We start from the raw sequence: 57,671 nt of genomic DNA on the forward strand, positions 1-57,671 counted from the left end.
TAACATTACCCCTAGTACCGCAGCCACTATGTCCATAGTGATAGGTGCACCTGGGCGAGTTGATAGTTGCTGATAGAAAACAAAAAGGTACATTGCACATGCTGCGCCTAATAAGCCCAGTGCCCAGTCTTGTAGTGGCACTCTATTTCGAGGTGAGCTTTTTAGTGCGGGGAACGCTGTAAAAGATAAGAAAATAGCAAATGAGAGATGAATTACTCTCGCTTGAGAATCGTTAATAATGCCAAAATTTAGGATAAACGGGAGTGGTGAGGCATACCATAATTGAAATAGTGCCCAAGTCAGAGCGACCACCGAGATAAGCTTACCGCTTAACCCTAATGGCTGACGTGCCCCTGAATCGGCATTCGCTGCCAATTCTTGTAATTGCTGAGATGTCTGATTACTTTGCATAACACTGCTTCTTTAAGAGGAAGTCACCTTTGCCAATGGGTTAACTTATTAAATGGGAGGGATAAATAAAGCAGCACCTAAGTGCTGCTTATTCAGTAATTAAAGAATTAAACCCGCTTCTTTAAAGTACTTAGCAGCACCATCATGTAGAGGCGCTGTATTACCTTCTAGCATCTCTTCTGCCTGAATTGCAGCGAAGCCAGGGTGCAGACGACGGAAGGTGTCTAGGTTTTCAAAAACAGCTTTAACTGTATGGTAAACCGTCTCGTCGTTTGTTTTTGCGCTCGCAACCACTGTCGCTTTAGCACCTAATGTCGTTACAGACGCTTCGTTACCGCGATACATTCCAGCAGGTACATCATACGCAACGTAGTAAGGTGTGTTTTCTATTAGACCCTTAATTACATCATCATTGACGCTAACTAGGTTTGTATCACATGACGTTGTCGCTTCTTGGATTGCACCATTAGGGTGACCAACAAAGTAAACCATTACGTCAATTTTGTTATCACACAACGCTTGTGCTTGCTCAGCAGCTTTCAGTTCAGACGCTAGACGGAAATCACTACGATCCCATCCTTTTGCATCCATAAGTACTTCCATAGTCGCACGTTGACCAGAACCTGGTTCACCGATATTGACACGCTTTCCTTTAAGGTCATCAAAGGTCTGGATATCGGCATCTTTACGAGCAACGACCGTGAATGCTTCAGTATAAATAGAGAAAACACTTCTCAAATCTTCATACTTTCCAGCATTAGCAAAAGCACCTTCACCGTTGTACGCATTAAACTGTTGATCAGATTGCGCAACACCAAGATCGAGCTCGCCAGCACGAATGGTATTTAGGTTGTATACAGAGCCGCCTGTACTTTCAACATTACAACGCAGACCGTGTGTATCACGATCTTGATTTATTAGTCGGCAAATACCACCGCCCGCTGGATAATAAACACCAGTTACGCCACCAGTACCGATTGTTAGAAAGTCTTGTGCTTGAGCAAGGGGAGCAGCAAGTGCCACTGTAAATACTGCTGATATTAATGATTTCTTGTTCATTATATTTCCTTTTATTTATGACATTAATTAACCCAAGTTCAACCATATACAAATGAGTTATAGCTATCCGTAACTTGTGAACGCCATGTTATCGATGGTTTTATATATTACAAGCATGACAAATCCGAATTTAATTCCTACTTATCTTTCAATCTCTCAATATATAAAGAGTTTTTTCTCACCAACACCTGTTTTTTACCATTTTGTTTCAAATTGAAACAGCGTGACAACTATCACGAAACAATTATAAATACAAATTCAAACCCATTTGTTATTTGTATTTATAACAGCAAAACCATAAACTTACTGACAATTAATATATGAATCAAGGCCCTCTTTAGCGGCAATTGGTTGGCAGATATTATTCATTATATGAATTCATTACGCTTTATAGTGCATCCACCAGCAGTGTTAATAATTGCCAGAGATTAATAACAGGTTTTCATTACATTTTAAGGATGTTTAATAAACTTAAATAAGAATATATCCATAAGTGTTTTCAATGTAATTTTAAGGATTGAAATTTAGATAAGTAATTCACATGGTATGAATTAATAGTAACGTGATATTTAGTCGATAAATCGGGTTATCATGGAAATAAATTAGCTAGATGACAAAGGGGAAGTTCAAGTTTAGACAAGTAATATCCTTATTAACTTGCCGCTTATATTTAGTCTATCTATACCCTAAAAATTCAATCCAACGCTCAATAAGAAGTTCAAAATCATCAATACCACAACCGGCAGTACTTTCGCAGTTATAAAAATGAAATTCGCTTCCCTCTTCAAGTTCATCTCCATGGCTTAAGACGTTTTCTTGAATGGTGACTTCGTCAGATAAAATTACCAACGAAATTTCGCTACCCAGTAATGTATGCTCTTTAGCGGGTTCCGCTTTCGATTGAGCAATTAACTGTTCGACCTTAGTAAGATTATCTCGATGTTTGCCTATCTCATCTTGCAACCAGCGACCAACGATTTCATGCCCCATGCTGCATTTAACATAGTACTCGCCCATTAAGGTGTTACGTGTAAATTCAAATTCCATAATGGTTCCTAAAGAGACTGTTAAGAAATGAAGGCGGATTATATAGTCATTTATAGATGCCGACTAGTTACTAGAAAAACAAAAGCTGCACCAAACCGGCACAGCTCTTAAACGACCAAGTTAAAAACAGTGATTTACTTGTTCGCCGCTACCTTTTTAAGCTCAGGTACTTGATAAACTTCCATCGCATCAACATCCGGCCCGTACGCTCGAACCATGAAGTGCCAGTTATCCTCAGGGGTATTAATGTAATTCATTCCATTAACTCGACACTCTTCAGCACCAAACATGATTTCAAATGAACCATCCTCTAACGCAATAAATTCTTTATGTTCAGTACCAATGGCGTTAGGCGCTTCTCTATAATTGGTCATCAAGTAACGATCGTGGCCATAGACCGTTACCGAAGAAAAGTCGCTGTATGGGACAGGAGCAAACTTGCCGTAGTAGCAATCGCCCCCTTTCGCTTCTGGGAAACCATTGGTATACATTGCAGCGGTATGGTGTGACAAACCAAACGAGTTTGCTACGACATACACCTTATTCTCCCAATTCGGTACATCGTCTTGAGAATACTCAACCCAACCAAAAGGAGTATCTAGCTTCTGAAATTGCTCAATAAACTCACCACGCATGGTCAGCATGAGTTCGGAATTCACAGGAACAATGTGTAGGTCGGGCTGCCCATCCGTTTCAATTTTCATCTTTGGCTGAAGGTCAGCAGCTATATATGCCGCATCTTCAACTGTTGCGTCAGTACCAGTACGAACACCAACAAGTACATAGTCCGTATCAATATCTTCTGATTTAAAATGGTACTCACCGCCACCGTTCTCATACGCGACAAACACATGATTAAAATCTTGAACCTGTAACGATATGAATCGATCGCTAACGTCAGGTAAGGTTACCGTAAAATCATGACGAGCATCGACAACGGCCATTGAATAGAGGGTGTCTTGGTTCGGTGATACAACCCAAACCATATCCTTCGTCGTAAAGTCTTGAAAATGAAAGAAAGTATTAATGCCGACTTGAGACTGGAATAAGTTGGCAAAAAATTGGTGCTCCATGTGAATATACTCTATGGCTGATACGCCCCACTTTTTCACTGGATCAACACTCCAACTTTCGCTGTTGATCACTGGGATATTATCACCTAGTAATGGGACTTGTGCATCAGCTACCGTCATCAAAGGTAATGCCGCTAGTGTCGCGATTAATGTTTTCTTCATCATGAACTCACTTAAGTATTGGATTAAATAAACACCGCCAATGTATACTAACCAAATGGAATGAAAAGTGACCTTTTAGACAGGGTGACTTTCCAATTTGGAATAGTATTGTGACTATGATTGATGAAAGACGTCTATTTAAGATGGACTTTAACCTGTTGTTACTTTTGAAAATCCTTGGTGAAGAGCGTAATAGTCGTAAAGCTGCCGAGCGAATGTTTGTGACTCAGTCAGCCATCAGTAAGGGGCTAAAGAAACTGCGTGAACAATTTGATGACGAACTCTTTATTCGCCATAAAAGAGGGATTGAACCCACCGAATACTGTGAGCGTTTATTGGTTCAGCTTCCACGTATCATCGATTCAATTTCAGGATTATTAGATGAGAAACTCGATAGCTTCGAACGTAATTATGATGGCGTTATTTGCCTAGCGATCAGCCCTACTTTCTATAAACCTTTTAGCACAGAGATCCTTAAGCACTTTCATGAAAAGGTTCCTAACGCTACGTTAAAAATTGTTAATTGGAGCTGGCAGACCGAAGATGATTTAATCAATAAGCATATACACGTTGCCATTAATTACTACCCTCTTGATATATCGAAAGAGATCACGCAAAAACCAATCAGCGATGTAACCTTTAAGCTATGTGTTCGAAAAACACACCCGCTTGCACAGCTCACTCCTACATTAAATCAAATTGCTTCTTTTCCAATTGTTGTCGCAATCCTCCCTAGCTACGCCAGCCGTGAAAGTCATATAGAGAGAATACTGCTAGATGCAGGGCACAAAACCAAAGTCAGTTTTCAATCGGATCAAATTGCGCTTTGTTATGAGAAACTAAAGATCAGTAATGGAATTATGCCAATCCATAGCAGTGCTGCGGTGGCTCTTCCTGAAGAGCTGACCTTAATTGATATTGAGCAGCAAGAGATTGTGCCGATCAATAAAATGGGGATTTATTACTCAGCTCCAACTGAAGGAGCAAAGTTAACTCGGTGGGTTGCCCAAGAGGTTACTAATGTGATTAAAAAACTAAGCTAAGCTAAGCACATTAGGGCTAGAGTTAAACAAAAAAAGACCTCAAATAAATTTGAGGTCTTTTATCACTTTATGAGGCTAGTTTAATGATTAAGCAGGTTCTTGGAAGATTACCGTGTCTGCTTTATCTGTGTACTCGCTCATTGTATGGAAATTTAAGTAACGGTATGTATCCGCTGCTGTCGCGTCAATCTTCTGAGCGTACTCTAGGTACTCTTCTTTAGTCGGAATACGACCAAGGATTGCGCCTACCGCTGATAGTTCAGCAGAAGCAAGGTATACATTTGCACCTGTACCTAAACGGTTCGGGAAGTTACGAGTCGACGTAGACATTACAGTCGCAGCGTCAGCTACACGTGCTTGGTTACCCATACATAATGAACAGCCAGGAGTTTCAATACGTACTCCAGCACGACCGAAGATACCGTAGTAGCCTTCTTCTGTTAGCTGATCTCTATCCATCTTCGTCGGTGGAGCAACCCATAGGCGAGTATTTAGTGAGCCGTTAAACTCCTCTAACATCTTACCTGCCGCACGGAAGTGACCGATGTTCGTCATACAAGAACCGATGAACACTTCTTGAATCTCTGTACCTTGAACGTCAGACAGTAGACGAGCATCATCTGGGTCATTTGGTGCACATAAGATCGGTTGATCAATATCAGCAAGATCAATCTCAATTACGTGTGCATATTCAGCGTCAGCATCAGCAGACAGTAGGTCTGGTTTCGCTAGCCACTCTTCCATGCCAGTAATACGGCGCTCTAGAGTACGAACATCGCCATAACCTTCGGCGATCATCCACTTCAGCATAGTGATGTTAGAGTTTAGATACTCTTCAATAGACTCTTTAGAAAGCTTCACTGTACAACCCGCAGCTGAACGCTCTGCCGATGCATCTGAAAGCTCAAACGCTTGCTCAACTGAAAGATGTTCAACACCTTCAATTTCTAGCACTCGACCAGAGAATTCATTGATCTTACCTGCTTTTTCAACAGTAAGAAGACCTTGCTTGATGCCGTAAAGAGGAATCGCATGTACTAGGTCACGTAGAGTGATACCAGGCTGCATTTCACCTTTAAAGCGAACCAAAATTGATTCAGGCATATCAAGAGGCATCACACCAGTTGCAGCAGCAAATGCTACTAGACCAGAACCTGCTGGGAATGAAATACCAAGAGGGAAACGCGTATGTGAATCACCACCTGTACCAACAGTATCAGGCAGAAGCATACGGTTTAGCCATGAGTGGATAACACCATCACCTGGACGCAATGAAACACCAGCACGGTTCATGATGAAATCAGGCAGTGTGTGGTGAGTGTTAACATCAACAGGCTTAGGATAAGCAGACGTGTGACAGAAAGACTGCATTACAAGGTCTGCAGAGAAACCAAGACAAGCGAGATCTTTTAGCTCATCACGCGTCATTGGGCCGGTTGTATCTTGAGAGCCTACGGTTGTCATCTTAGGTTCGCAGTACTGACCTGCACGAACACCCTCAACACCACAAGCTTTACCAACCATCTTCTGAGCAAGTGTGTAACCTTTATCAGAAGCAGACGGATCAATTGGTTTCGCAAACAGATCTGTTTCTTCCAAACTTAGTGCTTCACGAGCTCGGCTTGTTAAACCACGACCGATGATTAGAGGAATACGACCACCAGCACGTACTTCATCAAGAAGAACTTTGCCTAGCTCGAAACTTGAAATGTCTGCGCCATCTTTACGAACAACACCTTCATATGGGTAGATGTCAATCACATCGCCCATGTTCATATCTTGTACGTTTAGTTCAATCGGTAGTGCACCTGAATCTTCCATTGTGTTGTAGAAGATTGGCGCTATTTTACCACCTAGACAAACACCACCAGTGCGCTTGTTTGGTACGTAAGGGATATCATCACCCATAAACCAAAGTACAGAGTTGGTTGCAGACTTACGCGACGAACCAGTACCGACTACATCACCAACGTAAGCCAGTGGAATGCCATCTTTTTGCAGATCTTCGATTTGATTTAATGGGCCAACGTTACCTTGCTCATCAGGCTTGATGCCATCGCGTTCCATCTTCAGCATTGCTTTTGCGTGTACTGGGATATCAGGGCGAGACCAAGCATCTGGAGCTGGTGATAGGTCATCGGTGTTCGTTTCACCAGTGACTTTGAATACTTTAACGGTAATTTTTTCCGCTACTTTTGGTTTTGATGTAAACCAGTCAGCATCAGCCCAAGATTGAAGTACTTGCTGTGCAGACGTGTTGCCTGCTTTCGCTTTCTCTTCAACATCATAAAACGCGTCAAACATAAGCAGGGTATGAGACAGCGCTTTTACAGCTAGAGGAGCTAAATCTGCGTCTTCAAGTAATGAGACAAGAGATTCAATATTGTAACCGCCTTGCATAGTACCAAGCAGTTCAGTCGCTTTTTCACGGCTCACGAGCGGAGACGTTACTTCGCCCTTAGTGACGGCTGTTAAGAAGCCCGCTTTTACATAAGCAGCTTCATCAACACCTGGTGGAATGCGATTCTCGAGTAGATCAAGAATGACTTCTTCTTCCCCTTGAGGAGGGTTTTTTAATAATTCAACAAGTCCTGCGACTTGTTCAGCATTTAGGGGCCTAGGTACAACTCCCTCAGCAGCACGCTCTTCGACGTGTTTACGGTAGGCTTCAAGCACGACTTTTTCCTCTCATTGCGGTTCATCCTTAGCAATAAAAACTAGGAGTGAACATCCTTGGAAACTTGGCTCTCCATTGCCATAGAAGTCATTCAATTGAATTGATGAGCAGCGCCAGAGAGGCCAAACTGTGGGACGCAGGATAGCAAATTTAACCTAAAATTAAAATCTTATCATTTTGACCAACATAGCAAGTTAAGACTAAAGTTGGGTGATTTTATGAATTTAACTCGGCGTTTTATTACTTAAACGTTGTCCCAATGATTAAATATATTGAATCGTAATTCTGTTCAGTAAACCCATAACCAAACATTATTGGTCCTATTGGAGAGTTAACGCCAACAAAGACGGAAGCCGCTTGATATAAGGGCGCATCTTGGATATTGATATTAGGATCAGACCAAACGCCACCATACTCTATCGAGCTTCCAAGATAGAATGGCGAGCTAAATAATCCAAAATCATTGTCAAACCAACGGTATCGATACACTAAGCTTGTATAAGCTAGATTTTGACCCACTAAGCTATCTCTTGGGATACCAGAAAGGTTAAGGAATCCACCAAGTTCTTTTGGATCAATGGGCAGTGACTCATTCTCTGCTTGAGTTAACCCCATATCGAAATTAGCGACTAAAGTATGACGATCATGGGTATAGGCACCGATAAATTTAGCACTAATTTCTTGGACAGTATCATTAGATTGACTCAAAGAACTGCCTAAGCAACTCGATTCGCCCCTTGCTTCATCTTGAGATACTAAATACTCAAAATCGGCATAAATACCAGATCGCGGCATGCTGAAATCATCGAGTGTATCGTAACGGTACCCAACAAAAGCCCCCTGTCGTGTAAAGTCTAAATCTCCACACGAAGGTAATGTTGATAGTTCTGCATAACCCTGAATATAACGCAGCCCTACTTTAAATTCTCTCCACAATGCTTCTTGATAACCTAATGCAAGCTCCCCTTTCCACTCTCGATAAGTAATCGGCAGATAGTCTTTGGTCGTATCTAGTGTTGGCTCAGATACAGGGCCACTTTTAGGCATATTCCGTTTATCATTACTGTAGCTCGCCCCCATCGTAGTGAAGATTTTCTGACTGGACATAAATGGAGAGTAAAGCTCGGCCTCAATTAGCTTATCTGTACCCATCTCTAAATTGAGCATTAACTCAGCGCCATCAGAGTTAAAGTCGGTAAAATTACTAGATACACCCAGAGAGTATTGGCTGTCGGTAGTGAAATCATCCTCTAAGAAGAAACGGAAATTAACGTAATTCGGCCCCCACGATTTTTCATTCACATCGACGATCAGTATATCGTTGCCTTGCTCATCTTTATCATATTCGTAAGTAATAAGCTCAAAGCGGTCTAACGCGTATAGGTCCTGAACACTTGCTTCAATCTCTTCTGTTGTCAGCGCTTTACCTTCTTCTAGCCCTAAACGAGAGCGCAGTAACTCTTCACTGTAGTGAGTGTTATTATTGATGACGATGTTATCTACAGTAACTTCATCACCGTAGACTAGTGTTTTACGCGCTTCCTGCTTTTTTTCTACGTAAGCTTGATAGTCACCGGAAGAAAGAGAAAGGCGAGATAACCTTAGAGACTCTTCCATCGCGACTTCATATCCTTCTAGGTAGGCACCCGGCATTTTTTTAAATTCAGTCGTTTGCATCTGACCGACATCCGGCTGAAGGAAGATATCTTTATCGGTTAATGTTTCCTGCTGCAAAACGGTACTTCGACGAACAAGATAGTTAGAAAGCTGATCAGCAACAGTCAGAAATGAACTAAACTCTTCTTCATTTTTATAATCACTACTGATATCGATCGCAATTACAATATCTGCACCCATTTCTCTCGCGATATCAACCGGCATATTGTTGGTCACGCCGCCATCGACGAGCTGTCGCCCATCGATTTCGTATGGAGGAAGCACACCGGGCACAGACATACTCGCCATCATGGCGTCAACAAGATATCCCTCACCAATAACAACAGGCTCTAATTCGATAATATCCGTCGCAACAGAGCGAAAAGGAATAACCAGATCATCAAATGAGTCTAATGGTGGAAGATTGCCTGAGGTTTCACGTAGTATTCGCAGCATGTTCTGTCCTTGAACCACCCCCCTAGGGACTTTAACTTCACCCCAACGCAGCCCAAGATCGGTGTTTATTTGGTAACGATCTTCATACTCTTTATCTCGAATTCGTCTTTCGCTTCGATCGACGCGATCCCGGTAGCCATGGTTCCACTCTACCGAGTAAATTAAACTCTCGATTTCATCGGCACTCATACCTGAAGCGTATAAACCACCAACATAGGCACCCATACTGGTACCTGTAATAATATCGATAGGAATATGCAGTTCTTCTAGCGCTTTCAATACGCCAATGTGTGCGGCACCTTTGGCACCGCCTCCTGCAAGGACTACCGCTATTTTTGGTCTTTCATACTTTTTCTCTACTGGCGCAACTTCATTTGCCCATGAAATAGAGCAAGTTGAATACGCGAGTAAAACCGAAAAGCTGAATAGAAAACGCACAACATTAATCCTTTAATTGCTTGAAATAGCTTGAGATAACAAAAAGCTAAATTGATATTACTTGATTAAACTACCATGTGAATATCTTTTTAAGCCAACCTGCAGGTTTATTTTCGCAGTTCTGTTTAATCACACCTTTCGGATCCCACATTGGCAATTTGAATTTGTTATCACAATCGAGGTCTAGCGGCCCCATCTTTGTTTTGCTAAATCCAATAGTACTGATCTCTCTAGGCCACGGCAGTACTAATCTTTCAGGAATACGATGATGGAGGTATTCAGAATATACCCTTAACGCGCCGCTCGATCCTGTTAATTTGGTTGGTTTGTTGTCATCTCTACCTAACCAAATCGCCGTCACCTCTCGCCCATCAACACCTACAAACCAACTATCACGTGTATCGTTACTGGTTCCTGTTTTTCCAGCGAGTGCTGCCCAAGAATATTTTCCATGCAGAAAACGCCCTGTTCCCTCAACGACTGCAACCTTCATCGCATACGTCGTAAGCCAAGCCGCTTGCTGAGAAACACGCTGCTGAACCCGAGGAATCGATTCATATAGCACGTTACCATCTTGATCCAATACCGACCTCAGTGCGGATAGCTCTGCTTTTCTGCCAGAGTTAGTCAGCGTTTGATACATCTGCGCCACTTGAAATGGCGTCAAAGTAAACGAGCCTAAGAACATAGAAGGTACTGGGCGAATTTCAGAGCGATCGACACCAAGCTTCTCTAAAGTCTTCATGACTTCGGGAATCCCTAACTGCATACCTAAATAGACAGTCGGCACATTCAATGATTTCGATAAAGCGTCGATTAACGGCACTTCACCACGAAATTCTCGATCGTAGTTTCTTGGAGACCAGACATCACCTTTACTACCTTTCAAGCTTATTGGCTTATCTTGTAATGTCGTCGCTAGATTATATTTCTCGGGCTGCTCTAGCGCCGTTAAATAGATCGCAGGCTTAGCCAGTGACCCAATTTGACGACTGGCATTAAGGGCTCGATTAAAGCCATCATAGCCCGTACGCTTACCACCAACCATGGCACGTATTTCACCACTATGTCGGTCAACCGCAACCGCCGCGCCTTCCAATGAGTCTCCCGCCCTTTTAGCAAGGTCTGGGATTTTCTTCGCAATGGCTCTTTCAAGTTCTTGCTGAGAAACTGGATCAAGCGAAGTAAACACACGTAGCCCAATTTCTGACTGGAACGCACTGCCCACTTTTTCTCTAAGCTCGATATTCACTTGTTGGAAATATGCAGGCTGACGGCTAGCGATCCTCGGGTTATCTTGAATATCGAGTGGTCGACTTGCTGCTTGATCGTATTGATTAGCCGTTAAAATGTCTTGCTGCATCATCATTCTAAGCACTAAATCTCTGCGTGCTTTGGCACGTTCTGGCTGACGAATGGGGTTGTAGTATGACGGGCCTTTTACCATGCCAACCAAAAGTGCTAGCTGATCGATTCTTAATTCATTAATCGGCTGACCAAAATAGAGTCGAGACGCTAAACCAAAACCGTGAATCGCCTCACCACCGCTTTGCCCAAGATACACCTCATTTAAATACGCTTCTAAGATACGATCTTTGCTGTAACGATGATCCAAAATGATCGCAATGTACGCTTCTCTAATCTTACGCCACAAGGTTCGGTCGCTCGATAAGAACAGGTTTTTAGCCAACTGCTGGGTTAACGTACTACCGCCTTGAACGGTACGCCCCGCTTTCATATTGACCACCATCGCACGGGCAATGGCTAACGGCGATACTCCATCATGCTGGTAAAAATGACGATCTTCGGTCACAAGCAGTGCATCAACCATCACTTCTGGAAACTCTTCACGTCGTAAGAACAGCCGCTGTTCATCGGTATTTTTTTCAAGCATTCCCAACATTTTTGGATCGATACGCAGATAACCTAAATTACCACTCTGCTCTAACGATTGAATTCGAGTCACGCCGTTAGAGTCGAAATGAATCATCACATGGCGAGAAGGCTCTGGCCCGTCAGAGAACTCAAAAGGACGACGAATTACCTCCAACTTATTAGAAGAAGAAGAGTACTCCCCTGGGTAGCGTGGCTGGCGTACTTTACGATAATTAAGTACATCTAATTCATTGCTTAGCTGCTTAAGTGTCGTGGACGAACCAGGGGTGATATTTAGAATTCGCGCATACACCACTGTCGGCAAGCTAAATAGCTGTCCTTCAAATTTCTGTTTAACGACGCTATCTAGGTAAACGCCGACAAAAACCAATACCGCTAACCCGGCAAGGCCTAGTTTCCAGCCAATACTCCACAACACTTTAAGCCATGAGCGTTGTGAAGACGATTTTCTCTTACGTGCTGGTTTTCTTTTAGCCGCTTTACGAGGGGCCGCTTTTTTCTTGGTAGTCGCCTTTTTCACAGGCGCTTTTTTATCGGTCATTTGTTGAACTGCCGTTTAGTTTTTCTGGTGGCGATATGATTTGCGGGATCATCTGGCCAAACATGTTTTGGGTATCGACCCTTCATCTCTTTTTGCACTTCTTTATAAGAGCCAGCCCAAAAAGAGGCGAGATCTTGAGTCACTTGAAGAGGACGTTGAGCGGGAGAAAGTAGCTCTAAGACAATTTTCTTTTTGCCAAGCGCGATCAATGGTGACTCTTTCTCTCCAAATATTTCTTGCATACGTACCGAGAGAATCGGTTCACTTCCTACTTCATAACGAATTCTTTTATTCGAGCCCGTAGGTAACTTATGAGAAACCGGCAAATACTGATCGATCTCTTGGTTAAGAGGCCAACCCAAGTGCGCTTGCAGCACTTGCACTAACTCTATGCTTTTTAAGCCTTTAACTGAGGTTATTCCTGTCATATAAGGCGCTAACCAGCTGTCGAGATCATCAAGCAAACTCTCATCATCCATTTTGGGCCACCCCTTTTCAGGAAGCCAATTAGCACCACAACGAATACGAGTTAATAATTCATCTGCCGACTTAGTCCAATTTAATACTGATAATCCTTTTTGTTTTACATAATTAAGTAAAGCATTGGTCATTTTTTGTTTATCAAGCGTGGTTAACTCTTTGCGACTGACGACTAAGTTGCCCAGCTTTAGCTGCTTTTCCGCAATCAACTGCCCTTTAGTCTCATTCCACTCTACAATCTCTTGATGAACAAAAAGAGAAGAAAAACTCTGCTGTAACAAATCAATATCAAGCTCGACGGCTAAAAATATTCGAGTGGCATTTTGAGTTGTGTGGTGTTGGCTACGCATCAAATCGATAGCGACGATATAGTCACAATCGGACAAGCTATGAGACTGGTCGATTTCAGCGCCATGCCCATTGGAAAGAATAAACTTACCACTTCTTGCTGATCGAGATTGAGCAACTCGATCTGGGAATGCCAAGCTCAATACCACCGCAACGTAACGCTCTTCAACCAGACGAATGGAGAATTTTTGTTTACATTTACTCGCGAGTTGCTCAGCACGTTTTAATATTACACGTGATTTCTGATGCGATCCTTGCTTGAGGCGATAAAGGCTGTCTTGGAGATCAAGCGTATTTCGCTCGGGCTCCTCAATCAGCGCAGCCACCACTACTGCGGTTTGAAAAAATGCGTCACCGTATTGGAGCGATTTAGCGAGCATGCTAGCGATGCGTGGATCCAAGCCAAACTGATGTGCCTGCTTGCCTAGTGCCGTAAGTTGATGCTGCTCGTTCAGGAGGCCTAGTGACGACAACAGTTGCCTCGCTTGAACCATCGCCACTTGCGGCGGCGTATCAAGCCATTTCAATTCACTGACCTCAGCTGCCCCCCATTGTGCAAGCTCCATCGCTAAAGAGCAGAGATCAGACGTTAGAATTTCAGCACTTGGCACGATTGGTTGCTGTTTTAACTGCCCTTCACTATAAAGCCTGATACAGATTCCTGCCTCTAATCGCCCGGCACGACCCGCTCTTTGTTCAGCTGATGATTGAGCAATTCGGACTTGCTCAAGTTTTGTTATTCCCGTTTTAAGATCGAACTTGGCCACTCTCTCAAGACCGCAATCAAGTACTAAACGAATGCCTTCAATGGTTAGAGATGTCTCTGCAATATTGGTCGCCAACACAACTTTACGTTGACCATTTTTTAACGGCGCTATCGCTTGCTGCTGCTGTGCAAAAGTGAGTTGACCGTATAGTGGAAAAACCGCTACTTTTTCATCAAGTCTACCTAGGCCAAGATCGTTTAGCTTATCGGCTACCTGTTTGATTGCCCCAACTCCGGGAAGAAAAACCAGCAGTGATCCCTCTTCACTCGCCATTAAATACTGGATCTGCTTAACGACACTTGGAATAAGGTAATCATTGGGCTTTAAATCGTTGTAGCGATATTCAACTGGAAAACTTCGCCCTTGTGACTCTACATATTTAGCTTGTGGCAACAGTGTTGTTAAAGCATTTTGATCCAGCGTCGCAGACATGACGACAATATGAAGATCATCACGCAGGGCGTCTTGAACTTCCAAGCTCAACGCTAATGAAGTATCGGCGTGAATACTTCTCTCATGAAACTCATCAAAAATCAGCAGATCAATACCTGTTAACTCGGGATCTGACTGTAGCATCCGCGTCATGATCCCTTCAGTGACGATCTCAAGTTGTGTATTACGGCCGACACGTGTTTCCCCGCGAACTCGGTAACCAACCCGATCACCCACTTTTTCACCAAGCTGTTGCGCGAGGTAACCTGCGATATTTCTCGCTGCCAGACGCCTTGGCTCAAGCATGATTATTTTGCCTAAAAATAGGCCGGCTTTAATGAGTTGCAGTGGGAAGAAAGTCGATTTACCAGCGCCAGGGGCTGCTTTTAAGATCAGCTGATTATGTGTTTTAACACCAGAGAGTAGTTCGGGGATCACACTTTCTATAGGTAGTTGAATCGGTGAAGACAACGGGGACGCCTTATGATGTAATGAGAACACCATTGTACATAAAAACAGTAAAAATGCATTTTAATCCCCCTCTTGAATCCGCCACATTACTTAAGCGTTACAAGCGCTTCCTTGCAGACATACAGCTGCCAGATCAATCGTTGCGCACCATTCACTGTGCAAACACTGGCGCAATGACAGGCTGCGCTGATGCAGGTAATACCGTGTGGTATTCAACCTCCGATAATCCTAAGCGAAAGTACCCTAATAGTTGGGAGTTAGCTCAGACAAAGCAGGGTCATTGGATCTGTATTAATACGGTGAAAGCGAACCACTTGGCTGTTGAAGCCATCGAGAATGGCATCATAAAAGAGCTTACTGGCTACAACGAATTGAAAACTGAAGTGAAGTACGGCAGTGAAAATAGTCGCATTGATATCTTGCTCAATTCAGAAACTAAGCCAAAATGCTATATAGAGGTTAAAAGCGTCACCCTACTAGATAATGATAATAGTGGGCAGGGCTACTTTCCAGATGCAGTGACTACTCGTGGTCAAAAGCATTTGAGAGAGCTCACGGAAATGGCGAAAAGTGGAAGCAGAGCTGTACTTTTATTCACTGTTTTACATTCAGGGATTGAAAAAGTGTCCGCAGCCCTCCATATAGACGCCAACTATTCATATTTACTAAACGAAGCAATAGAGCAAGGCGTAGAAGTCCTGTGCTACAAAGCACAGATTTCTGAATCGGAAATCAAACTCATTTCTGCTGTTAATTTTATCAATAACCAGCAAAAAATGATGTCACCTTCACAATGACAAAAAGTTTGCTATCCAAGATTTGCGTCGCCCGATTCTTTTTGCTATAGATAGCCGCCTTAAAATAGACTGCTCAAGCAGTTGACTAGGTGTTAGTAGGAGATGCTGCATGCCAGAATCAAAGAAAAAAGCGATTGGCATCCTAGCCATTGCAGGTGTTGAGCCTTACCAAGCGAAGACAGGTGAAGAGTACATGTCACCTGAGCAGGTAGCTCATTTTACAAAAATTTTAGACGCTTGGCGCAACCAGCTGAGAGTAGAAGTTGATCGTACTGTTCACCACATGCAGGACGAAGCAGCAAACTTCCCAGATCCGGTTGACCGTGCTTCTCAAGAAGAAGAGTTTAGCTTAGAGCTTCGTAATCGTGACCGTGAGCGTCGCTTGATTAAAAAGATCGAAAAAACGCTAAACAAAATCGAAGAAGATGAGTACGGCTTCTGCGAATCTTGCGGTATTGAAATTGGTATCCGCCGCTTAGAAGCTCGCCCTACAGCTGATCTTTGTATCGACTGTAAGACGCTTTCTGAGATTAAAGAAAAACAGATGCAAGGTTAACCTTCATTTCTGTTACGAAAGGGAGCTTATGCTCCCTTTTTGCGGTTTTTATATCAGGCAAATATCATGAATTATGTTGGTCGTTTTGCTCCTTCTCCATCAGGCCCTTTACACTTTGGCTCTCTGGTGGCGGCTCTAGGAAGTTACTTTCAAGCAAAATCTCGGCATGGTGAGTGGTTAGTCAGAATAGAAGACCTCGATCCACCGAGAGAAATGTCCGGTGCATCCGATCTGATTTTAGCGACATTAGAGGCGTATCACCTTCATTGGGATGGTGAAGTGGTCTATCAAAGCCAACGTCATCAACTATACCAAGACCAGATAGAACAATGGTTACTCTCTAAAGAGGCGTATTATTGTCAATGCACACGCAAACAGATAAAACAATCTGGTGGTTTTTATCTCGGGACATGTCGAGACGCAATAATAAGGTCAAGTGAACCTTGCTCTGTACGCTTTAAAGTACCTCAAGCAATAGATCACTTCATTGACCAAAAACACGGTCGTATCGCCATTCCGCAAGCGTTGGCAGATGAAGATTTTATTATCAAACGTCGTGATGGATTGTACGCGTACAATCTTGCGGTAGTATTAGATGATATTGCTCAAGAAGTAACAGAAGTTGTCCGGGGCGCCGATCTAATTGAACCCACTGGTCGACAGATTAACCTCTATCATGCGATGGAGAAACCTGAGGTCAGCTATGTTCACTTGCCACTAGCTCTTGATCATAACGGCAACAAGCTATCAAAACAAAACCATGCACCAGCGCTAAATAATAAAGAGCCTATTGAAACTTTATTGGCAGCGATGACCTTTCTCGGTTTTGATATTGATACGCATATTGCCAGTGCAAAGTTAGACGACATCATTACATGGGGATGCCAAAATTGGTCTTTGCAGCAACTGCCAAATACGTTGGCAAGCACAGCAAGATTCTCAAATGGCGCTCCTTAGGCTATTATTAGCCCCAAATTAGGCCTTACTAGGCAAATAATCACTTAATAAAGCAACCTTGGTTCAAGCCAATATTGCCAGAAGCTCATGAATAATAACGAATATACACCAAGCCAATTTCCAGAACTTGCATTGAATGTTATCGCTCGCGATGAGCACAACATTTCACGCAAGCAGATCAGTGACAATGCTCTAAAGGTGCTATACCGACTCAATGGCGCTGGTTTTGAAGCTTACCTCGTTGGAGGTGGCGTCCGTGACCTGCTCCTTGATCTTGCACCAAAAGATTTCGATATCGCAACCAACGCGACACCCGAGCAAATTAAGCACTTATTTAGAAACTGCCGCCTAATCGGCCGCCGTTTCCGCTTAGCTCATATTATGTTTGGTCGAGATATTATCGAAGTGGCGACCTTCCGTGGTCACCATCAAGAGCCAAGCAAAAATGTATCAGCACAATCTGATGAAGGCATGCTACTGCGTGATAACGTCTATGGCAGCATTGATGAAGATGCTGAACGCCGTGATTTTTCGATTAACGCCATGTATTACAGCATTGGTGACTACAGCATTCACGACTATGCCGGTGGTGTAGAAGATCTCGAAGACAAATTAATCAGACTGATTGGCGATCCAGAAGTTCGCTACCGTGAAGACCCTGTACGCATGCTGCGTGCAATTCGTTTCGCTGCAAAGCTCGATTTTGATATCGAAGAAGACACGGCTGCGCCAATCGAAGAGCTTGCTCCACTGCTACAAGGCATTCCTTCTGCTCGCTTGTATGAAGAGTCGCTAAAATTGCTGCAATCAGGTTATGGGCTAGAAACCTATCACCTAATGCGTGAATACAATCTATTCCAGCAGATGTTCCCAGCCATTGCCGAACACTTTACTGAAGACTACTCATCACCAACTGAGCAGATGCTTGATCTTGTGTTTGATTCAACAGATCTTCGTATTGAAGATGAAAAACGAATTAACCCAGCATTCATGTTTGCTGCAATGCTTTGGTATCCGTTAAACACGCTTGCAGACCAACTGATGAGTGAAGGCAAGCTAGGCCATTATGATGCCGTCATGGAAGCAAGTAACATCATCTTAGATAAGCAAGTGAAAACCATTGCTATTCCTAGACGTCACACCGCAACCATTCGCGAAATCTGGCAGCTGCAGCTGCGTTTACCACGCCGTAATGGCAAACGTGCCTTTAGATTGATGGAGCTAAACAAGTTCCGTGCAGGTTATGACTTCCTTGAGATGCGTGGCGAAGTTGAAGGCGGTGACACTAAGAAGCTGGCTGAGTGGTGGAATACATTCCAAAACTCAGGACGTAATCAACGTCAAACCATGGCAGCAGATCTTGAAGATAGCGGCCCTAAAAAGCCTTTCCGTCGCCGTAGAAACAACCGTACTAAAAAGAGCAAGCCAGAATAATGGCGATTGTGTATATTGCGATCGGCAGTAATCTTGCCGATCCAGTCGGACAAGCAAATGATGCCATTGAAGCATTAAAGCACTTGCCGAAGTCTACACTGCTCAGCGCATCACAGCTTTATAGTAGTAGCCCAATGGGCCCTCAGGACCAACCTGACTACATTAACGCTGTGGTGGCGATTGAAACCCAATTAACGCCACTTGAGTTACTCGATTGCACTCAAACAATCGAGTTAGAACAAGGGCGAGTCCGTAAAGATGAGCGTTGGGGTCCACGAACCCTAGATTTAGACATCATTCTTTACGGCAATGACGTAATCGATTCCGAGCGTCTTATTGTTCCACACTATGGAATGAAAGAGCGTGAGTTTGTACTCTACCCGCTTGCTGAAATCGCACCAAATTTAACACTCCCGGATGGGACTGAGCTGCAACATCTGCTTTCTAAAGTCGATCGAAATGGCCTCAGCACTTGGCAATCATAGCCAACGCCTTGTAAGGATAAATCATGAAAAAAATTACAATCAACGACCTAATCAAGTGCAAACAAGAAGGTCGTAAATTCGCGACATCTACTGCGTACGATGCGAGTTTTGCCCAACTTTTTGAAAGCCAAGAGATGCCAGTACTGCTAGTTGGTGACTCTTTAGGTATGGTTTTACAAGGAAAAAACGATACGCTTCCAGTAACCGTTGACGATATTGCCTACCATACTCGCTGTGTACGTGCTGGTAGCCCTAACTGTCTGCTAATGGCTGATATGCCATTCATGAGTTACGCGACTCCAGAACAAGCCTGTGAGAGCGCAGCGAAGCTTATGCAAGCCGGCGCTAACATGGTTAAGATTGAAGGCGGTGATTGGTTAGTAGAGACAGTGAAAATGTTGACTGAGCGTGCTGTCCCTGTTTGTGCTCACCTAGGCTTAACCCCTCAATCAGTGAACATTTTTGGCGGTTATAAAGTTCAAGGTCGCGATCAAGAAAATGCCGACCGTATGGTAAAAGATGCACTTGCATTGCAAGAAGCAGGCGCTCAAATCGTCTTGCTTGAATGTGTTCCTGCCTCACTTGCTAAGCGCATCACTGAAGTTGTCAGTGTTCCTGTAATTGGTATTGGTGCTGGCAACGTAACTGACGGTCAAATTCTGGTAATGCACGACATGTTCGGTATTTCAGCCAATTACATGCCGAGGTTCTCGAAAAACTTCCTTGCTGAAACTGGTGACATGCGTTCAGCTGTGGCTAAATATATTAGCGAAGTGGAAAGCGGTGCTTTCCCTGATGACGCTCATACCATCGCCTAGGGAGTTCGATTATGCATATTTTAGCTGAGATAGCGTTAGTTCGAGAGCAAATCAAGCAATACAAGCGTGACGGACGTACTGTTGCCTTTGTTCCTACAATGGGTAACTTACATGAAGGCCATATCGCTTTAGTTAAAAAAGCCCGTGAACATGCCGATATTGTTGTTGTCAGTATCTTCGTTAATCCTATGCAATTTGAACGTGCCGACGATTTAACGAACTACCCTAGAACGCTAGAAGATGACATAGCTAAACTGACGGCAGAAGGTGTTGAATTAGTGTTCACGCCGACACCTGAAGTGATGTACCCGCAGGGTTTAGATACGCAGAGCTTTGTTGAAGTGCCAGTCCTTTCCACAATGTTAGAAGGTGCTTCCCGTCCAGGTCACTTCCGTGGTGTCGCAACGATTGTTACTAAACTATTTAATATTGTTCAGCCTGACTTTGCCTGCTTTGGTGAAAAAGACTTCCAGCAACTGGCGGTTATTCGTCAAATGACAACAGATCTTGCGATGGACATCGAAATCATCGGGCTGCCAACGGTACGTGAAATGGATGGTGTTGCGATGAGTTCTCGTAACGGTTTGTTGACCATTGATGAGCGCCAACGAGCGCCTGTTGTTGCTCGAACTATGCGTTGGGTTAGCAGTGCGATTCGAGGTGGACGTAGTGACTACGACTCCCTAATTGAAGATGCAAGCGACCAACTTCGCGCTGCGGGTTTACAGCCTGATGAGATCTTTATCCGTGACGCTCGAAGCCTTCAAGCAGTGACCGATCAGAGTACCCAAGCTGTTATCTTAATGTCAGCCTTCTTAGGGCAAGCTCGATTGATCGATAACCAAGTGGTTGAGTTAGTAACTGAGACTAAAGAAGAAGTTAACGCTGAAGTTCAAGCAACTGAATCGGAATAACCCCGCTAAAACACTTTCAAATACCCAATAAAAAGGTCGACTCAATGTCGACCTTTTCTCATTTCATAATAGCTAAAAAACTTAGCTTCTTAGACCTATGCCTCGTGTAACCAAATAATGAGCAACGGCATAAAGTGCTACAACAAACACAATAAGAACGGAGAATGAGGTCACGATATCAACATCGGATACTCCTAAAAACCCGTATCTAAATGCGTTAACCATATAAACAATTGGATTTATTTTAGAAACCGTTTGCCAGAATTCAGGCAATAAACTGATCGAATAAAATACCCCGCCTAAGTAGGTCAATGGCGTTAAGATAAACGTTGGAATAATCGAGATATCATCAAACGTCTTTGCAAATACCGCATTGATCAATCCGCCCAACGAAAACACCACCGAAGTTAAGAAGACGGTCAGCGCAATAATACCCCAGTGCTCAACTTGAAGGTCCACAAAGAAGAGTGAAACAAACGTCACGATAATACCGACAAGCAGGCCACGCGTAACACCACCCATGACAAATCCGGCAATGATGACGTAGTTTGGCACCGGAGCGACGAGTAGTTCCTCAATATTCTTTTGGAACTTAGCACTGAAGAATGACGAAGCCACATTAGAATAAGAGTTAGTAATAACCGACATCATAATCAGACCTGGAACGATATATTCCATGTAACTAAAGCCGTTCATTTCACCAATGCGTGCACCAATAAGGTTACCGAAAATAATGAAATACAGGGTCATGGTGATAGCAGGTGGGACCAGGGTTTGAACCCAGATACGGGTGAAACGGTTCACTTCTTTGGTGACTAAGCTGCAAAACGCCGTCCAATATATTTGATACATAGTTATTGCTCCTCAGCCTGATCTCTTACGATGCTGACAAATAGTTCTTCTAAACGGTTTGCCTTATTACGCATCGAAAGCACTTTAATACCCTGCTCTGTTAATTGAGTAAACACATGATTTAACCCTAGAGTTTTCTCTAGTTCTATCTCTAGCGAGCCATTAATCAGTTGCTGAGAGTTAACACCATCAAGTTCAGCAAGAGATTCAACCCCTTCTAGATCAAGAATAAAGGTCTCAACATGCAGCTGATTCAATAGTGCTTTCATACTGGTATTTTCAATAAGCTCACCACGGTTAATGATGCCAATGTTGCGACATAGCATTTCCGCTTCTTCCAGATAGTGAGTCGTCAAAATAATAGTAATGCCCTGCTCTTTGTTGATCTGTTTTAAAAAGTCCCACATTGAACGTCTTAGTTCTATATCGACACCGGCCGTTGGCTCATCCAAGATCAATAACTGAGGCTCATGCATAAGTGCACGAGCAATCATCAAGCGGCGTTTCATACCACCTGACAGGTTTCGTGCGCGCTCACTGCGTTTTTCCCACAAATCGAGCTGAGAGAGATACTTTTTAGCTCGCTCTTTCGCCAGCGTTTTTGACACACCGTAGTAGCCTGCTTGTTGCAGAACGATTTGTTCAACCGTTTCAAATTGATTGAAATTAAACTCTTGCGGCACTAACCCAAGATTTTGTTTAGCCAGCTCTAGATCGCTATCGATATCAAAGCCAAAGACCTTCACTTTCCCAGAGGTTTTATTTACCAGTGATGAAACCACACCGATGGTCGTCGACTTCCCTGCGCCATTCGGCCCAAGTAAGGCATAAAAATCGCCTTTCTCGACATTCAAACTAATGCCTTTTAGGGCTTCAAAGCCACCGGCATAAGTTTTTCGCAGCTGCTCTATTTCTAATGCGTACATAATATGACATTACTCTTTTTCTATTTATGGCTAACAGATGACGTCAGCTAGGCTATTTTTCAACCCAACATCTGAATTAAGCTGATATAGGGATGAATAAATCATGATACGGAATGTCGAGGTTCAGAGTTACATTCTAGAGTACATACAAAAAAGGCGCAGCAAATTGAGTGCTACGCCTTCGTTATAAATTACTCAATGTAATCAGTTCTAAATAGTATTGGTTTGATGCTCATCGCTCTCGACATATTTCAGAGCCGCCCTTAGAGCCTCATAACGAAATGCGTAAGTATTACCTTGCGAGACTAAGTCCAACACGTGAAATTTTTCTAACTGGGAGCGCGTCTGCTCGTTAGGGCATAGAAGTAACACCTCACATTGGGCATCTTTTGCATCTTTTATTGCGTTTTCAAGCGCTAGGCCGACTGTCACATCAATCATCGGAACATCAGTAAGGTCTAATATCATCACTTCATAATCAGAAATACTATTATGTTGACGAGAGATCGCTTTAGAGACACTAAAGATCATCGGCCCTGAAAGATAAAAAAATAGAACCTTACCATTCGCTCGATCAAGTAAACCTCGTTCGCTATCTGTCAGTGGGACATCATCTTCATCAGCATCACTGATCGCCTTCACTTGTCTTGCTTGTTCACGGCTCAGTCGTTCAATGATAATGATGTTGGAAATAAAGACGCCTAAGCCCACGGCAACAATCAGATCAACAAATACAGTTAGTAGCATTACGCCATACATGATGCTCATGCCAGCAAAACTCACCTTGTGAGCACGCTGAATAAAACTCCAGTCTAAGATATTAAACCCAACATACACTGCAATACCCGCCAAAACGGCCATTGGGATAGGCTCGGTTAAACCACCCGCGACGAGAACCACCAACATTAAAACTAAAGCGCGAATCATGCCGGATACGGGCGATCTTGCGCCAACTTGAATGTTGGTCACCGTGCCCATCGTCGCACCAGCCCCTGGCAGTGCGCCAAAGAGACCTGAAATCATGTTCGCTAACCCTTGCCCTCTTAACTCTTTGTCTGAGTCATGATCTTTACGTGTTAATGAGTCACCGATTACTGCTGTTAATAGGGTGTCAATGCAACCTAATGTACCAAGCACGAGCGCATCAATAACCATTTCAACAAACATCTCAGCGTTAATGTGCGGAATGACTAAAGTAGGTAACCCTGCAGGAATAACACCAATGCGGCGAATGTCGTCCATGTTGAATAAAATAACGGAAAGAAGGGTTACTGCAACTAAGGCAACTAGCTGAGCCGGAACATACTTTCGATACTTTTTAGGAAAGAAAAATAGTATTGCAAGAGTCGAAGCACCTAGAAACAGCTCGCTAAATTTCAGGTTAGAAACCGTATCCGGAAGTGCGTTTAACGTGCCTATAACGCCACCAGAAGGCGCTGCGTGGCCCAATAAAGGCGATAGCTGCAAGATAATTAATATGACGCCAATACCTGACATAAAACCAGAAATAACACTATAAGGCATTAGAGTTATGTATTTACCCAGCTTTAAAGTGCCGAGTAGTATCTGAAATGCCCCAGCCATCATGACAACCGTAAATGTCATCGCCATACCCGTTTCAGGGTATTTAGCCATCATACTGGTTAAGACCGCGGTCATGATCACCGTCATCGGTCCTGTAGGCTCAGAAATTAAGCTGGTTGAGCCGCCAAATAGCGCAGCAAAAAAACCAACGAATATTGCGCCCCATAATCCAGCTTCTGCCCCTGCTCCTGAAGCAACACCAAATGCCAATGCGAGCGGTAGTGAAATAATGGCCGTGGTTACGCCACCAAATATGTCGCCTTTTAAGCGAACGTCTTCAAAACGATTCCCAAACAAACTCAGCTCCCTGCTGATAAAAAAACAAATCACATCACTGTAGCAAATGTAACAGTCACTTTTCACCCTAATTAAGGTAAATGTTAGTTAACAAATAGTAGAGCAGTATTTTAAGCGTGTGATTTGCAGAGCAACAGCTCGTCAGATGAGTTGTCGTCACTCCATTTTTAACAAGATCGTATTTGTTACTTTGTGTATAGTGTGGCGAGTTAAAAAAGGGAAGTAAGATGCCAGAAATTAAGCAGCTATTTGAAAATAACTCGAAGTGGTCTGATTCAATCACCTCTGATCGTCCTGAGTATTTCGCTAGATTAGAAGAAGGGCAAAACCCTGGTTTCTTATGGATTGGTTGTTCAGATAGCCGAGTCCCAGCAGAACGATTAACAGGATTGTACTCGGGAGAGCTGTTTGTTCACCGTAATGTTGCCAATCAAGTTATCCATACCGACTTAAACTGTCTTTCAGTTGTTCAGTACGCCGTTGATGTACTGAAAGTGAATCACATCATCGTTTGTGGTCACTATGGTTGTGGCGGCGTCAATGCAGCAATTGATAATACCCAACTTGGTCTTATCAATAACTGGCTACTGCATATTCGTGATTTATACCTTAAGCACCGTAACTGGCTTGGTGATATGCCACGCGAAGTATGGGGCGATAAGCTTTGCGAAATTAACGTTGCGGAACAAGTGTATAACTTGGGTAATTCAACTGTATTGCAAGGCGCTTGGGAACGTGGCCAAGATGTTCAAATTCACGGTGTCGTCTATGGTATCGGAGACGGCAAACTTCTCGATCTAGGCGTAAGGTGCTCAAGCAGAGAAACACTCGAAGTATCTTACCAAGCGGCAATGGCTAAAATACTCAGTAACGAGAATAAAACGACTTCATAAAAAAACGCTCACTATTTAGTGAGCGTTTTTGTTTCAATCTATAAGCTATCGTCTCTAACTTACTCTAGCTTTGACCTATCTGGCGATTATTCCTGTGGAACAACTTTTCCGATATATGGTAAGTGACGGTATTTTTGTGCGTAATCAATACCAACACCAACAACAAATTCGTCAGGGATAGCAAAACCAATCCATTTAGCATCAACTTCAATTTCACGCTTCACTGGTTTGTCTAGCAGAGTACAAACTTGAATCGACTTAGGCTCGCGCAGTGTCAGAATTTCAATCACTTTACTCAGCGTGTTGCCAGTATCAATAATATCTTCAACCAACAGTACATCTTTACCTTTGATGTCATCATCTAAGTCTTTAAGAATACGTACATCACGACTACTTTCCATTGTGTTGCCGTAGCTAGAAGCCGTCATAAAATCAACTTGATGAGTAATGTCTATCGCTCTCGCTAAATCAGCCATAAAGACAAATGAACCGCGTAACAAACCAACCATAACCAAATCTTCACTACCTTGGTAATGCTGTGTAATTTGCTCACCTAGCTCTTTTACTCGCTTCTGAACTTCTTGCTCAGAAATCATAGGTTCTATCGTATGTTTCATACCATTCTCAATTAAGCGGTTATTGCAGTCTCTGACGTTCTTTGAACTCAGTTCGCTGCTCGATTTTGCGGCTATAGTAACACTCCTCCCTTCATGAGTTAAATTTTTCACTCTTTGTCATTATTTCTCATTTATTAGAGCCTTTATAAAATTAAGCACATTGAATCTAAACACTATTCGCATTATTGACTATTATATAATCATAAGGCATTGACCAAAATCATATGCACCATTACACTCATTGTGCTAGATCAAATAACAAAAAACACATTAGAGCAAAGACTCTAAGGTTAAACGTCACAAATAATACGTCAATTGGCAAGGAAAACTCTATATGGACTCTATAGCAAAAAGACCACGTACGCGCCTATCTCCACAAAAACGTAAATTGCAACTAATGGAAATTGCATTAGAAGTATTTGCTAAACGAGGAATAGGACGTGGCGGACACGCTGACATTGCAGAAATTGCCCAAGTGTCTGTTGCAACAGTATTTAACTACTTCCCAACTCGAGAAGATCTCGTCGATGATGTACTCAATTACGTAGTACGTCAGTTTTCAAACTTTTTAGCTGACAACATCGATTTAGACATACACGCAAAACAAAACTTACGAAACGTCACCAGCGAAATGGTCAGTCTTGTAATTCAAGATTGTAATTGGTTGAAAGTTTGGTTTGAGTGGAGTGCGTCAACTCGCGATGAAGTTTGGCCGCTGTTTGTCTCTTCAAATCGCACTAACCAAATGTTAGTGAAGAACATGTTTATCAACGCAATTAACCGTGAAGAAGTATGCAGTGATCATGATCCTGACCACTTAACAAACCTATTCCACGGTATTTGCTACTCTCTATTTGTTCAATCAAACCGTCTGCAAAATGAAGTCGCAATGGAAAGCTTAACCAATAGCTACCTTGATATGTTGTGTATTTACCAAGGCGAATAATACTAAGTATAAACATTAAGCTTCTTGCACAAAAAAACCGCTGAATTCAGCGGTTTTTTATTAATTCAAAAAAGCATTTAAGAGAAGAATTACTTCTTCTTTTTCACTGCTTTCTTGTTTGGAAGGTCAGTAATTGAACCTTCGAATACTTCCGCAGCTAGACCAACAGACTCATGTAGAGTTGGGTGAGCGTGGATAGTCAGAGCGATATCTTCTGCATCACAACCCATTTCAATTGCAAGGCCGATTTCACCTAGTAGCTCACCACCGTTAGTACCAACAACAGCACCACCGATGACACGATGAGTATCTTTATCGAAGATCATCTTAGTCATACCGTCAGCACAGTCAGATGCGATTGCACGACCTGAAGCAGCCCAAGGGAATGTTGAAACTTCGTAGTTCAGACCTTCAGCCTTAGCTTCTTTCTCAGTCTTGCCTACCCACGCGACTTCTGGCTCAGTGTACGCGATTGATGGAATTACTTTAGGGTCGAAGTAGTGCTTCTTACCTGAAATAACTTCAGCCGCAACGTGGCCTTCATGCACACCTTTGTGAGCAAGCATTGGCTGACCAACAACATCGCCGATAGCGTGAATGTGAGAAACGTTCGTACGCAACTGCTTATCAACGTTAATGAAGCCACGCTCATCAACTTCAATACCCGCTTTTTCAGCGTCGATTAATGCGCCGTTTGGAACACGACCGATAGCAACAAGAACAGCATCGTAGCGCTCAGCTTCTGCTGGTGCTTTTTTACCTTCCATTGAAACGTAGATACCATCTTCTTTCGCTTCAACTGCCGTTACTTTCGTTTCAAGCATTAGCTTGAACTTATTCTTAATGCGTTTAGTGAAGACTTTAACGATGTCTTTATCCGCAGCAGGGATAACTTGATCGAACATCTCAACAACTTCAACTTTAGAACCTAGAGAGTGGTAAACCGTACCCATCTCAAGACCGATGATACCACCACCCATGATAAGCAGTTTCTCTGGTACTTCGTTCAGCTCTAGAGCATCCGTAGAATCCCAAATACGAGGATCTTCATGCGGAATAAATGGAAGTTTAATTGGACGAGAACCCGCTGCAATGATCGCGTTGTCGAAGTTAACTGTTGTTGCTTCGCCTTCGCCTTCAACAAGAATGCTGTTAGGACCTGTGAACTTACCAAAACCGTTAACAACTGTAACGTTACGCATCTTAGCCATTCCGCCAAGACCGCCAGTTAGTTGATCGACAACTTTCTCTTTCCAGATACGGATCTTGCTGATGTCAGTCTGTGGTTCGCCGAAAACAACGCCGTGCTCAGCCATCGCTTTTGCTTCTTCAATAACTTTTGAAACGTGAAGAAGAGCTTTTGATGGGATACAACCAACGTTCAAACATACACCACCAAGAGTGCTGTAACGTTCAACTAAAACTGTCTCTAGACCTAAGTCTGCACAGCGGAATGCAGCTGAGTAACCAGCAGGACCTGAACCAAGTACAACAACTTGGGCTTTGATTTCTTTGCTCATTGTGACCTCTTGTAGTCATTATCCCTAACAGGCTAAGTAGGTATTCCTAAATATATGGACTTTCAAACGTGAAACATTTTACAGAGATGTTAACAGTGTGAAAGAAGCATTCAGTTAGCCTGTGAGCTAGACAACAATTCACCATCAGTTTCTTAGAATTGAATGAAATTGTTATCTAATAATATGCGTTACATAAAACAATTAAGGTGACCCGAAAGTCACCTTAGATTTGCAAACTTTACAGAACCAAACGGCGGATATCTGATAGCGCGCTATTTAAGAATGTAATAAAGCGCGCACCTTCAGCTCCATCAATCACACGGTGATCGTATGAAAGAGAAAGTGGAAGCTGTAAGCGTGGTTGGAATTCTTTACCATTCCATACCGGCTTCATTTCAGACTTAGATACACCTAGGATACCAACTTCTGGTGCATTTACGATAGGTGTAAATGCAGTACCACCAATGCCACCAAGGCTAGAGATAGTGAAACAGCCGCCTTGCATGTCTGCAGCGGTTAGTTTACCAGAACGTGCTTTCTTAGAAACAGCCATTAGCTCTTCAGAAAGCTCGTAGATACCTTTCTTGTTCACGTCTTTAAATACAGGAACAACTAGGCCGTTTGGAGTATCAACAGCAATGCCAACGTTTACGTATTTCTTAAGAATTACGCTTTCGCCGTCATCTGACAGTGAAGAGTTGAACGAAGGGAATGCTTCTAATGCTTTTGCTACTGCTTTCATGATGAACACAAGTGGTGTGATCTTCATGCCAGTGTCTTTCTTAGCTTCGATTGCGTTCTGTGCTTTACGGAATGCTTCAAGCTCAGTGATGTCTGCGTTATCCCACTGAGTAACATGAGGGATCATTACCCAGTTACGGTGTAGGTTTGCACCAGAGATTTTCTTGATGCGAGACAGTTTTTGAACTTCAGTTTCACCAAACTTGCTGAAATCAATTTTCGGCCAAGGAAGAAGACCAAGAGCTGAACCGTCGCCGCCTTTACCTGATGCAGCAGCACCAGACTCAAGACGTTTAAGCGCATCTTTAACGTAAGACTGTACGTCTTCTTTTAGGATGCGGCTCTTACGGCCAGTACCTTTAACCTTAGAAAGGTTAACGCCAAATTCGCGAGCAAGACGACGAACTACCGGAGATGCGTGTGCGTAGTCACCGTTCTCTTGGAAGTCGTTCGCTGCAGGAGCCTCAGCTTTAGCCGCTGGAGCTGCCGGAGCCGCCGCAGGTGCTGCTTGTGCAACTGGAGCAGCTACTGGTGCTGCGCCTTCAACAACGCCCTCTGTTGTAGAGAACACCATGATTAGTGAGCCAGTTGACACTTTATCGCCAGCTGCAATCTTGATTGCTTTAACCGTACCAGAGAAAGGAGCCGGTACTTCCATTGACGCTTTGTCGCCTTCAACAGTAATTAGAGATTGCTCTTCTTCTACTGTATCGCCAACCGCTACCATGATTTCAGTAACTTCTACTTCGTCACCACCGATATCAGGAACGTTCACTTCTTTCTCAGCAGATACTGCTGGAGCCGCTGCAACAGGTGCTGCCGCTTGAGCCGCAACAGGTGCTACTGAAGCACCAGAGCCTGCAACTTCAAAGATCATCACTAGAGAGCCAGTTGTTACCGTATCGCCCGCTGCAATTTTGATCTCTTTAAGAGTACCCGCGAATGGTGCAGGAACTTCCATAGAAGCTTTGTCGCCTTCAACTGTCAGAAGAGATTGCTCTTCTTCAATTGCGTCGCCAACTGCAACCATGATTTCAGTAACTTCTACTTCGTCACCGCCAATGTCAGGAACATGAACTTCTTTAAGTTCAGCAACTGAAGCTGCCGCAGGAGCAGCTACTGGAGCCGCTTCAACTGCAGGAGCTGGTGCAGCTGCTGCACCCTCCGCTTCGAAGATCATGATTAAAGAACCAGTCGTCACTGAATCGCCTTCAGAGATCTTGATTTCTTTAACGATACCCGCTTGAGACGCAGGTACTTCCATTGAAGCTTTGTCGCCTTCAACAGTGATCAGTGACTGCTCTTCTTCAACCTTGTCGCCAACGTTTACCAGAATTTCAGTGACTTCAACTTCATCAGCACCAATGTCAGGAACATTAATTTCGATTGTCATTGTGTTTTCCTACCTTAATGCAAGTCTTATGCGTATTGCGGGTTAGTTTTTTCAGTGTCGATATTGAACTTAGCAATTGCTTCTGTAACAACTGATTTTTCAATATCACCACGTTTAGCCAGTTCAGTTAGCGCAGCAACAACAACGTAGCCAGCGTTCACTTCGAAGTGACGACGTAGGTTTTCACGGCTGTCAGAACGACCGAAACCATCAGTACCAAGTACTTTGTATGACTCAGCAGGAACGAATGCACGTACTTGCTCAGCATAGTTCTTCATGTAATCCGTCACTGCGATAGCAGGTTCGTTACCAAGAACTGTTGTGATGTACGGTACTTTTGCTTCTGCCTCTGGGTGAAGCATGTTGTCACGCTCTACCGCTTGGCCATCACGAGTTAGCTCGTTGAATGATGTTACAGAGAATACGTCAGACGCAACACCGTAGTCTTCGCTAAGGATCTGAGCCGCTTTACGTGCTTCATTCATGATAGTACCAGAACTCATTAACTGAACTTTGCCCTTAGTACCAGCATGAGATTCAAGCTTGTAGATACCCTTACGAATGCCTTCTTCAGCGCCTTCAGGCATTGCTGGCATTGCGTAGTTCTCGTTCATTACTGTTAGGTAGTAGTAAACGTTCTCTTGGTTCTCACCGTACATGCGACGAATACCGTCTTGCATGATAACCGCTAGCTCGTAAGCGAACGTTGGGTCGTAAGAGATACAGTTAGGGATCGTGTTCGCTTGAATGTGCGAGTGACCATCTTCGTGCTGTAGACCTTCACCATTCAATGTAGTACGACCGGCAGTAGCACCCAGTAGGAAGCCACGAGCTTGTTGGTCACCTGCTAGCCATGCCATGTCACCAATACGTTGGAAACCGAACATTGAGTAGTAGATGTAGAATGGGATCATTGGTAGATCGTTGGTGCTGTATGACGTTGCAGCAGCAACCCAAGAAGCCATTGAGCCTAGCTCATTGATACCTTCTTGAAGAACCTGACCAGATGTCGCTTCTTTGTAGTAAGAAACAATGCCTTTATCTTCTGGTGTGTACTCTTGACCGTGTGGGTTGTAGATACCAACCTGACGGAATAGACCTTCCATACCGAATGTACGTGCTTCATCACAGATAATAGGAACGATATTTTTACCGATGCCTTTATCTTTAAGAAGGATGTTTAGTACACGTACGTAAGCCATCGTCGTAGAGATTTCACGCTTTTGAGCACCAAGTAGAGGAGCAAATGCATCTAGCTCAGGAACTTTAAATTCTTGAGTAAACTTAGGCAGACGAGCAGGTGTATAACCGTGAAGTGCCTTACGACGAGCATGCATGTATTCATATTCAGCCGTACCTTCTTCTAGTTTCAGGTAAGGAAGATCTGATAGCTTCTCATCTGAAAGAAGGTCTTCTAGGCCTAAGCGATCACGTAGATGTTGGATATGCGTCATATCCATTTTCTTAACACCGTGTGCAATATTCTTGCCTTCAGCAGCGTCACCCATGCCGTAACCTTTAACAGTCTTAGCAAGGATTACTGTTGGCTTACCGCCTGTCTCTTTCGCATTATTGAATGCTGCGAAAAGTTTAGATGAGTCATGACCACCACGCTTAAGAGCGAAGATTTCGTCATCAGTCATATCTGCAACTAGTGCTGCAGTTTCAGGGTATTTGCCAAAGAAGTGCTCACGAACGTATGCACCATCTTTAGATTTGAATGTTTGGTAATCACCATCGATAGTTTCGTTCATTAGCTGAAGAAGCTTACCAGTCGTGTCTTTAGCCAGTAGTGAATCCCAGTTGCTACCCCAGATAACTTTAACAACATTCCAACCAGCGCCTTTAAATAGACCTTCTAGTTCTTGGATGATGCTGCCGTTACCCATTACAGGGCCATCTAGACGCTGTAGGTTACAGTTGATTAGGAAACATAGATTGTCTAGCTTCTCACGCGCAGCGAAAGAGATAGCACCACGTGATTCAGGCTCATCCATCTCACCGTCACCTAGGAACGCGTATACGCGTTGCGCTGAAGTTTCTTTCAGACCACGGCCGTCAAGGTACTTAAGGAAGCGCGCTTGGTAGATAGCAGAGATCGGACCAAGACCCATAGATACTGTAGGGAACTGCCAGAATTCAGGCATCAGTTTAGGGTGAGGGTAAGAAGGAATACCTTTACCATCAACTTCTTGACGGAAGTTATCTAGCTGCTCTTCAGTTAAGCGGCCTTCAACGAACGCACGAGAGTAGATACCTGGAGAGATATGACCTTGGTAATACACCAAATCGCCACCGTCCGTCTCATTTGGAGCACGGAAGAAGTGGTTGAAACATACTTCGTAAAATGCAGCTGCAGACTGGTAAGAAGCCATGTGACCACCAAGGTCTAGGTCTTTCTTAGAAGCGCGCAACACAATCATGATTGAGTTCCAGCGAATAATCGAACGAATACGACGTTCAAGAGTCACATCACCTGGGTAAGCTGGCTCTTGCGCTGCAGGAATAGTGTTGATGTAGTTTGTATTAACGCCGGTTGGCATATCTACACCGTCTAAACGTGCTTTATCTAAAACTTGCTCTAGTAAAAACTGAGCACGTTCTACACCTTCTTCACGAACAACTGATTCAAGGGCTTTTAGCCAATCTTGAGTTTCTACTGCGTCTACGTCATGCTTCATGTCAGACATGGCGATCTATCCTTCTATTGGTTGGATTTTAGATAAACTGTCAAAGAGCCGTACTATGACGACTCTTTGCCTTGCTGAATTCTGCGTAAAGAGCGCTCTCTTCGAGACTCCTCACGAGTCAGATCCAACAATGTTTCTTCGATATAAGCTAAATGTGAATGTGACATTTCTCGCGCCTTTTCAGGCTGACCAGAAACAATCGCATCCACTATATTTGCTCTGTGTTTACTTACTTTTTCAACCACTTCATCGCGGCGATGTAACAACTCTAAATTCTGTAAAACATTTTGCTCTAGCAGCGGGGCAAGGCTGCGAACAATATGCAAAAGCACCACATTGTGTGCTGCCTCAGTCAATGCCACTAAGAACTTCATAACGGCACTGGCTTCTGCTTCAATATCTTGTTTTTTCTGCTCTTCGCTAATTGCCGATAAGCAATCTTGAATACGAGCAAAATCTTCGTCTGTACCGCGAAGAGCCGCAAAATAAGCTGAAATACCTTCCATCGCATGGCGCGACTCAAGTAGGTCTAACTGTGTTTCTGAGTGACTAGATAATAAATCTAGCAGAGGATCAGAAAAGCTCTTCCAAATACTTTCACTAACAAATGTCCCACCGCCTTGGCGACGAGTTAATAATTGCTTTGCTTCAAGGCGCTGAATCGCTTCTCTCACTGAGGGGCGTGATACATCAAATTGCTTAGCTAATTCACGCTCTGGAGGCAGTTGCTGTCCAGGGATTAAAGACCCTTCGGCAATCAAGCGCTCTAGCTCCTGCTCAATAACATCAGAAAGTTTTGGCTGTCGAATTCTTTGATAAGCCATAATTGATTGCTATTCCCAGCTACAAGTAAATTGGTATTACCAATTATTTATTGGCAGGAAAATTAACATATCCAAAATGGCATTGTCCAGTAAAATATTGATTCAAATCAAGGAAGGAAGGGGGCGATAACAAAACGATAACTTAATTTATTTATTAATAAATATTTAATAAACAAGATTGGTAAGACCAATCACAGAGAAGCTACAATTATTTCAAGATAAAAATTTATTTAACTCATTGATTTAAGAAGAGTGAATAAAGTTAGGGGCTGTTATTTGTCGTTAAGCGGAATAATAGAAAGTAGCCAGAGTGTAATCATTTGTAACTCTGGCCTACCTAAAAGGGTTAAATTGTATCAAGGTGCTCAATCATAAGCTGAAGCGATTGATTGCCTCTGAACTCATTGATATCAAGCTTGAATGCGATGCGAGCCGTCTTCGTGGAAGCGTCTGGCCAACGTTTAAGATCGACATTAAAAGCAATACCATCAATCATTATGTTGGTCGGGTGCCCTTTATGCAGTGGCTCAAGCATCATCTTTAGATGTTTTTCCCCGACGAGCTTTTGATGAAGGATTTTAAACTCACCATCAAAAATAGGTTCAGGAAAGGCTTGGCCCCAAGGTCCACCAGAACGTAATAGCTCTGCCGTGTGCATTGAAAACTGTTCGGGAAGAAGCTCTCCGTCAGACATAACCACACCTTTAAGTGCGTTATCATCTAGCTCTTGCCTTACAATTTGATCAAACAGGCGAGAGAACATCTCAAAGTCCGACTCTTTAATACTTAGCCCTGCCGCCATCGCATGGCCACCAAACTTAGCAATAAGACCCGGGTTTTGAGTATCAATGCGATCAAGTGCGTCTCTCATATGTAATCCAGGAATTGAGCGACAAGAGCCTTTGATCATCCCTTCTCCGCCGTCTGCGAATGCAATGACAGGGCGATGAAACTTCTCTTTAATTCGTGAAGCCAGAATACCAATAACACCTTGGTGCCAGTCTCGTTGGAATAGGACCAATCCATGGGGTAGCCCACTGTTGTCACCAAATTGGAGACGTTCACAAAAAGCCATAGCTTCTTGCTTCATTCCCTCTTCGATCTCTTTACGCGTTTGATTAAGCCCATCAAGCTCACTCGCCATTCGACGCGCCGCATGAATGTTATTGCTCATCAACAGCTCAACACCAAAGGACATGTCATCTAAACGGCCTGCGGCATTAATCCGAGGTCCAAGAGCAAAGCCAAAATCGGTTGCGACCAAACGATGGGCATCTTTCTTCGCCACTTCGATTAAGGCTTGAATACCCGGTCTCGCTTTTCCTGCTCTTATACGTTGTAAACCTTGATGCACCAAAATTCGGTTGTTCTCATCTAACGCAACCACATCGGCAACCGTACCAAGGGCAACTAAATCGATAAGCTCCATCAGTTTTGGTTCAGTCATATTGTTTGAGCTAAACCAAGCGACTTTTCGCATGTGTACGCACAGCGCCATCATCAGATAGAAGGCAACGCCTACCCCAGCGAGTGACTTAGATGGGAAGTTACAGGATTCCAAGTTCGGATTGACCATCGCATCGGCTATTGGCAATTCGTGTCCCGGTAAGTGATGGTCGGTAACGATAACGGTTAGCCCTTTTTCTTTGGCATAACGCACGCCATCAATCGACGAGACACCGTTATCTACAGTCATGATAACCTGAGCACCAATCGCAATGGCTTGATCGACAACTTCAGGGCTCAGCCCATACCCATCTTCAAAACGGTTTGGTACTAAGTAATCAACGTTACTGCTGCCTAGCATACGAAGGGCAAGTACAGATAATGCTGAACTGGTTGCTCCGTCAGCGTCAAAGTCGCCGACCACAATGATCCGTTGATTTTTAGAAACTGCTTCAAACAACAATTCAACCGCAAGCTGAATACCATCCAGTTTCTGATAGGAATGCAAGGCTTTAGCCGCTTTATCTAACTGCTGTGAAGAGCGAATACCTCTACTAATGTAGATTCGCTTTAATAACGGTTCAATTGGATCTGAGAGAAGTGAAAGGTCGACGTCAGGTCGACGGAGGATTTCTATCATAAATAAACGTTTAGCAGGTGATCACTCACCTGCTCCTTGTTCTAAAATTGTCTTAACTGACAGTCAAATGAAGAGGCAGCATGATTACTGCGCTTCTAATTGCTCCAGTAATTTTGCTGGCGGTAAATAGCCACCAACCATCTCACCACTTGGTAAGAATATAGATGGCGTACCACTGATACCAAGTGACTTACCAACGGTATAATGCTGCTTCACTGTTTGCTGGCATTGAGCAAAGTTATCACCCGGCTCTGGCAGGCGACGATTCACCTTCGCATCATGCATGGCTGTTTTTGGATCTTCAGCACACCAAATTGCCGCCATTTGATCACCAACATCAGAGGCTGGTCCCTGACGAGGATATGCTAAGTAACGGACTGTAATACCTAACGCATTATACCCATTGAGTTGGTTGTGTAATCTCACACAGTAACCACAAGTAATATCGGTAAAGACTGTTACCACATATTTTTCATCATCGGCTTTAAATTCAATAACACTGTCGCTTAGAGCCGCAACTTTTTCTGCATTAACAGGCGCTTGACGTTTAGCAAGGACATCGACATACCCACCATTTTCTTTATGCTGGTATAGCGTTCCTGACATGAAATACTCACCATCAACTGACGAGTATAAAATGCCGCCACTGGTTTGGACTTCAAACAAGCCTTCAATCGGCGTTGGTAAAATATCCATCACTGTCAAATTCAGCTTTGAAAAGTTGCTTTGAATCTTTTGCTTCGCTTCATCACTCAACCCGGCAAAGCTTGATGCTTTCATCTCAGCGGAATCACTTTGAACTGTCGCAGTTTCCTCAACTTTAACAGTCTCTTCTGCGTTACAAGCCACGATAAAAAATGGCAATGCGAATAACGATAGTCGGCGTAATACGCTCATTAAAATCACCTTAAATTAAGCCCTAGGATGGTGCTCACTATGAATTTGTTTTAGCCGCTCAGTAGCGACGTGAGTATAAATTTGTGTCGTCGATAAATCACTGTGGCCCAGTAGCATTTGTACCACTCGTAAATCGGCTCCGTAATTGAGCAAGTGAGTTGCAAATGCGTGCCTTAGTACGTGAGGTGACAGAAGCTCTGTATCAATCCCAGCAATTACAGCATAGTGCTTTATCCTATGCCAGAATGTTTGGCGAGTCATCTGTCTCGCTCGTTTACTTGGAAATACAACGTCAGACGTTTTCTCTCCAAGTAACGTAGACCGTCCTTGCTCGATGAAAGTTTCAATCCAATCAACCGCATTTTCTCCCATCGGCACTAATCGCTCTTTTCCACCCTTACCCGTAACACGAACCACGCCTTGGCGGATGCTAATGTTTTCCATTGTTAAGCTCACAAGCTCGGTCACACGAAGTCCCGTCGCATATAAAAGCTCAAGCATCGCTTTATCACGAAGTTCAAGCGGATCATTGGGATCGGGGGCGTCTAACAACGCTTCAACTTGCTGTTCCGATAAATCTTTAGGTAAACGCTGCGGTAGTTTAGGGCTAAGCAACAATGCACTTGGATCGTCAGCGCGCACTTTCTCACGATGTAGATACTGAAACAGGCGACGAATAGCCGAAAGCATCCGCGCTCTTGAGGTCTGCTTATAATCTTTATCAGCCAACCAGCTTTGATACTCTTGCAGCCCCGACAAGCTAATCGCATTCAAACGATAATGATTATCTGACATCCACTGAAGCAGTTTTTGCAGGTCATTGCGATATGAAATCAGTGTGTTTTCAGATAACCCTCGCTCCATCCACATAGCATCAAGAAATGATTCCATGATTTTCTGCTCAGGTGATATAGCTTTTTGCTCGAAAGATACAGAGTCTTGCTCTGTAGACGATGACTTTTGTGTTGTTTGCGACACGATTAATCTCTTTAACTTCAATCTGTAAAGGTTATGTGACTGCAGCTACTAAAGCCACAAATTTGTCTATTTGATCAAATTCTCACTGCAATGCTTGCACATTTATGGTTAAAATCCGTCATCGCACATCAAATATGTAACATTATGAAGATTGGTTTGTTTTACGGCTCAACAACCTGCTACACCGAAATGGCAGCAGAGAAAATACGCGCTATTATTGGAGAAGAGCTAGTGGATATTCACAATATCAAAGAGAGTTCTATCTCTTTGATGGCTGATTATGACTTATTGATACTCGGTATCTCCACTTGGGACTTTGGTGAAATCCAAGAAGATTGGAGCGAAATATGGCAAGAAATCGCTGGCGTATCGCTAAAAAACAAATCCGTTGCACTATTCGGATTAGGCGATCAAGAAGGTTATGGCGAGTGGTATCTCGATGCGATGGGTCTTCTTCATGATGAACTAAAGCAGATCGACGCTAATCTTATTGGCTACTGGCCAAATCAAGGCTACGAATTTGAAGCATCAAAAGCGCTCACACCTGACGGCACACAGTTTGTTGGTCTTGCTCTGGATGAAGATTCACAATATGAACTCAGTGATGAACGCATTACAACTTGGGTAGAGCAGATATTAGTTGAGTACCAAGCGACGCTATAATTAGGAGCTGAAGTACTTTATGGCAGAGACCGAAGTACTTTCGCGAAGTCTAATCATTCGTTTTACTTAGCAAGCCTTTAAATTTCCGCCAATCAAATACCAATCCAGGATCAGTTTTACGCAACGGGGCGATATATTGATGCCCCGTTATTCGTTCTGGCGAAATTTGCGGATATTGAAGCATAAGTGCACTAGTTAGCTGTGAGAGTGATTGATACTGCAATTGGGTATAAGCACTAAAATCATCCCCCTCTAGTTCAATTCCAATCGAGTAATCATTGCATCGCGCTCGACCAGCAAAAGAAGAAAGACCCGCATGCCAAGCTCGTTTGGTAAAAGGCACAAATTGAATCACCTTTCCTTGACGATCAATAAGACAATGGGCTGATACCCTCATATTCTCAATCACTTTAAAAAATGGGTGCAGTGACGAATCAAGCTTTCCAGTAAAGAACTGCTCAATGTAAGGACCACCAAACTGGCTCGGTGGTAAACTGATGTTATGAATGACCAGCAATGAGATATCGCTTGGATCGTCTCGTTCATCACAATGTGGTGATGGAAGATGCTTCGCATTGGCGTACCACCCATGTTGATCAATCATTTATCTAACCCTTTTTAATCAGTATCCAATTGATTTTATCCATTCCAAGATGAAAAGCGAGATTAAAGGCTGAATTTAATTTCGACTGCTAGTATCATGCCCCCACCCTCAAGCCAACGACTAGATTTGCGATGAAAAACACACATAACAGCCAACAACGCCTTGATTATTTAAAAACCCAACTGCCACTTGAAATTAGCCGAGCAGTAGCGGAAACACTAAGAGAGGATCTTGGTGGTGTTGTTGATGTGGATGCTGATATTACTGCAAGTCTGATCCCTGCAGATGCGACAAACGTAGCGACGATTATTACTCGCGAACACGGTGTATTTTGTGGCCAAGCCTGGGCAGATGAAGTGTTCAAGCAAATTGGTGGAACGGTAAGCATTGAATGGCACGTGAAAGACGGCGATGTGGTTGAGCCAAACCAAACGCTTTGTACCCTTTCAGGTCCATCTCGCGCACTACTAACCGGTGAGCGAAATGCAATGAACTTCATTCAAACTCTTTCTGGCTGTGCGAGCATTACTGCGACCTACGCAAAGCAATTAGAAGGCACAGAGTGTCGCTTGCTAGACACACGTAAAACCATTCCCGGCCTACGTAGTGCACTTAAATATGCTGTGGCTTGCGGTGGCGGTTTCAATCACCGTATCGGTGTGTTTGACGCGTACCTAATTAAAGAGAACCACATCATTGCCTGTGGTGGCATTGAAAAAGCTGTCGCTACGGCAAAACAGCTTAACCCGGGTAAGCCGGTTGAGATTGAAACAGAAAGCCTAGAAGAGCTACAAAGTGCTATTGATGCAGGTGCTGATATCATCATGCTTGATAACTTCACCACTAACATGATGCGTGAAGCGGTGAAACTTAACGCTGGCCGCGCAGCGCTAGAAAACTCAGGAAACGTCACTCTTGAAACGATCCGCGAGTTTGCTGAAACAGGCGTGGATTACATCTCTGTCGGCGCACTGACTAAACACCTACAAGCATTAGACTTATCGATGAGATTCCAATCTTAATCGATTAATTGCCAGCAAAATTACAAATAAAGAAGAGAGGCCAAATCTATTGATGCCTCTCTTTTTTTTCTAGCTTAAAAATACTTCATTGCTCAGTACTTTATATGCCACTCGTCGAATAATTTTGCACTGTGAATGTAATATAGGTTTAACTTCAACAATTTGCCTCGCGCTCACTCTCCCACTTCATTTCTAGATTCACTAACACTATTTACTCTGACTGCATCCCTTATACATCGCAAACGGAGAAAATAATGAAAGCGATCAATAAGAAACAGAAAGGCTTTACCTTAATTGAATTAATGATTGTAGTGGCGATCATTGGTGTGTTGTCGACTATTGCTATTCCTGCCTATCAGGATTATGTAAAGAAAAGTGAAGCGGCTTCAGCGTTAGCAACAATGAAGTCACTTCTGACTCCTGCCGAACTATATGTTCAAGAGAATGGTGATTTTCTAAAGGCAAATGAGGCAGATATATTAAAAGCGGTCGGTATATCCGCGGACTCACATAAACTAGGTAGTATTAGCGTTCCTTCTGACAATAGTTTCGTATTTACTTTTGGAGATGCTTCTGCGGTATCTAAAGATACGACTATAACTTATAGCAGGAATCCAGATACTGGATGGACTTGCTTGGTAACCAAGGGCGCAGGAATTGAAACAACTTCTTGCCCAGAAGCAGCAAGTTAATCGATCTTGCTAACTAACCTTCCCACCATCTTGCGTCAAGCTAAACTTTTAAGCTTGGTGCAAGAGCAGACCGTGATGGAACATGTGAACGCTTCAGGTATGTCAGTACCTGAAGCATTACTTGATCTTGAACTATTCCAATCTAACGATCTCACAAATCAATTAAGCCATATTTTTGGTCTCACTCCAGTGCAGTTAAACCAGTTTGATTACGCTACACTTTGTCATTCCCTCGGACTAAGAGAGCTCATCACCCGCTACAACGCTCTGCCACTACAAAATAATGGCTTGGTTCTTTCTGTGGCGGTTTCTGATCCTACCCACACTGAAATTGAAGATGAATTTCGCTTTGCATCAGGGCTTCAGGTAGAGCTTGTTTTAAGCGATGTAAAAGAAATTGAAGCAGCTATTCGTCGCTTGTACGGCAATGCTATTGGCGCCTCGACCTCATCAACAAAAGAGATCAGCCAAGATGAGCTAGCTAACCTTGTTGATGTCGGTGATGATGAAATACAGAGCATCGAAGATCTCAGCTTGGATGATGCCCCTGTAAGTCGCTTCATCAATCAAATTCTACTGGATGCAGTGCGAAAGGGAGCCTCTGATATTCACTTTGAGCCTTACGATGATCTTTATAGAATACGCTTACGTTGTGACGGGATACTGATTGAGACACAAAGCCCAGCAACTCAACTCAGTCGCCGTCTGTCAGCTCGGTTAAAAATCCTCGCCAAGCTCGATATCGCAGAGCGTCGTTTACCTCAAGATGGCCGAATCAAACTTCGCTTAGATGATACAACGTCCATTGATATGCGCGTTTCAACCTTACCAACACTGTGGGGAGAAAAAATCGTTCTACGTCTACTTGATAGCAGTAGTGCAAGCCTCGATATAGATAAACTTGGCTACAGTGATAAACAAAAACAACTCTACCTAAAGGCGTTAAAACAGCCACAAGGGATGATTTTAATGACAGGCCCAACTGGAAGTGGAAAAACTGTTTCACTCTATACAGGCTTAAGCATTCTCAATACACCAGAAGTAAACATATCCACCGCTGAAGACCCGGTTGAAATTAATATCTCAGGGATCAATCAGGTGCAGGTTCAACCCAAGATCGGCTTTGATTTTTCGAAAGCACTGCGCTCTTTCTTACGCCAAGACCCTGATATCGTCATGGTTGGTGAGATTCGAGATTTAGATACTGCTGAAATCGCGATTAAAGCCGCTCAAACAGGACACTTAGTCTTATCAACTCTGCACACCAACTCTGCGGCTGAAACCGTCATTCGCCTCGGTAATATGGGCATTGAGGCATTTAATCTCGCTTCATCACTAAGTTTAATCATCGCTCAACGACTAGCACGTAAGCTTTGCCCTCACTGTAAACTTCCTCACTTAGATAGCGTATTAACTGAAAAGCTACAGCTGCCAAATAGTGACACTATTTTTAAAGCCAACTCTACTGGCTGCAATGAATGCAATGCTGGTTATTCTGGTCGAACGGGCATTTATGAAGTAATGCCTTTTAACCATGAACTCGCCGATGCTGTGATCAAAGGGGCATCGATGATTGAAATAGAAGGATTGGCGAAATCTCACGGCATGCAAACTCTACAAGAGTCAGGGCTAGAGAAGCTAAAGCAAGGCATCACCAGCTACTCGGAACTGCAACGCGTACTCTATTTTTGACCTAATGGATGAAATGATTGATAGATGAGAAACACGAAACCAACTCAATTAAAAAACTATCGTTGGAAAGGTATCAACAGTGCCGGAAAACGTGTTTCTGGTCAGATGATTGCACTGTCAGAAATAGAGGTTCGAGATAAGCTTAAAGAGCAGCATATCCAAATTAAAAAAATCAAAAAAGGATCAATATCTTTTGTATCGAGAATAACTCATCGCGTAAAAGCGAGAGATATCACCATACTGACGCGACAATTGGCCACTATGTTAGGCACAGGTGTTCCCATCATTCAGGCTCTTAAATTGGTGGCAGACAACAACCGTAAAGCAGAGATGAAATCAATCTTATCTCAAGTGAGTAAAGGCGTTGAGGCTGGGACGCCAATTTCAAAAGCACTTCGCACTGCAAGCCCGCTGTTTGACTCTTTGTATGTCGATTTAGTCGCAACGGGTGAGCAGTCCGGTAACCTACCTGAAGTATTTGAACGACTGGCAACCTACCGAGAAAAAAGTGAGCAACTAAGAGCCAAAGTCATCAAGGCCCTTATCTACCCCACGATGGTAGTACTGGTTGCGCTAAGCGTCTCCTATTTAATGCTCACTGTGGTTATTCCAGAGTTTGAAAGCATGTTTAAGGGGTTTGGCGCGGATCTGCCTTGGTTTACTCAACAAGTTCTCTATTTATCCCACTGGGTTCAAGCCTATAGCCTGACGATTGTAGTTGCTGTTATTGCCACTTTTTTTATCGTTAAAACGATTCGCAAAAAGTCGTTTCGTATTCGTCTCTCCACCAGCAAATTGAGTTTAAAATTACCTGTTATTGGCGGGGTATTTTCTAAAGCCGCGATTGCCAAATTTAGTCGCACGCTGGCGACAAGCTTTAGTGCTGGCATCCCCATTTTAACCAGCCTTAAAACCACGGCAAAAACTTCAGGTAACCTCCATTATCAAACCGCTATTGATTCGGTGCACCGAGATACGTCAGCCGGTATGCCAATGTACATAGCAATGAGAAATACCGCGGCCTTTCCTGAAATGGTTTTGCAAATGGTGATGATTGGGGAAGAGTCTGGTTGTCTTGATGACATGCTCAATAAAGTCGCTACTATCTACGAATTTGAGGTCGATAATACCGTTGATAATTTAGGCAAGATTCTCGAACCACTGATCATTGTCTTTCTTGGCGTTGTCATTGGAGGATTAGTTGTTGCTATGTATTTACCAATCTTTAACTTAATGAGTGTATTAGGATAGTATTAAGCTTTGATATGCTAATGGCTGATATGCTAGTAACTGATATCGTTACTAAATAGCATCAATGGCTATTCTCCTTAATTACTCGAGTAAAAATATGGAAGTGTTTGAGTTACACCCTTGGCTATTCACCACCTTTGCCATCGTATTTGGTTTGATCATAGGTAGCTTTCTCAATGTTGTTATTCACCGACTGCCTATCATTATGGAAAGAGAGTGGCGTCAAGAGTGTGCTGAATCCTTCCCTGAATATAAAATCACACCTCCTGAGGGAGATTATTCATTAAGCATTCCTCGTTCGACATGCCCAAAATGTCAGACTCAACTGAGGCTTATTGATAACGTACCAATCTTAAGCTGGCTATTTCTCAAAGGAAAATGCCATAAATGTGAAGACAAAATTTCAGTACGTTACCCACTTGTCGAGCTATTATCAGCCTTAATGAGTGGTGCTATTGCCTACAATTTTGGCCCAAGCTACTTCTCTATCGCACTAGTACTATTTAGCTTTGTTCTAATAGCGGCTACCTTTATCGATCTAGACACTATGCTGCTACCCGATCAGCTTACTCTTCCTCTTGTTTGGTCTGGCATTACGCTAGCACTATTTGAAATAAGCCCTGTGTCACTACAAGATGCAGTGATCGGCGCTATTGCCGGTTACCTGTGCTTATGGCTTGTCTATTGGGGCTTTAAGCTGATAACCGGTAAAGAAGGCATGGGCTATGGTGATTTCAAATTACTCGCAGCTCTAGGCGCATGGCTTGGCTGGCAGTATCTGCCAATGATCATTTTACTCTCTTCTTTAGTCGGTCTAATTTTTGGTCTGATTCAACTTCGACTACAGCAAAAAGGCATCGATAAAGCATTCCCATTTGGGCCTTACCTCGCTATTGCGGGTTGGGTTAGCTTAATGTGGGGAGAGCAGATTATGTCTTGGTACCTTAGTTCATTAGTAGGAGTTTAATATGACTTTTGTCGTAGGTATCACCGGTGGCATTGCCAGTGGGAAAACAACCGTCGCGGATCTTTTTCATCAACATTTTGATATCGACATTGTGGATGCCGACATCATTGCCCGTGAGGTTGTACAGCCAGAAAGTGAAGGGCTTAATGCAATCATCGCTCATTTTGGGCTAGACATTGTTACCAACAGTGGTGAACTTAATAGAGCTAAACTCAGAGAGCAGATCTTCTCTAACCCTGAAGAAAAACAGTGGTTAGATAATTTATTGCATCCAATGATTCGCCATAAAATGAAGAACGACATAGAAGCGGTAAACTCCCCCTACGCACTGCTTGTTATTCCTTTATTAGTCGAGAACAACCTACAACAGATGACCGATCGAATTCTGGTGATCGATGTAGATGAGCAAACTCAAATTGAGCGTACAATGAACCGAGATAGTGTCTCTTTCGAGCAAGCTCAATCCATTCTTTCAGCGCAAACAAGCAGAGAGACGCGTCTTAGCTTTGCCGATGACGTGATTAAAAATGATACGGAAAACAAAAAACTTATGCCTCAAATCACAGAATTACATCAAAAGTATCTAGCTATTAGTAGTGCAAATCTGTGAGAATAGAACAGAGACATTCGAAGGCGATAGCAATGACCACCCATAAGTTTGAACATCCTCTTAATGAAAAAACACGCATTTATTTGCGAGTAGAAGCACTACTCCATCAACTCAAGGTGTCTTCTCAATTTTCAGATGATCTTCAACATTTACTTTTCTTCCGCTCACTGTTTGATTTGCTCGAAATTTTCGAACAGATTCAGCTTAAAAGCGAACTAGCAAAAGATATAGAAAAACAACGCCTTACTTATAAAAGTTGGTTAAACGTTGAAGGTGTCGATCAAGCAATGCTGCTCGATGTCTTAAATGAAGTTGATCTCGTGCATGGTAATCTAATGACGGCTGAGCGTTTTGGTCAGTCACTAAAAGATGACCGTTTCATTAGCACCATTCGTCAACGTTTCAATTTACCCGGTGGCTCGTGCTGTTTCGATTTACCAGCACTGCATCATTGGCTTCACTTGCCAACGACACAAAAAGAGCATGATACCAATGTGTGGTTAGGGACATTAACACCACTCTCAGATGCATTAACGCTATGGCTTAAATTGGCTAGAGAAACTGGGTACTATAAACCTCAACTTGCGAACAATGGTTTCTTCCAAAGTGATGCTGAAGAAGCGAATATTCTAAGACTCGAGATCCCTCTACAATACGGTGTGTACCCTATGATTTCAGGGCATAAAAATCGCTTTGCTATTAAATTCATAGACTTTAAATCAGGCCAAGCGTGCACTCAAGATATTCAATTCTCCCTTGCTGTTTGTAGCTAGCACTCAGCTTAATACTGCCCTCTTATTCATCGATATCAGCGAGTACACGCTCTAGTTTCGGTTCTAATATCAAGTTGCAATTCAGGTATCAAGAACCGACAATATCAGTAATACCAATACGAGATTGATCCAATGTCAAAGAAAACCACGATTGTAAAATGTCCGCAATGTAGCGCGGATGTTGAATGGGGAGAGCAAAGCCCACACCGCCCTTTTTGCAGCAAACAGTGCCAGATGATCGACTTTGGTGAATGGGCAGATGAAGAAAACACGATTGCCGGTGCACCCGATATGTCAGACAGTGACGGTTGGTCAGAAGACCCACATTAAAGCTACAGCTAACAGCTAACAGCTAACAGCTAACAGCTAACAGCTAACAAATTTAAAGGTTGATGCCAATGGTATCAGCCTTTTCTTTTTAATTTCGGTTTAATAATTGATAGCAGAATGAATTGAGATTTAAGCGAAGCTAGGTTTTCCTAGAACAAGGAAGAGGAACGGACCTTTTTTAGTATAGGAAAGCGATAGTAAATGAGTACCGATGACGATGTAATAGGGAAACATAGACTGCTTAAACTCAAGGCATAAAAAAACGGGGTCCTATGGACCCCGTTTTTCTTATGAGAACGCTAGTTATAGCATTACTTCTTAGTAAGCTTCTCGCGGATACGAGCTGACTTACCAGAACGCTCACGTAGGTAGTACAACTTGGCACGACGTACTGCACCACGGCGTTTAACTTCGATGCTATCAACCATTGGAGAATGTGTTTGGAACGTACGCTCAACACCTTCACCGTTCGAGATTTTACGAACAGTAAATGCAGAGTGTAGACCACGGTTACGGATTGCGATTACAACTCCTTCGAAAGCCTGTAGACGCTCACGGTCACCTTCTTTTACCTTAACTTGAACTACAACAGTGTCACCTGGTGCAAACTTAGGTAGGTCTGATTTCAGTTGCTCTTCTTCAAGAGCCTTGATGATGTTACTCATTTTTTAAATTCCTAGAATAAACTGATACTAAATAAAATAGGTTACTGCTTACTTTTTATTAGAGCGATGCTCTTTAATAAATTCGGCCAGTAATTGTTCCTGTTCGTCAGTCAGAGCTAGGTTTTCCAAGAGCTCTGGTCTTCTTAGCCAAGTACGGCCCAGCGATTGTTGTAATCGCCAGCGACGAATATCCTTATGGTTACCTGACATCAATACCGAAGGCACCGATTTATCATCTAACATTTCAGGACGCGTATAGTGTGGACAATCTAACAAACCATTGGCAAAAGAATCTTCTTCTGCTGACGCAAAATCCCCTAATACTCCCGGAATAAACCGAGATACTGAGTCAATCAACGTCATGGCTGGTATTTCGCCACCCGTCATTACAAAATCACCAATTGACCATTCTTCGTCAACTTCGGATTGTATAATGCGCTCATCCACCCCTTCGTAGCGACCACAAATAAGAAGCAAGTTCTCATTAGTAGCCAACTCTTCAACACCTTGTTGGTCGAGTTTACGACCTTGAGGTGATAGGTAAATGACTTTCGTCTTTCCCGGTGAGGCTTGTTTTGCCGTATGAATAGCTTCGCGCAAAGGCTGAACCATCATAAGCATTCCAGGACCACCACCGTAAGGTCTATCATCAACAGTGCGATGTTTGTCGTGAGTGAAATCGCGAGGATTCCATGTCTCTACCGACAAGAGACCTTTTTTAACCGCTTGACCTGTTACTCCAAAATCAGTAACGCTGCGGAACATTTCTGGAAAAAGGCTAATTATGCCAACCCACATGTTTTCACCAATATAAACTTGGTTCTATTCGCAATGTTACTTGGAGTTAGAATCCAGGATCCCAGTCAACTTCGATCCGTTGAGCTTTGCGATCAACTAATTTGATCACTTGCTCTTCAAGAAACGGGATTAATCGTTCCTTTTGTCCGAAAGCATCTTTTAGATTTGCTTTCACTACGAGAACATCGTTGGAGCCGGTTTCCATGACATCCGTCACTTTACCTAAATCGTAACCTTTGGTGGTCACAACTTGCATTCCAAACAATTCACGCCAGTAGAATTCTTCTTCTGACAATTCCGGTAATGATGCAGGGTCAATAGCAATTTCGAAATTGGTTAGTAAGTGCGCTTCTTCGCGAACTTCCAAACCGGCTAGTTTAGCCACCATAGCTTTGCTATGACGCTTCCAGCTTTCTACTTTGTACTCAACCCACTCGCCCTTTATTTTAATAAACCAAGGACTGTAATCGAAAATGCTCTCAGCATTGTCTGTGTAGGAAAAAACCTTAAGCCAGCCGCGAATGCCATAGGTAGCACCAAACTTGCCCATAACAATTTTTTCGTTTTGCTCACTCATTGTTTCTTTTCCTTTCATCGACATAAGCTACTTCTCTATAAATAAAGAATTAAGCCGCTTTTTTAGCGTCTTTTACTAGCTTAGCTACGCGGTCAGATACAGATGCGCCTTGACCAACCCAATGGTTAACGCGATCTAGATCTAAACGTAGACCTTCTTCTTGACCAGTAGCAGTAGGGTTAAAGAAACCTACTTTTTCAATGAAACGGCCAGTTGCAGCGTTGCGGCTGTCCGCTACTACGATTTGATAAAATGGGCGTTTTTTTGCGCCGTGACGTGCCAAACGAATGGTTACCATGTCGTCCTCTTTTGCTTTCTCAAAAATAAAATTAACCCCAAGAACCGTTCATTAAAAGGACAGTTTGGGGTCTCGTGCCAAAATAAAGCCTCGGAATTTTACTCTTATTCCGAGGCAATGCAAGGCTTTTAGCTACTTTTTCGCCACCACAAATGGTGAGTAGAATTTGTGATTTAGCTAACAGGTTGATAATAAAGTTAGCTAAAGTCTGTTTTGCTCGCTAGTGAGTGGTTTCGAAGATCGAAGTTAGCGACCAAATGGATTGAAGCCACCGCCTCCACCCATTCCGCCCATACCACCGCCGCCCATCATGCCTTGCATATTGCGCATCATGCCTTTCATACCGCCTTTTTGCATTTTCTTCATCATCTTCTGCATTTGAGTAAATTGCTTTAATAAGCGATTCACATCTTGCACTTGAGTACCGGAACCTGCAGCAATACGCTTTTTACGTGAACCTTTAATGAGTTCAGGGCGTTTACGTTCTTTCATTGTCATAGAGCAGATGATCGCTTCCATCTGCTTAAACATTTTGTCATCTACTTTATCTTTAACGTTATCTGGCACGTTGCCCATACCAGGCAACTTATCCATCATTCCCGCCATTCCGCCCATGTTAGACATCTGACCTAACTGCTCGCGGAAATCTTCTAAATCAAAGCCTTTTTTCTCTTTAAATTTCTTCGCTAACTTTTCAGCTTTGTCGGTATCGACGTTACGTTGAAGGTCTTCAATAAGAGATAAAACATCACCCATGCCTAGAATGCGTGATGCAACACGGTCTGGGTGGAATGGTTCTAGTGCATCGGTTTTCTCGCCAACACCCAAGAATTTAATCGGCTTACCGGTAATATGACGTACAGATAACGCTGCACCACCACGTGCATCACCATCAACTTTGGTTAGGATGACACCAGTAAGCGGTAGCATATCGCCGAATGCTTTTGCTGTATTTGCGGCATCTTGACCCGTCATTGCATCGACAACAAACAGTGTTTCTACCGGGTTGATAGCAGTATGAAGCTGCTTAATCTCAGCCATCATCTCTTCATCGATAGCTAAGCGGCCCGCAGTATCGACAAGAAGTACGTCGTAAAACTTTTTCTTAGCGTGATCAATTGCAGCGTTTGCAATATCAATCGGCTTTTGATCAGCAGACGATGGGAAGAAATCGACACCGACATCTGTTGCTAGTGTCTCTAGCTGTTTGATTGCCGCTGGGCGGTAAACATCGGCAGAAACAACCAGAACTTTCTTTTTATCTCTTTCACTTAATAACTTAGATAGTTTGCCGACGCTGGTTGTTTTACCTGCACCTTGCAAACCCGCCATTAAGATCACAGCAGGTGGCTGCGCTGCTAAATCAAGCGCTTCATTGGATTCACCCATCACGGCTTCAAGCTCAGCTTGAACAATCTTGATGAACTCTTGGCCCGGTGTTAGAGATTTAGAAACCTCAACACCCACAGCGCCTTCTTTAACGCGCTTTACAAAATCACGTACAACAGGAAGGGCTACATCAGCTTCTAACAACGCCATGCGAACTTCGCGCAACGTCTCTTTAATATTATCTTCGGTCAAACGACCTTTACCGCTGATATTTTTCAGCGTTTTGGACAATCGATCAGTTAAATTCTCAAACATCTTTTTACTCTTCGCTATCAGGCGACAAATTATGATGAGTATACATTAGCCACGGTGGTAGTCATACCCGTTGTCACAGCCTTCTTAAGATTTGATATCTCATCTATTGCAATTCTATCTGGATATGCGATAGCCCAAGCGCTTGATGCAGGTTATAATTCGTTAATTAATCGACAAAACTTGTGATATTAATGGATAACTTAGTCGCTGTTACTTCTGCAATTTTATATGCGCTCGCGATCGCAACGATTATTCCTGGGTTAGTCCAACAAACAGGGATCAAATCTAAAACTGTCTTTACGAGTGCTGCTATTGCGCTGGCTTTGCATGGCTGGTTATTAAGTGATCTTATATTTAATGGTAACGGACAAAACCTTAGCATCCTCAATGTTGCGTCATTAATCAGCTTTATTATCTCTCTTGTTATGAGCATTGCGATGCTGAAAACAAGATTATGGTTTTTGCTTCCCGTGGTGTATAGCTTCTCAGCCATCAACTTAATGGGAGCAACATTTATATCCAGTGCCTTTATTACCCATTTGGAAAATGAGCCAAAGTTACTCCTTCATATTTCCTTAGCACTGTTCTCGTATTCTACCCTTTCCATTGGTGCACTGTACGCGCTGCAACTTGCATGGCTTGACCACAAGCTTAAGGCAAAAAAAGCGTTGGCGATTAATCCAAACTTGCCACCTTTGATGATGGTTGAACGTCAGTTATTTAAGATCATTCTTATCGGAACGCTTCTGTTAACTGGTACGTTGATTACTGGTGCATTTTTTGTTCAAGACATGTTTGCCCAAGGTAAAGCACATAAAGGCATTTTGTCGTTTATTGCTTGGGTTATCTACTCAACCCTTCTTTGGGGTCATTACCAAAAAGGCTGGCGTGGACGTAAGGTAACTTGGTTTGCTGTCGCGGGCGCAACGTTACTCACTTTGGCCTATTTCGGAAGTCGATTTGTCAAAGAGATCATTCTGACTTAACTCATTCACCTGTGACTCACTCATTTTGGTAATAACTAATTGTATTATTATCTTGTTAGTTAACTAACAAAACGAGTAAGTGACTCTTCTTATTACCTTTTAATAGGGTTCAATGTTATAGCACCATTGACATCTTTATTATTATCGGTCATAAATTAAGCAATAGATAAAAAGGGAAATTTTAGATTGGACGACATCTCCACAGTTTTTTTGTTCACGTTACTTGGCTGTTTGATCGTTATCTCCGGATACTTTTCAGGCTCAGAAACGGGAATGATGTCTCTAAACCGTTATCGGTTAAAGCATTTAGCCGGAACAGGGCACAAAGGTGCAAAGCGTGTTGAAAAACTGTTAAGCCGACCAGACCGATTGATTGGTCTGATTCTTATCGGCAACAACCTAGTTAATATCCTCGCATCGGCCATCGCTACTATCATAGGTATGCGCCTATATGGTGATGTGGGTGTAGCTCTCGCCACCGGTTTGCTGACCATGGTTATTTTAGTCTTTGCTGAAGTGACGCCAAAAACGATCGCAAGCTTATACCCTGAACGTGTTTCCTACGCGAGCAGTATCCTGCTTCTTTTCTTAATGAAAGTGCTTTCTCCATTGGTTATTTTGGTGAACTTTATTACCAATGGCTTTATTCGTTTATTAGGCGTGAAAGCAGAGCACAATAAAGAAGATCATTTAAGTTCGGAAGAGTTGCGCACGGTTGTTAACGAAGCTGGAAACCTCATTCCACAACGTCACCAAGATATGTTGGTATCCATTCTGGATTTAGAGCATGTTACGGTCAACGACATCATGATCCCTCGAAATGAAATTACTGGTATCGATATCAACGATGATTGGAAGTCTATCGTTCGCCAACTCACTCACTCACCTCATGGTCGAGTTGTTCTTTACCGCGACCAAATTGATGAAGTAGTTGGAATGTTAAGGCTTCGAGAAGCGTATCGCTTGATGCTTGAGAAAAATGAATTCAATAAAGAGACACTGTTGCGTGCGGCTGATGAAGTTTACTTCATTCCTGAAAGCACCCCTTTGAATGTACAGCTTTTAAAATTCCAGCGTAATAAAGAGCGTATAGGGCTGATTGTTGATGAGTATGGCGACATCAATGGTCTTGTTACCTTAGAAGATATATTAGAAGAAATTGTTGGTGAGTTTACGACCTCCATTGCGCCAAGCTTATCGGATGAAATAACACCTCAAGCTGACGGAAGCTTTCTGATTGAAGGGAGCACCAATATCCGAGATATCAACAAAGGTCTCCAATGGAAGCTGCCAACCGATGGGCCAGTTACCCTTAACGGTCTTATTTTAGAGCACTTAGAAGATATTCCAGAAAGCCATATCAGTGTTCGAGTCGCTGAACACCCAATGGAAATTGTTGAGCTTGAAGAAAATAGAATCAAACTAGTCAGAGTATTTCCAAAGCTGACTTAGTCCTCAGTATATGAATACAGGACACAAAAAAAGCCTTGAGTGTTTCTCAAGGCTTTTTTATTGCGTTTCTTATAATCTGTGACAATCTAAAAACTAGTCGACTTTCAACTCATTTAGCATTGCTTCTGGCAGTGCAAGTTCATCGTTTTTATTTACTAAAATTCCCGCTGCAATAATATTTTTTGCAATTTGTTGAGCGTCAGACAATGAGTGCATTGCAGCCGTTCCACACTGGTACTCGTTCAGCTCTGGGATCTTATTTTGATCAGCCACTTTTAATACATCTTCCATTGCCGCTAGCCAAGCTGCAGCTACCGCATCTTCACTTGGTGTACCAATAAGGCTCATGTAGAAACCAGTACGACAGCCCATTGGAGAGATATCAATAATCTCCACTGAGTCGCCATTTAGGTGATCACGCATAAAGCCTGCGTATAAGTGCTCAAGCGTATGAATACCTTCTTCTGAAAGAATGTCTTTGTTTGGTGCAGTGAAGCGTAGATCAAACACCGTAATAGTATCGCCTTTTGGCGTTTTCATTGTCTTTGCAACACGAACTGCAGGTGCATTCATACGAGTGTGGTCAACGGTAAAACTGTCTAATAACGGCATTGCTTTTCCCTCAATTATCGATGGGCATAAGTCTTTCGTTACTCATGCCACATACCTGCCCCAGCCCTGCGGCTAGTCTCTTTTAATTATGTTTAACGACTTGGTACATCCCACTATTTCAAATAAGAGAAATAGCTTTCTAAGTACTGGTCAAAGTCATCTGTATCATTCGATTCTTGTGTGGCTTGAGCTTGTCTCGAGCGAACCACCTCAGATTCCATCTCTTGTTGAGAGTATACTTTATATTGATGCTGCTTATATTGCTCGCGATACGTCAAACCAAGTTCACAGCCGAGCTTACCTAAACCACCGTGCTGCTTTGTCATCGCCAGTAATTGTCCGGAAATCGTTAACTCTGGATCATCAATCCATAGAAGCAATTTATCACAAACATCTTGATATGCTCGACCGCCATGTTCTTCATCCATTGAGCGGGCAATCAGAATAAGATCATCAAACACTCGCTTAGCCCAGTCTTGCAGAGTCAATTGCTCTCCGCGACAGCCAATTTGAAGCTCTAGACCCGTCTTACGCCCTTCAACAATCACTTTATTCCAATTATCACGCCAGCACTCAAGCTCACAGTCATCCATAGGATCTGAGTCGCTTAATGTCGCCCACGTTAGGAACAGATCAAGAAAACGAACCTGTTCTTCGGTAATACCTACCGAGCTAAAAGGGTTTACATCTAATGAACGAACTTCGATATATTCAACGCCAGCTCGCTCTAGCGCCTCTGACGGTTTTTCATCAGATCGCGCAACACGTTTAGGGCGGATTGGAGCGTACAGTTCATTTTCAATTTGTAGAACATTACTATTTAGCTGTCGGTATTCACCTTCAACTTTAATACCAATGTTGGCAAACTCTTCTGAAGGGGTGCGAATCGCTTTATTTAGCCCCTCTAGGTATTGGTCGAGACTGTTAAAGCCAATCTTCAATACGCTTTGAGCGCTATTGGTATAGCCTAAATCACTTAGCCTTAATGAGGTTGCATGAGGTAGATATAGGGTCTGATTAATATTTTCAAAAGGCAGCTTTGTTTCTCTTCCTTTGAGGAAAGAAGAACATAGCGCTGGTGACGCACCGAAGAAGTACGGGATCAGCCAACCAAAGCGGTAGTAATTACGAATAAGGCCAAAATATGACTCTGATTTACTCGCTTCACGTTCACCTTGCTCTTGCTCGCCATGCAAAGCATCCCAAAACGCTTCAGGAAAAGAGAAGTTAAAATGCACACCAGAGATGATTTGCATCAAACTGCCGTAACGGTGTTTTAACCCTTCACGATAAAGAGTTTTCATCTTACCGGAGTTAGACGTACCGTAATAAGCAAGATTAATGTCATCTTCACCACCCACATAGCAAGGCATCGACATTGGCCACATCTTCTCTTCACCCAAATTAGTTTGAGTAAAGTGGTGGATATCTTCCAGTTGGTAAACCAACGTAGAGACATCATTCGATACTGGGGTAATGAACTCTAATAAAGATTCAGAAAAGTCTGTCGTGATCCATTCATTTGAATACGCTGAGCCTAATCCTTCAGGGTGTGGTGTGGTCGCAAGGTGTCCGTTTTGGTGATAGCGCAGAGTCTCACGCTCAACACCACGTCCATATTGCTTAAACACGTCCGATTGTTTGGCTATCAAACCTAGCCTAGCAGCAAAATCAGTCAAAATGAGGGTCACTTATGTTCATATTTAGGCGCTGCAAGAAAAACTCACAGTTTAACTGGCGCTAAATAGGTTGTTAGAATTTGGGCGGAATAGTCCGCCCTTTATAAATGTGTACTCTAACGGATGATTTCAAGCTCTTCTATCGGAATTTCTAATTTTTCTAACTCCGGTATTAAGCTCTCGGTATCGCCAACCACGATTATCTGGTAGTCATCTGGGGTAAACCATTTCTTAGCCAGTTTATCCAATGTTGATTTATTCACAGTATCGACGATTTGATTTCTCTGTTGAAGGTAATCCTCATCCAGACTGTAAGTAAGGATATTACTCAGTAGCGCCGCTTTTTGTGATGGGGTCTCATATTTTAGTGCATCTTGCTGGCCAACCGCCAAGCGTAAAAAATCTAGCTCAGCTTCAGTTATGCCCTCTTCACTAAATAGTGCGAGCTCTTTTTGTATCTCCACTATCGAAGCAACCGTTGAATCCGCACGAACTTGAGCGTTGAATACAATAATGCCGACTTCTCTGTTCGCCGCTAAATAACCACTCGCGCCATAGGTATAACCCTTATCTTCACGAAGATTCTGGTTGATTCGACTATTAAAATTACCAGCTAAATTAAAGTTAGCCAGTTGGGTTAAATAAGTCTCTCCGGTTGCATCAAATGAGCGCCCTTTTCTTACTAAGCGAACAACACTTTGAGGTGCATGAGGTTTATCTACGACGTATATTTTTTGCTCTGTTAACGGTTTTACCACTTGAGGTCTAAGCAGTGGCGATACTTCCCCTTCCCAGTCAGAAAAGAACGCTAACTCTTTTTTAATGTTGTTCTTATTAATGTCTCCCACTACGACAATTTGAGCTCCATGTGGCGTGTAGTGTTTATTATAAAACTCTGTCACATCCTCTAAGGTGAGGTTTGACAAAGAGGCTTCTGTTCCGTCACGAGAACGAGCAAATAGAGATCGACCAAAGACAACCTGTCGTGTTGCTTGAGAAGCTAACCAACTAGGTGTTTGGTGACGATAAACAATGCCTTCAAGCATCTGTTTTTTAACTCGTTCAAAGTCATCTTCATCGAATTTAGGCGCAAATAGAATCTCTTCAACAATCGCAAGCGTTGGGGTTAAATTCTTCTCAAGTGCAGAAACGCTGATTGAGGTCGTGTAAGAGCCAGCACTCACACTAATGTGACTACCTAGTTTATCTAACTCGGCTTTTAGTGCTTCTAAAGTGCGATGTTGGGTTCCCTCTTCCAGTAAAGAGGCCGTCAAATTAGCTAAACCCTCTTTGCCTTTAGCGACGTGCCTTTCTCCAGCGGGTAGATAAAATTCAATTTGAACGGTCGGGGTTTCCGTTGTTTTCGTGCCTAGCAGCTCTGCACCATTGTCAAAGTAGATCTCATACAGTTTAGGCATCTGAGCCTTCACGCCACCCGCTACCGGCGGCATAATAGAGCGGTCAAAACTGTCTTCTGCTTTGCGTTGCTCAAGTTGGTCATCGGCTATTTTCTGGTATTCTGGAAGTGTTCGCTCAGCTGGAGCAAAGTCCGCCTCTTTTACAGCCAACTCCATTTTACCTCTAGGAATAACACTAAGCGTCACTTTTGGCTTCCCTTGAAGATAGCTTTGGTACACAGACATCACTGTTTCAGGGGTGACTTCGTGGATCTGCTGTAGATGTGTTTCAATGCGATCCGGCTGGCCATAGAAGGTCTGGTTAGAGGCAAGCTGGGTTACTTTTCCACGAACACTCTCTAGTGCAAATACAGCATTGGCTTCAGACATGCCTGTAATTTGGTCAAGACGCTCTTGCTGTACTCCTTGCAGGGAGAACTCTTCAAGTGTTTCCATCAACTCTTGATAAAGAGGTGTCAGGTTACCTTCACCACCAGATGCGCCCATTGCATATACATAAAATGTACATGACAGTTCAGCACAGTCTTGAAATGCGCCTGCATCTACCGCCTTTTGAGTTTTCACTAGGCGTTGGTAGAGCAAACTGTTCGCCCCCCCACCAAGTACATTGGCTAATGAATCTATCGACACTTGCTGCTCGTGTCCACGGTACTCTGTAGGCCACCCAACAACGACCATTGGCTGCTGAATACGATCTTCTAAAGTCAGATAACGATCTTCTGTTAATTGAGCAGGCTGCTTAGGTGCTTTTTCTACTTCAGGCCCCTTAGGAATAG

Annotated in this window: 49 protein-coding genes (2 of these 49 only partly in view); 21 read left to right on the forward strand and 28 right to left on the reverse strand. The window is 43.1% G+C overall.

The window, feature by feature from the left end:
* The 4 genes from L4D20_RS08480 to L4D20_RS08495 form a co-directional block, all read right to left on the reverse strand.
* A protein-coding gene (locus L4D20_RS08480) for a TRAP transporter permease (protein ID WP_428801144.1) crosses the window boundary here: on the reverse strand, window positions 1–411 show its 5' portion. It extends 2,193 nt beyond the left edge of the window; only the first 411 of its 2,604 coding nucleotides appear in the window; it begins with the start codon at window positions 409–411; its stop codon lies beyond the left edge, outside the window.
* Between the two features lie 99 nt (window positions 412–510).
* Entirely contained in the window at window positions 511–1,470 is a 960-nt protein-coding gene (locus L4D20_RS08485) for a TAXI family TRAP transporter solute-binding subunit (protein WP_428801145.1), read from the reverse strand.
* A 675-nt stretch (window positions 1,471–2,145) separates the two neighbouring features.
* Window positions 2,146–2,517, reverse strand: a complete 372-nt coding sequence (locus tag L4D20_RS08490; RefSeq protein WP_428801146.1) for a YacL family protein — start codon at window positions 2,515–2,517, stop codon at window positions 2,146–2,148.
* Between the two features lie 134 nt (window positions 2,518–2,651).
* The gene (locus L4D20_RS08495; RefSeq protein WP_428801147.1) at window positions 2,652–3,755 is read right to left on the reverse strand and encodes a DUF1214 domain-containing protein; all 1,104 of its coding nucleotides are present in this window, start codon (window positions 3,753–3,755) and stop codon (window positions 2,652–2,654) included.
* 113 nt (window positions 3,756–3,868) lie between these two features.
* Here L4D20_RS08495 and L4D20_RS08500 point away from each other — a divergent pair, with 113 nt between their 5' ends.
* A complete protein-coding gene (locus L4D20_RS08500) occupies window positions 3,869–4,795 on the forward strand; it encodes a LysR family transcriptional regulator (RefSeq protein ID WP_428801282.1) in 927 nt (308 codons plus the stop codon).
* Window positions 4,796–4,882: 87 nt separating this feature from the next.
* Here L4D20_RS08500 and acnB read toward each other — a convergent pair whose 3' ends face one another.
* From acnB to hrpB, 4 genes are all read right to left on the reverse strand, one after another.
* Window positions 4,883–7,471: a bifunctional aconitate hydratase 2/2-methylisocitrate dehydratase gene (acnB, locus tag L4D20_RS08505; protein WP_428801148.1), complete on the reverse strand. Its 2,589-nt coding sequence runs from the start codon at window positions 7,469–7,471 to the stop codon at window positions 4,883–4,885.
* Between the two features lie 241 nt (window positions 7,472–7,712).
* The gene (locus tag L4D20_RS08510; RefSeq protein ID WP_428801149.1) at window positions 7,713–10,022 is read right to left on the reverse strand and encodes a patatin-like phospholipase family protein; all 2,310 of its coding nucleotides are present in this window, start codon (window positions 10,020–10,022) and stop codon (window positions 7,713–7,715) included.
* A gap of 70 nt (window positions 10,023–10,092) precedes the next feature.
* Complete coding sequence (gene mrcB / locus L4D20_RS08515) at window positions 10,093–12,459, reverse strand: penicillin-binding protein 1B (protein ID WP_428801150.1); 2,367 nt, start codon at window positions 12,457–12,459, stop codon at window positions 10,093–10,095.
* A complete protein-coding gene (hrpB, locus tag L4D20_RS08520) occupies window positions 12,456–14,990 on the reverse strand; it encodes an ATP-dependent helicase HrpB (RefSeq protein ID WP_428801151.1) in 2,535 nt (844 codons plus the stop codon). Before hrpB ends, mrcB begins: the two co-directional genes overlap by 4 nt.
* Window positions 14,991–15,010: 20 nt before the next feature.
* On the opposite strand from hrpB, the gene sfsA reads away from it, so the two are divergent.
* From sfsA to panC, 7 genes are all read left to right on the forward strand, one after another.
* Window positions 15,011–15,754, forward strand: coding sequence for a DNA/RNA nuclease SfsA (gene sfsA, locus L4D20_RS08525; protein ID WP_428801152.1), 744 nt, complete (start codon window positions 15,011–15,013; stop codon window positions 15,752–15,754).
* Window positions 15,755–15,863: 109 nt separating this feature from the next.
* Window positions 15,864–16,310 (forward strand): RNA polymerase-binding protein DksA, encoded by a 447-nt coding sequence (dksA, locus tag L4D20_RS08530; protein ID WP_428801153.1) that lies wholly within the window; start codon window positions 15,864–15,866, stop codon window positions 16,308–16,310.
* Between the two features lie 66 nt (window positions 16,311–16,376).
* The gene (gluQRS, locus tag L4D20_RS08535; RefSeq protein WP_428801154.1) at window positions 16,377–17,267 is read left to right on the forward strand and encodes a tRNA glutamyl-Q(34) synthetase GluQRS; all 891 of its coding nucleotides are present in this window, start codon (window positions 16,377–16,379) and stop codon (window positions 17,265–17,267) included.
* An 87-nt stretch (window positions 17,268–17,354) separates the two neighbouring features.
* On the forward strand, window positions 17,355–18,701 hold the full coding sequence (gene pcnB / locus L4D20_RS08540; RefSeq protein ID WP_428801155.1) for a polynucleotide adenylyltransferase PcnB: 1,347 nt from the start codon (window positions 17,355–17,357) through the stop codon (window positions 18,699–18,701).
* Window positions 18,701–19,186: a 2-amino-4-hydroxy-6-hydroxymethyldihydropteridine diphosphokinase gene (gene folK / locus L4D20_RS08545; RefSeq protein ID WP_428801156.1), complete on the forward strand. Its 486-nt coding sequence runs from the start codon at window positions 18,701–18,703 to the stop codon at window positions 19,184–19,186. Before pcnB ends, folK begins: the two co-directional genes overlap by 1 nt.
* A gap of 23 nt (window positions 19,187–19,209) precedes the next feature.
* Window positions 19,210–20,004: a 3-methyl-2-oxobutanoate hydroxymethyltransferase gene (gene panB / locus L4D20_RS08550; RefSeq protein WP_428801157.1), complete on the forward strand. Its 795-nt coding sequence runs from the start codon at window positions 19,210–19,212 to the stop codon at window positions 20,002–20,004.
* An 11-nt stretch (window positions 20,005–20,015) separates the two neighbouring features.
* Entirely contained in the window at window positions 20,016–20,918 is a 903-nt protein-coding gene (gene panC, locus L4D20_RS08555) for a pantoate--beta-alanine ligase (RefSeq protein WP_428801158.1), read from the forward strand.
* 81 nt (window positions 20,919–20,999) lie between these two features.
* On the opposite strand, the gene L4D20_RS08560 is transcribed toward panC, so the two are convergent.
* From L4D20_RS08560 to L4D20_RS08570, 3 genes are all read right to left on the reverse strand, one after another.
* Window positions 21,000–21,770, reverse strand: a complete 771-nt coding sequence (locus tag L4D20_RS08560; protein ID WP_428801159.1) for an ABC transporter permease — start codon at window positions 21,768–21,770, stop codon at window positions 21,000–21,002.
* 2 nt (window positions 21,771–21,772) lie between these two features.
* Complete coding sequence (locus L4D20_RS08565; protein ID WP_428801160.1) at window positions 21,773–22,696, reverse strand: ABC transporter ATP-binding protein; 924 nt, start codon at window positions 22,694–22,696, stop codon at window positions 21,773–21,775.
* 210 nt (window positions 22,697–22,906) lie between these two features.
* On the reverse strand, window positions 22,907–24,577 hold the full coding sequence (locus L4D20_RS08570; protein WP_428801161.1) for a SulP family inorganic anion transporter: 1,671 nt from the start codon (window positions 24,575–24,577) through the stop codon (window positions 22,907–22,909).
* 227 nt (window positions 24,578–24,804) lie between these two features.
* On the opposite strand from L4D20_RS08570, the gene can reads away from it, so the two are divergent.
* The gene (gene can / locus L4D20_RS08575; RefSeq protein WP_428801162.1) at window positions 24,805–25,470 is read left to right on the forward strand and encodes a carbonate dehydratase; all 666 of its coding nucleotides are present in this window, start codon (window positions 24,805–24,807) and stop codon (window positions 25,468–25,470) included.
* An 86-nt stretch (window positions 25,471–25,556) separates the two neighbouring features.
* On the opposite strand, the gene hpt is transcribed toward can, so the two are convergent.
* Complete coding sequence (hpt, locus tag L4D20_RS08580; RefSeq protein WP_428801283.1) at window positions 25,557–26,138, reverse strand: hypoxanthine phosphoribosyltransferase; 582 nt, start codon at window positions 26,136–26,138, stop codon at window positions 25,557–25,559.
* Window positions 26,139–26,421: 283 nt separating this feature from the next.
* Between hpt and L4D20_RS08585 the strand changes: the two genes are divergently transcribed.
* Window positions 26,422–27,033 carry a LuxR/HapR/OpaR family quorum-sensing transcriptional regulator gene (locus L4D20_RS08585; protein ID WP_428801163.1) on the forward strand — a complete coding sequence of 204 codons (612 nt, stop codon included), beginning with the start codon at window positions 26,422–26,424 and terminating at the stop codon, window positions 27,031–27,033.
* An 89-nt stretch (window positions 27,034–27,122) separates the two neighbouring features.
* On the opposite strand, the gene lpdA is transcribed toward L4D20_RS08585, so the two are convergent.
* From lpdA to xerD, 7 genes are all read right to left on the reverse strand, one after another.
* Complete coding sequence (gene lpdA, locus L4D20_RS08590; protein ID WP_428801164.1) at window positions 27,123–28,553, reverse strand: dihydrolipoyl dehydrogenase; 1,431 nt, start codon at window positions 28,551–28,553, stop codon at window positions 27,123–27,125.
* A gap of 238 nt (window positions 28,554–28,791) precedes the next feature.
* Entirely contained in the window at window positions 28,792–30,687 is a 1,896-nt protein-coding gene (gene aceF / locus L4D20_RS08595; protein WP_428801165.1) for a pyruvate dehydrogenase complex dihydrolipoyllysine-residue acetyltransferase, read from the reverse strand.
* Window positions 30,688–30,713: 26 nt separating this feature from the next.
* Window positions 30,714–33,377 carry a pyruvate dehydrogenase (acetyl-transferring), homodimeric type gene (gene aceE / locus L4D20_RS08600; RefSeq protein ID WP_428801166.1) on the reverse strand — a complete coding sequence of 888 codons (2,664 nt, stop codon included), beginning with the start codon at window positions 33,375–33,377 and terminating at the stop codon, window positions 30,714–30,716.
* A 53-nt stretch (window positions 33,378–33,430) separates the two neighbouring features.
* Window positions 33,431–34,201 (reverse strand): pyruvate dehydrogenase complex transcriptional repressor PdhR, encoded by a 771-nt coding sequence (gene pdhR / locus L4D20_RS08605; RefSeq protein WP_428801167.1) that lies wholly within the window; start codon window positions 34,199–34,201, stop codon window positions 33,431–33,433.
* Between the two features lie 346 nt (window positions 34,202–34,547).
* Window positions 34,548–36,287, reverse strand: coding sequence for a single-stranded-DNA-specific exonuclease RecJ (gene recJ / locus L4D20_RS08610; protein ID WP_428801168.1), 1,740 nt, complete (start codon window positions 36,285–36,287; stop codon window positions 34,548–34,550).
* An 84-nt stretch (window positions 36,288–36,371) separates the two neighbouring features.
* A complete protein-coding gene (locus L4D20_RS08615) occupies window positions 36,372–37,184 on the reverse strand; it encodes a thioredoxin fold domain-containing protein (protein WP_428801169.1) in 813 nt (270 codons plus the stop codon).
* Window positions 37,185–37,199: 15 nt separating this feature from the next.
* Window positions 37,200–38,075 carry a site-specific tyrosine recombinase XerD gene (gene xerD, locus L4D20_RS08620; RefSeq protein WP_428801284.1) on the reverse strand — a complete coding sequence of 292 codons (876 nt, stop codon included), beginning with the start codon at window positions 38,073–38,075 and terminating at the stop codon, window positions 37,200–37,202.
* A gap of 231 nt (window positions 38,076–38,306) precedes the next feature.
* Here xerD and fldB point away from each other — a divergent pair, with 231 nt between their 5' ends.
* Complete coding sequence (gene fldB / locus L4D20_RS08625; protein ID WP_428801170.1) at window positions 38,307–38,825, forward strand: flavodoxin FldB; 519 nt, start codon at window positions 38,307–38,309, stop codon at window positions 38,823–38,825.
* Window positions 38,826–38,874: 49 nt separating this feature from the next.
* Here the strand turns inward: fldB and ampD are convergent, their stop codons facing one another.
* Window positions 38,875–39,429 carry a 1,6-anhydro-N-acetylmuramyl-L-alanine amidase AmpD gene (gene ampD / locus L4D20_RS08630; RefSeq protein WP_428801171.1) on the reverse strand — a complete coding sequence of 185 codons (555 nt, stop codon included), beginning with the start codon at window positions 39,427–39,429 and terminating at the stop codon, window positions 38,875–38,877.
* Window positions 39,430–39,560: 131 nt separating this feature from the next.
* Here ampD and nadC point away from each other — a divergent pair, with 131 nt between their 5' ends.
* The 8 genes from nadC to yacG all read left to right on the forward strand — a co-directional run bounded on the left by nadC (window position 39,561) and on the right by yacG (window position 46,766).
* Window positions 39,561–40,451, forward strand: coding sequence for a carboxylating nicotinate-nucleotide diphosphorylase (nadC, locus tag L4D20_RS08635; protein ID WP_428801172.1), 891 nt, complete (start codon window positions 39,561–39,563; stop codon window positions 40,449–40,451).
* Window positions 40,452–40,705: 254 nt separating this feature from the next.
* Window positions 40,706–41,143, forward strand: a complete 438-nt coding sequence (locus tag L4D20_RS08640; RefSeq protein WP_428801173.1) for a pilin — start codon at window positions 40,706–40,708, stop codon at window positions 41,141–41,143.
* A gap of 6 nt (window positions 41,144–41,149) precedes the next feature.
* Window positions 41,150–42,835, forward strand: a complete 1,686-nt coding sequence (gene pilB / locus L4D20_RS08645) for a type IV-A pilus assembly ATPase PilB (protein WP_428801174.1) — start codon at window positions 41,150–41,152, stop codon at window positions 42,833–42,835.
* Between the two features lie 24 nt (window positions 42,836–42,859).
* On the forward strand, window positions 42,860–44,086 hold the full coding sequence (locus L4D20_RS08650; protein WP_428801175.1) for a type II secretion system F family protein: 1,227 nt from the start codon (window positions 42,860–42,862) through the stop codon (window positions 44,084–44,086).
* A 97-nt stretch (window positions 44,087–44,183) separates the two neighbouring features.
* Window positions 44,184–45,053, forward strand: a complete 870-nt coding sequence (locus tag L4D20_RS08655; RefSeq protein ID WP_428801285.1) for a prepilin peptidase — start codon at window positions 44,184–44,186, stop codon at window positions 45,051–45,053.
* Window position 45,054: 1 nt separating this feature from the next.
* Complete coding sequence (coaE, locus tag L4D20_RS08660; RefSeq protein ID WP_428801176.1) at window positions 45,055–45,663, forward strand: dephospho-CoA kinase; 609 nt, start codon at window positions 45,055–45,057, stop codon at window positions 45,661–45,663.
* 32 nt (window positions 45,664–45,695) lie between these two features.
* Window positions 45,696–46,436 (forward strand): cell division protein ZapD, encoded by a 741-nt coding sequence (gene zapD, locus L4D20_RS08665; protein WP_428801177.1) that lies wholly within the window; start codon window positions 45,696–45,698, stop codon window positions 46,434–46,436.
* A gap of 132 nt (window positions 46,437–46,568) precedes the next feature.
* The gene (gene yacG, locus L4D20_RS08670) at window positions 46,569–46,766 is read left to right on the forward strand and encodes a DNA gyrase inhibitor YacG (RefSeq protein WP_428801178.1); all 198 of its coding nucleotides are present in this window, start codon (window positions 46,569–46,571) and stop codon (window positions 46,764–46,766) included.
* A gap of 311 nt (window positions 46,767–47,077) precedes the next feature.
* Here yacG and rplS read toward each other — a convergent pair whose 3' ends face one another.
* The 5 genes from rplS to ffh form a co-directional block, all read right to left on the reverse strand.
* Window positions 47,078–47,431, reverse strand: a complete 354-nt coding sequence (gene rplS / locus L4D20_RS08675) for a 50S ribosomal protein L19 (protein ID WP_428801179.1) — start codon at window positions 47,429–47,431, stop codon at window positions 47,078–47,080.
* A gap of 48 nt (window positions 47,432–47,479) precedes the next feature.
* Complete coding sequence (gene trmD / locus L4D20_RS08680) at window positions 47,480–48,229, reverse strand: tRNA (guanosine(37)-N1)-methyltransferase TrmD (RefSeq protein ID WP_428801180.1); 750 nt, start codon at window positions 48,227–48,229, stop codon at window positions 47,480–47,482.
* Window positions 48,230–48,275: 46 nt separating this feature from the next.
* Complete coding sequence (gene rimM, locus L4D20_RS08685) at window positions 48,276–48,830, reverse strand: ribosome maturation factor RimM (RefSeq protein ID WP_428801181.1); 555 nt, start codon at window positions 48,828–48,830, stop codon at window positions 48,276–48,278.
* Window positions 48,831–48,855: 25 nt separating this feature from the next.
* The gene (gene rpsP, locus L4D20_RS08690) at window positions 48,856–49,104 is read right to left on the reverse strand and encodes a 30S ribosomal protein S16 (protein ID WP_017036646.1); all 249 of its coding nucleotides are present in this window, start codon (window positions 49,102–49,104) and stop codon (window positions 48,856–48,858) included.
* A gap of 246 nt (window positions 49,105–49,350) precedes the next feature.
* Window positions 49,351–50,748 carry a signal recognition particle protein gene (ffh, locus tag L4D20_RS08695; protein ID WP_428801182.1) on the reverse strand — a complete coding sequence of 466 codons (1,398 nt, stop codon included), beginning with the start codon at window positions 50,746–50,748 and terminating at the stop codon, window positions 49,351–49,353.
* Between the two features lie 191 nt (window positions 50,749–50,939).
* Between ffh and L4D20_RS08700 the strand changes: the two genes are divergently transcribed.
* Window positions 50,940–51,734 carry a cytochrome C assembly family protein gene (locus tag L4D20_RS08700; RefSeq protein ID WP_428801183.1) on the forward strand — a complete coding sequence of 265 codons (795 nt, stop codon included), beginning with the start codon at window positions 50,940–50,942 and terminating at the stop codon, window positions 51,732–51,734.
* A gap of 186 nt (window positions 51,735–51,920) precedes the next feature.
* Entirely contained in the window at window positions 51,921–53,186 is a 1,266-nt protein-coding gene (locus L4D20_RS08705) for an HlyC/CorC family transporter (protein WP_428801184.1), read from the forward strand.
* Window positions 53,187–53,279: 93 nt separating this feature from the next.
* Here L4D20_RS08705 and luxS read toward each other — a convergent pair whose 3' ends face one another.
* The 3 genes from luxS to L4D20_RS08720 form a co-directional block, all read right to left on the reverse strand.
* Window positions 53,280–53,798, reverse strand: a complete 519-nt coding sequence (luxS, locus tag L4D20_RS08710; protein ID WP_428801185.1) for an S-ribosylhomocysteine lyase — start codon at window positions 53,796–53,798, stop codon at window positions 53,280–53,282.
* Window positions 53,799–53,911: 113 nt separating this feature from the next.
* Entirely contained in the window at window positions 53,912–55,477 is a 1,566-nt protein-coding gene (gshA, locus tag L4D20_RS08715; protein WP_428801286.1) for a glutamate--cysteine ligase, read from the reverse strand.
* A gap of 116 nt (window positions 55,478–55,593) precedes the next feature.
* A protein-coding gene (locus tag L4D20_RS08720) for a M16 family metallopeptidase (RefSeq protein ID WP_428801186.1) crosses the window boundary here: on the reverse strand, window positions 55,594–57,671 show its 3' portion. It continues 781 nt past the right edge of the window; the window shows 2,078 of its 2,859 coding nt (coding positions 782–2,859); the start codon falls outside the window, past its right edge — the gene reads right to left on this strand; it ends in the stop codon at window positions 55,594–55,596.

The sequence above is a fragment of the Vibrio kyushuensis genome, from assembly GCF_050337325.1.
In the GTDB taxonomy this organism is placed as follows: Bacteria; Pseudomonadota; Gammaproteobacteria; order Enterobacterales; family Vibrionaceae; genus Vibrio; species Vibrio kyushuensis.

Bases quoted from the DNA above. Each gene is read 5' to 3' on its own strand.
- L4D20_RS08485 (WP_428801145.1), bottom strand. From the start codon at position 1,470: ATGAACAAGAAATCATTAATATCAGCAGTATTTACAGTGGCACTTGCT.
- L4D20_RS08490 (WP_428801146.1), bottom strand. From the start codon at position 2,517: ATGGAATTTGAATTTACACGTAACACCTTAATGGGCGAGTACTATGTT.
- L4D20_RS08495 (WP_428801147.1), bottom strand. From the start codon at position 3,755: ATGATGAAGAAAACATTAATCGCGACACTAGCGGCATTACCTTTGATG.
- L4D20_RS08500 (WP_428801282.1), top strand. From the start codon at position 3,869: ATGATTGATGAAAGACGTCTATTTAAGATGGACTTTAACCTGTTGTTA.
- mrcB (WP_428801150.1), bottom strand. From the start codon at position 12,459: ATGACCGATAAAAAAGCGCCTGTGAAAAAGGCGACTACCAAGAAAAAA.
- hrpB (WP_428801151.1), bottom strand. From the start codon at position 14,990: ATGGTGTTCTCATTACATCATAAGGCGTCCCCGTTGTCTTCACCGATT.
- sfsA (WP_428801152.1), top strand. From the start codon at position 15,011: ATGCATTTTAATCCCCCTCTTGAATCCGCCACATTACTTAAGCGTTAC.
- dksA (WP_428801153.1), top strand. From the start codon at position 15,864: ATGCCAGAATCAAAGAAAAAAGCGATTGGCATCCTAGCCATTGCAGGT.
- gluQRS (WP_428801154.1), top strand. From the start codon at position 16,377: ATGAATTATGTTGGTCGTTTTGCTCCTTCTCCATCAGGCCCTTTACAC.
- pcnB (WP_428801155.1), top strand. From the start codon at position 17,355: ATGAATAATAACGAATATACACCAAGCCAATTTCCAGAACTTGCATTG.
- folK (WP_428801156.1), top strand. From the start codon at position 18,701: ATGGCGATTGTGTATATTGCGATCGGCAGTAATCTTGCCGATCCAGTC.
- panB (WP_428801157.1), top strand. From the start codon at position 19,210: ATGAAAAAAATTACAATCAACGACCTAATCAAGTGCAAACAAGAAGGT.
- panC (WP_428801158.1), top strand. From the start codon at position 20,016: ATGCATATTTTAGCTGAGATAGCGTTAGTTCGAGAGCAAATCAAGCAA.
- L4D20_RS08560 (WP_428801159.1), bottom strand. From the start codon at position 21,770: ATGTATCAAATATATTGGACGGCGTTTTGCAGCTTAGTCACCAAAGAA.
- L4D20_RS08565 (WP_428801160.1), bottom strand. From the start codon at position 22,696: ATGTACGCATTAGAAATAGAGCAGCTGCGAAAAACTTATGCCGGTGGC.
- can (WP_428801162.1), top strand. From the start codon at position 24,805: ATGCCAGAAATTAAGCAGCTATTTGAAAATAACTCGAAGTGGTCTGAT.
- L4D20_RS08585 (WP_428801163.1), top strand. From the start codon at position 26,422: ATGGACTCTATAGCAAAAAGACCACGTACGCGCCTATCTCCACAAAAA.
- lpdA (WP_428801164.1), bottom strand. From the start codon at position 28,553: ATGAGCAAAGAAATCAAAGCCCAAGTTGTTGTACTTGGTTCAGGTCCT.
- aceF (WP_428801165.1), bottom strand. From the start codon at position 30,687: ATGACAATCGAAATTAATGTTCCTGACATTGGTGCTGATGAAGTTGAA.
- aceE (WP_428801166.1), bottom strand. From the start codon at position 33,377: ATGTCTGACATGAAGCATGACGTAGACGCAGTAGAAACTCAAGATTGG.
- pdhR (WP_428801167.1), bottom strand. From the start codon at position 34,201: ATGGCTTATCAAAGAATTCGACAGCCAAAACTTTCTGATGTTATTGAG.
- recJ (WP_428801168.1), bottom strand. From the start codon at position 36,287: ATGATAGAAATCCTCCGTCGACCTGACGTCGACCTTTCACTTCTCTCA.
- L4D20_RS08615 (WP_428801169.1), bottom strand. From the start codon at position 37,184: ATGAGCGTATTACGCCGACTATCGTTATTCGCATTGCCATTTTTTATC.
- xerD (WP_428801284.1), bottom strand. From the start codon at position 38,075: ATGGAATCATTTCTTGATGCTATGTGGATGGAGCGAGGGTTATCTGAA.
- fldB (WP_428801170.1), top strand. From the start codon at position 38,307: ATGAAGATTGGTTTGTTTTACGGCTCAACAACCTGCTACACCGAAATG.
- ampD (WP_428801171.1), bottom strand. From the start codon at position 39,429: ATGATTGATCAACATGGGTGGTACGCCAATGCGAAGCATCTTCCATCA.
- nadC (WP_428801172.1), top strand. From the start codon at position 39,561: ATGAAAAACACACATAACAGCCAACAACGCCTTGATTATTTAAAAACC.
- L4D20_RS08640 (WP_428801173.1), top strand. From the start codon at position 40,706: ATGAAAGCGATCAATAAGAAACAGAAAGGCTTTACCTTAATTGAATTA.
- L4D20_RS08650 (WP_428801175.1), top strand. From the start codon at position 42,860: ATGAGAAACACGAAACCAACTCAATTAAAAAACTATCGTTGGAAAGGT.
- L4D20_RS08655 (WP_428801285.1), top strand. From the start codon at position 44,184: ATGGAAGTGTTTGAGTTACACCCTTGGCTATTCACCACCTTTGCCATC.
- coaE (WP_428801176.1), top strand. From the start codon at position 45,055: ATGACTTTTGTCGTAGGTATCACCGGTGGCATTGCCAGTGGGAAAACA.
- zapD (WP_428801177.1), top strand. From the start codon at position 45,696: ATGACCACCCATAAGTTTGAACATCCTCTTAATGAAAAAACACGCATT.
- yacG (WP_428801178.1), top strand. From the start codon at position 46,569: ATGTCAAAGAAAACCACGATTGTAAAATGTCCGCAATGTAGCGCGGAT.
- rplS (WP_428801179.1), bottom strand. From the start codon at position 47,431: ATGAGTAACATCATCAAGGCTCTTGAAGAAGAGCAACTGAAATCAGAC.
- trmD (WP_428801180.1), bottom strand. From the start codon at position 48,229: ATGTGGGTTGGCATAATTAGCCTTTTTCCAGAAATGTTCCGCAGCGTT.
- rimM (WP_428801181.1), bottom strand. From the start codon at position 48,830: ATGTCGATGAAAGGAAAAGAAACAATGAGTGAGCAAAACGAAAAAATT.
- rpsP (WP_017036646.1), bottom strand. From the start codon at position 49,104: ATGGTAACCATTCGTTTGGCACGTCACGGCGCAAAAAAACGCCCATTT.
- ffh (WP_428801182.1), bottom strand. From the start codon at position 50,748: ATGTTTGAGAATTTAACTGATCGATTGTCCAAAACGCTGAAAAATATC.
- L4D20_RS08700 (WP_428801183.1), top strand. From the start codon at position 50,940: ATGGATAACTTAGTCGCTGTTACTTCTGCAATTTTATATGCGCTCGCG.
- luxS (WP_428801185.1), bottom strand. From the start codon at position 53,798: ATGCCGTTATTAGACAGTTTTACCGTTGACCACACTCGTATGAATGCA.